Genomic DNA, 56,759 nt, shown 5'->3' with positions numbered 1-56,759 from the left:
CACCTGCTCGCCCAGCTCCAGCACCTTGCCCGGCGGGATCTTCAGGAAATCCGTCGGGTCGCTGGCGTTGCGCTGCAGGAACATGAACAGATGATCCTGCCATAACGGCATGCCTTCATTGGCCACCGCCTTCAGCGTGTTGCGGCCGATGAAATAGCTCGTCTTGGCGGGGTTGAGCACCTTCTTGTGCGCCGCCGCCTGCAGCCCCAGATCGGTCGGCACGTCGGGCTGCTCCATGAAGCCATAGGTGAGCATGACGATGGCGAAATTGTCATCGAGCTTCTCGATCCGCACGCGATCCTCGGCGGCCACCATCGGCCGGTCGGTGGTGCGGATGCTGACCACCAGATTGCGCTCGTGCAGCACCTTGTTGTGCTTGAGATTGTGCAGCAGCGCGCCCGGCGCATTGGCCGGATTGGCGGTGAGGAACACCGCGGTGCCCTCGACCCGCTCCGGCGGCCGCCGCGCCAGCGCCGCGGCCAGATCAGCGAGCGGCACGCTCTGCCGTTCCTCGAAACTGCGCACGATGCCGCGGCCGCGCACCCAGGTATAGATCAGCAACCCGATCAGCGCCGCCACCACCAGCGGCACCCAGCCGCCCTCCACGACACGCAAAATATTGGCGCCGAAGAACACGCAGTCGAGCGCCAGGAACGGCAGGATCACCACCAGCGCCAGCGGCCGGTTCCAATGCCAGCGATGCCGCGCGACGATATAGGCCAGCAACGTGGTCACCACCATCGTGCCGGTCACCGCGATGCCGTACGCCGCGGCCATCGCCGAGGACGAGCGGAACTGCGTCACCAGCACCAGCACGCCGGTCAGCAACAGCCAGTTGATCGCCGGCAGATAGATCTGCCCGGCATGATGCGCCGAGGTCTGGCGGATGCGCAGGCGCGGCAGCAAGCCCAGCTGGATCGCCTGCTGCGTCAGCGAATAGGCCCCGGTGATCACCGCCTGGCTGGCAATCACCGTCGCCAGCAGCGACAACCCGACCAGCCACGGGCGGAACGCCTCGGGCGCCATCAGGAAGAACCAGTCCTGATTGGCAAATGCGGTGCCGCCCGTCTCGGCAGTCTCCAGCGCGGCCAGCGCGAACGCGCCCTGCCCGAGATAATTGAACGACAAGGCGGGAAACACCAGGGCGAACCAGCCCAGCCGGATCGGCGCGCGCCCGAAATGCCCCATGTCCGCGGTCAGCGCTTCCGCCCCCGTTACGGTCAGGAACACCGCGCCCAGCACGAACAGCCCGGTCACGCCATGCGTCACCAGGAACATCACGCCATAATGCGGCGAGAATACGCGCAGGATCGAAGGCTCATCGGCGATATGCCACAGCCCCAGCCCGCCGATCACCACGAACCACACGATACACACCGGCCCGAACAGGCTCGAGATTCGCGCCGTGCCGCGCGCTTGCACCATGAACAGCGCGACCAGGATGATCACCGTCACCAGCAGGATGCCGCGCTGGTCGATCGCCTGCTCCAGCCCCGGGATGGTCCTGATCCCCTCGACCGCCGACAGCACCGACAAAGCCGGCGTAATGATCGCATCGCCGTAAAACAGCGCCGCGCCGCTCGCCCCCAGCACGATCGCGATCAGCGAGCGCTTGCCCAGCGCGCGCCTGGCCAGCGCGGTCAGCGCCAGCACGCCGCCTTCGCCCTGATTGTCCGCGCGCATCAGGAACACGATATATTTGAGCGTCACGACGATGATCAGCGACCACAGGGCAAGGCTCAGCACGCCAAGGATTTCGCTGGCATCGATCCCGCCCGCCTTGGTCTGCCCCAGCGCCTCGCGAAACGCGTACAGTGGGCTGGTGCCGATATCGCCAAATACCACGCCGATCGCGCCGATGGTCAGCGCGAGCAGGGCGGGGTGCGGCAATGCGGCCGACGGGGGCGTTTCAGCGACGGATGACATGACAGACGGCCTGTAAGGAAGCAGCGCGCGCTCTACGCCTGTTGCAGTGCAGCGCAAGAAAATAGCACGTGCCGCGATAACCGGGCAAATCATACTGAATCATTGATCGTTGCCGCGTCCGGCGTCATAGCCGGCCCATGGTTCCCTTTTCGTTCGCCGGCCACGCGCTCTGCGCCCTCCCCCAGGGCGCCTTATACTGGCCGGCGCGGCGCGCGTTGCTGGTCGCCGACCTGCATTTCGAAAAGGCCAGCTGGTTCGCGCTGCGCGGGCAGATGCTGCCGCCCTATGATTCGCTCGCCACGCTCACCGATCTCACCGCCTTGGTCGCCGCCACCGAGGCGCAGGAAGTATGGTGCCTGGGCGACAGCTTCCACGATTCCGCCGGCTGCGATCGCCTGCCCGCGCAGGCGCAGGACATGCTGCGCGCGCTGACCGGCACGACGCGCTGGACGTGGATCACCGGCAATCACGATCCAAGGATCGATCGCTGCGGTGGCGAAGTATGCGACGAAGCCGAGGTCGACGGCCTGGTGCTGCGCCACGAAGCCGACCCGCGCGACGACCGCCCCGAACTCTCCGGCCATTTCCACCCCAAATTGCGCCTGCGCGTGCGCGGCAAGCTCGTGTCGCGCCGCTGCTTCGTGGTGACGGCAACCAAGATGATTTTCCCCGCCTTCGGTGCGCTGACCGGGGGGCTGGACGCCACCCACCCGGAGATCGTGCGTGCCGTCGGCGCCGGGGCTCAGGCGCTGATCGCGGTGGAGGATCGCCTGCTGCGCTTCGCGCTGGCGGCATAGACGACTAAACGAAAAGCCCCCCCTCAGGGGAGGGGCATTATCACCCGCCTACCGCGCCAGGCTCGGGAACCCCGCCTTGAACCCCGCCACCTTGGGCTTGTCCCACCTCACGATATACGGATGCGTCGGGTTGCGATCGAAAAAGTTCTGGTGATACTCCTCGGCCGGGAAGAACGCGCCGCCCTCCAGCTTGGTCACGATCGGCTTGGGAAACACCCGCGCCTGGCCCAGTTGCGCGATATAAGCCGCGGCCACCGCTTTCTGCTGTGCCGTCTGCGGGAAGATCGCCGAGCGATAGCTCGGGCCGCTGTCCGGCCCCTGGCGGTTGAGTTCGGTCGGGTTGTGCGCGATCGAGAAATAGACCCGCAGCAACGTGCCGTAACTCACCTGCGCCGGATCATAGACCAGCTTCACCGCCTCGGCATGGCCGGTGCGCTCGGTGGCAACCTGATCGTAGCTGGCGGTGCTGCGCGTGCCCCCGGCATAGCCCGCGGTAACGGCTTTCACGCCCTTCACACGCTCGAACACCGCCTCCAGCCCCCAGAAACACCCGCCGGCCAACACCGCGGTCTGCAAGCCTGCAGTTTTGGGAACGTCCATTTTGGCAGCCGGAATCGGCACGGCGCGCTCGGCCTGCGCGGTGCCGCAGGCGGACAAGGTGGCGGTCAGAACCGCCGATGCGATGAACTTGTTCATGAGATCAGGACCTCCGGGGGGACGCCCGATATGCCGGCGTCGCCCAGCTCCCGAATATAGGGCGGCGCCGATCGCGCCGCCAGAGCCCCGCCTTAGCGCGCCTGCTGCTGCGTCGTGGCGAACGGCGCCGTAACCGTATCCGCCGGGGTCAGCGTCACCATGCCGAGCGCGCCCAGCGCGAAACCGGCGGCGAACTGCCAGAGAAAGGTGGATTTGATAATAGAGCGCATGATCGTGATCCTTTGCGGCCCCCGCATTGCAGTGCTGGCGGCCATGACAATCCTTGTCGGCGCTGCAGATCGTCCTTCGACCCGCTACCGACAAGATCGTTTTACGAAACGCTTGGTTGATCGCGGCTGAAGCGATCGTTCATCCGGGGGCTAGGTGGCGTTCAACACCCACGGTCATCCCAGCGGAAGCTGGGATCTCATGCGGCTGGCGGACGACACGAGTCGCACAAGACCCCAGCTTTCGCTGGGGTGACGAAAGAAAGTACTACCGCAGCGCCGCGCACGCCGCCTGGATTCGCGCGCCCGCCTCGCGCAGCACCGTATCCGACGTGGCGTAGGAAATGCGCATCGCCGGCGACAGGCCAAACGCCGCGCCCTGCACCGCCGCCACCTTGGCGTCGTCGAGCAGATAGCCGACGAAATCCTCGTCGGTCGCGATCACCTGGCCGTTCGGCGTGGTCTTGCCGATCAGCCCGGAAATCTCCGGATAGACGTAGAACGCGCCTTCGGGCGTCGGGCAGGTGATGCCGGGGATCTGGTTGAGCATGGCCACGATCAGGTCGCGCCGGCCCTGGAACAGCGCGGCATGATCCTTCAGGAAGCCCTGATCCTCGGTCAGCGCGGCCACGCTTGCCGCCTGCGCGATCGAGCAGGGATTGCTTGTCGATTGCGATTGCAGCTTGGACATCGCCTTGATCAGCCACGGCGCGCCGCCGGCAAAGCCGATCCGCCACCCGGTCATGGCATAGGCCTTGGAGCAGCCATTGGCGGTCAGCGTGCGCTCGTACAGCGAGGGGCAGACCTGCGCGATGGTGGTGAACTCGAAATCGTCGAACACGATATGCTCGTACATGTCGTCGGCGAAGATCCACACATGCGGATGCCGCTCGAGCACCGCGCCCAGCGCCTTCAATTCGTCGCGTGAATAGGCCGCGCCGGTCGGGTTGGAAGGCGAATTGAGGATCACCCATTTGGTCCGCGGCGTGATCGCCGCTTCCAGCTGCTCGGGGCGCAATTTGTAATTCTGCTCGGCGCCCGCCGCCACGAACACCGGCGTGCCGTTTGCGAACAAGACGACATCGGGATAGCTCACCCAGTAGGGCGCGGGGATGACGACCTCGTCGCCGGCGTCCAGCGTCGCCACCATCGCGTTGAACAAGGTGTGCTTGCCGCCCGCGTTGATGGTGATCTGGTTGCGCGCATAGGTCAGGTCATTGTCGCGCTTGAACTTCAGGATCACCGCATCCTTCAGCTCGGGCGTGCCATCGACATTGGTATATTTGGTCTTGCCGTCGCGGATCGCCTTGATCCCCGCTTCCTTGATGAAATCGGGTGTATCGAAATCGGGTTCGCCGGCGCCCAGCCCGATCACATCGACGCCTTGTGCCTTCAGCTCGATCACGCGCGAGGTAATCGCCAGCGTCGGAGACGGCTTGATACGATTGAGCGCGGCGGAGGGCTGCATGATCAGTTCCTGATGTTGGGAAGGCGCGGCGGCTATGCCTCGCTCTGCGCTAGTTCGCAACCGCAACGACGCCCGCAAACAGACCGCGCAGCGCATTGCCGAGCAGGAAACCGCCCGCCAGATCGGCCGGCGTCAGATCGCCCTCGATGGCCCGCCCGCTGGCCAGCAGATCGGCGCGCAGCACGCCGGGCAGCAATCCCCGCGACGCTGGCGGGGTCACCAGCACGCCGTCGCGCTCCACGAAGATGTTGGTAAAGCTGCCTTCGGTCAGAAAACCATGCCGATCGACGAACACCACTTCGTCCGCCACGGACGCGCGCCGCGCATCATCGTAAAATCCGCGATCGCTGATCTTGTGACGCAGGCGGAAATCGTCGCTCGCCACCGGCAACGGCACGATCTCGATCGGCATGGCGCTGGTGATCGCTGCGGGCAGCGCGCCGACCTCGATCGCGATTGCCCCGCTTCGCGCGACCAGCAACCGCACCCGGCGTGCGCGGCGCAGCCGGAAAGTCGCCGCCTGCAGTTCGTTGCGCACGGCGTGGCGATTGAACGTGAAGCCGAACAATTCGGCGCTGGCCGTCATCCGCGCGAGATGCCGGTTGAGCTGCAACAGCCCGATCTCGGGATCGAACGCCATCGTTTCGATCAGATCGAAGCCGGTTTGCCCGGCGGTCAGAAAGGCGCCTTTGGCCAGTGTCTCGTCCCATTCCTCGGTTGAGCGCGAATCCGCCACGATCCCGCCTCCTGCACCGAACGTGGCATGCGCCTCGCCGTTCCGGATCGTCAGCGTGCGGATCGCCACGTTGAAGCTTGAGTCGCGCGTGCCGTCCGGCCGGGCGGCATCGATCCGCCCGATCGATCCGGTATAGGCGCCGCGCGGCGTGGCCTCGATCGCGGCGATCGCCTGCATCGCGCGGATCTTGGGCGCGCCGGTGATCGATCCGCAGGGAAACAGCGCCGCCAGCACGTCGATCGCGTCCTTGTCGGGCGCACGTTCAGCGGTGACGGTCGAGACCATCTGATGCACCGTCGGATAATGTTCGATCGCAAACAGCTGCGGCACCGCGACGCTGCCGGGCACGGCCACGCGCGACAGATCGTTGCGCATCAGATCGACGATCATCAGGTTTTCCGCGCGCTGCTTGCCATCCTCGGCCAGTGCGCGCGCCAGCGCCGCATCCTCCGCCGCCGTCGCGCCGCGCCGTGCCGTGCCCTTCATCGGGCGGCAGGTCAGCGCCTCCCCTTCCAGGCTGAAGAACAGTTCGGGCGACAGCGACAGCAGCGCCTGCTCGCCGGTCCATAGCAACGCGCCGTGCCCGGCCTGCGCGCGCGCGCGCAATTGCGCATACAGGGCCAGCGGATTGCCCGCGATGCGGCACGTCGCCCGGTAGGTCAGATTGGTCTGATACAGATCACCCGCGGCGATCAGCTCCAGCACCTGCGCGACCTGCGCGTCATACTGCGCCCGCCCGATCGACGGCGTCGGTGCGCCGATCCACGCCCCCGCCGGATCGGGCAGCCAGTCTCCAACATCGGCGATCGTCTCGCAGCGCTCGAACAGTCCGAACCACAGCAAAGGCCCGCCCGAATCCGCCATTCCCAACACCGGTTCCAGCCCGGCGCCGGCCTCGTACGCCAAAAATCCAACACCATGATATCCACCCGCCGCGCGCAAATCGTCCAGCGCGCCAACGATCTCTTTTGTCTCCTTCGCCACGATCACGCGCACCGGATCGCGATAGAGCAGCGCGCCCGCGCGCCCGGCACGCGCGTCGTCCAGCAGAACAAAGGGATTTTGGGTAAGCGACAACATGGTCGCCCCCGAATGCAATGCACGCGGCGCCACGGCAAGCGAAGGTTGCCGCTGCGCGCGCGCGCGCCTATTTCGGCGCCATGGCCAATCCTCCCCTTCGCGCCGCGATCATCCCCGTCACGCCGCTGCAGCAGAATTGCACGCTTTTATGGTGCACGGCGACGATGCGTGGCGCGTTCGTCGATCCCGGCGGCGATCTGCCCAAATTGATCGCCGCGGCGGCGCAACACGGTGTGACGATCGAGAAGATCATCCTGACACACGGCCATTTCGATCATTGCGGCGAGGCCAAGCCGCTGGCCGAGCAGCTCGGCGTGCCGATCGAAGGGCCGCATGAAGCGGATCTGTTCCTGCTCGAAACGCTTGCCGAAGACGGCATGAAATACGGCATCATGGGCGGCAAATCGTTTGTCCCCGATCGCTGGTTGGTGGAAGGCGATACGGTGAGCGTCGGCGATCTCACGCTCAATGTGTATGAAACGCCCGGCCACACCCCCGGGCACGTCATTTTCCACCATCCCGAATCGAATCTGGCGTTGGTGGGTGACGTACTGTTCCAGGGCTCGGTCGGCCGCACCGATTTCCCCCGCAGCAACCATAATGATCTGATCACCTCGGTGGTCACCAAATTATGGCCGCTCGGCGATGACACCGCGTTCATCCCCGGCCACGGCCCGACCAGCACGTTCGGCCACGAACGCCAGTATAATCCATTCGTCGGCAAGGGCGCGACCGGCTAGCCCGCCGCGGGCACCGCCTCGATTCCGCCGGGCGTGGCATAATGATCGATCAGCGGCAGTGCGATGGCATAGCCCCCCAGCCCCAGCAGCAGCAGGAAGGTGATCAACGTGCCGGCCATGCGCCCGCCCTTCATCCCGTCCATGCCGAGCGGATGCACGACACGCGCGATCAGAAAGAGAATCGCCGCCCCCCACAGCCATGTCGAGCTGCCGGTGGTGAATTCCAGCACGGCGATCAACGCCACGATGAAAGGCGCATATTCCACATAATTTGATTGCGCGCGCATGCGGGCGATCAGCGCTGTATTGCCGCCGTCGCCAATGCTCACTTGGGCCGCCCGGCGGATCTGTCCCACGCGCATCCCCAGCCACAGCGCGATGATCGCCGCGCCGCCGGTGGTGGCCAGCGTGATCGGCAAGGTGATGTTCGGCATGATATTCCCCCAGATATGACGTGCGTCGCACCCTGCCGATCACCGCGGCGGGTTGCAACGCCCCCAGGAATCGCTATAGGCGCAACGCTTCGCGAGCGTCCGGCCGCTGGTGCCACTGCGGCCGACGTTAAAGTCGTCTGCGTGGAACCGTCGATCGGGTCAGCGCACTCTATACACCGATCAAGCACAAGGTTTCGCCGAAATGGCCGTCCCCAAAAGAAAAACCACGCCGTCCAAGCGCGGCATGCGTCGTTCACACGATTCGCTGACCGTCGCGTCGTATCAGGAATGCCCGAACTGCGGCGAGCTCAAGCGCCCGCACAATCTGTGCGCGTCGTGCGGCCATTATAACGGCCGCGAGATCATCTCGGTCGAAGGCTGAGCCAGCTCAGGAACGGAACCGACGTGACTGACAGCTCCCGGATTGCCGTCGATGCGATGGGCGGTGACAAGGGGCTGGCCGTCATGCTGGCCGGGGTGGCGCGTGCGCGCCACAACTTTCCGGATATGCGCTTTATCCTCGTCGGGGATGAGGCGCAGATCCGCGATGGGCTGCACGCGCATCCCAACCTGACCGCCAATTCCGAGATCGTTCACGCGCCCGAAGTCGTCGGCTCGAGCGAAAAGCCGGGCCAGGCGCTTCGCCGCGCCAAGAAGACCTCGATGGGTATCGCCATCGATCTGGTCAAGCAGGGTCGCGCCGGCGCCGCCGTGTCGTGCGGCAATACCGGCGCGTTGATGGCGATGGCTAAGCTCAGCTTGCGCATGCTGCCCGGCATCGATCGCCCGGCGCTGGCGGCGATGCTGCCGACGCTTGGCGACAACGACGTCGTCGTGCTCGATCTAGGCGCCAATACCGAGTGCGACACGCGCAATCTCGTGCAATTCGCCGTGATGGGCGCGGCCTATGCCCGCACCAATCTCGATCTCGCCTCGCCCCGGGTCGCACTGCTCAACATCGGCAGCGAAGATCAGAAAGGCACCGATGAGATTCGCGATGCCGCGCAGGCGCTGAAGGCCGCCTCGCATCTGCCGATGACCTTCACCGGCTTTATCGAGGGCGACAAGCTCTCGCGTGGCGATGTCGATGTGATCGTATGCGACGGTTTCTCAGGCAATATAGCGCTCAAGACCGCAGAGGGCACCGCGCGCTTCGTCGCCGATCTGCTCAAGCGCGCGTTCAGCTCATCGATCCGCTCAAAGATCGGCTTCCTGATCTCCAAACCCGCCACCGAATTGCTGCGCCATCATCTCGATCCCAACGTCCATAACGGCGCGGTCTTTCTCGGGCTCAACGGCATCGTCGTGAAGAGTCATGGCGGGGCAACCGAACTGGGCGTCGCCACCGCGATCGCCGCCGCCGCCAAGATGGTGCGCGACGATCTGACGCGGCGGATCAGCGAGGATCTGGGCAATTTCGAAGCGGAAGCAGGCATGCTTCTTCCCAAGGTATCGGCATCATGATTCGCAGCGTCATCCTCGGCACGGGTTCGGCGCTGCCGGTGCGCCGCGTGTCGAATGCCGAACTGGCCGAGACCGTCGACACGACGGACGAATGGATCGTCGAGCGCACCGGCATCCGCTTCCGCCACATCGCCGGGCCTGACGAGACCACCGCGACGCTCGCCGCCGATGCCTGCAAGGCAGCGCTCGGCGCCGCCGGCAAGTCCGCGCAGGATGTCGACCTGATCGTGCTGGCCACCGCGACGCCCGACCAGACCTTTCCGTCGAGCGCAACCAAGGTGCAGGCGATGCTCGGCATCGACGATTGCGTGGCGTTCGATGTCGCCGCGGTCTGCTCGGGTTTTCTCTACGCGCTGCAAGTTGCCGACAGCATGATCCGCGCCGGCGCCCATAAATGCGCGCTGGTGATCGGCGCCGAGACATTCAGCCGCATCCTCGATTGGGAGGATCGCACGACCTGCGTGCTGTTCGGCGATGGCGCCGGCGCTGTATTGCTCGAGGCGCAGGACAGCGCGGACAGCGACGGGCGCGGCGTGCTGGCGACCAAACTGCATGCCGATGGGCGCCACAACGAATTATTGTATGTCGATGGCGGCCCCTCGACCACCGGCACGGTCGGCAAGGTGCGCATGAAGGGCCGCGAGGTATTCCGCCACGCGGTAACCAATCTGGCCAGCGTGATGGGCGAGTCGCTTGCCTTGGCCGGGTTCACGCCCGATCAGGTCGATTGGGTCGTACCGCATCAGGCCAATGCCCGTATTCTCGACGCTACCGCCCGCAAGCTCGGCCTGGCGCCGGGCAAGGTCGTCGTCACGGTCGATCAGCACGCCAATACGTCCGCCGCCTCGGTGCCGCTGGCGCTCGACACCGCGGTGCGCGATGGGCGGATCCAGCCCGGGCAGCTAATTGTGCTCGAAGCGATGGGCGGCGGCTTTACTTGGGGCGCCAGCGTTATCCGCTTCTAAACGTCGTGCCGCAGATTATCCTGCAAACGAAGCCCCTTCACGACAGTGCCGACATTGTGTTAGATGCTATCTTTGGCACGTTTGCGAAAAAGGGGAGCGCATTGACGTCCGCAGGTACTTTGACGAGAGCCGATCTGGCTGAAGCGCTACATCATCAAGTAGGGCTGTCGCGCGCCGATTCTTCTAAATTGGTCGAAGATATTTTAGGCCATATGTGCGAATCGCTGTCCAAAGGCGAAAATGTCAAGATTTCCGGCTTCGGCACGTTCGTGCTGCGCGACAAAGGCGAGCGTGTCGGCCGCAACCCCAAGACGGGAATCGAAGTGCCGATCGCGCCGCGCCGCGTGCTCACCTTCCGCGCCAGTCAGATGATGCGCGATCGCATCGTCAGCGGCGGCTGACATGGCACTCTCCGGCGCACCCGACAAGGCGGCGGGCGCATTCCGGACGATTGGCGAACTGTCGCGCGAAACGGGCTTGCCACAGCATATCCTCCGCTATTGGGAAACGCGTTTCCCCGAGCTTCGCCCGCTGCAACGCGCGGGCAACCGGCGCTATTACCGGCCTACCGATGTCGCGCTGGTGCTGCGCATCCGCAGCTTGCTGGAACAGGAAGGCTATACGATCCGGGGGGTGCAGAAACTGCTCGCCGCCGAACGCAAAAGACCCGGTCATGGCAGGGCCGATCCGGAATTGGACATCGCATCGGTGGAGGCCATCCGCGACGACCTGGTCGATGCGCTTCACAAGGATGCCGAATGACGCACCGGGCGGATGCGCGGTGCCCTTCCCCACGTCATTACGCCTCGTCATTGACATTTTGCATCGCAGCATGCATAGCGCGCCAATCGAGGCGTCATGCAGCGTGATGGGGATTTAGGTCCCGGCTCCGCCTCGGTCGTTTGCTAACGGGCTTCCCATTTCACGCGGGGTGTCATTCTCCCCCGCCATTCGTGCGTCCGCTCAAGCGGCGTGCGCCGATGGCCATCAGGCTATTACATCACATGAATTTCGCACAACTCGGCCTCGCCGAACCCCTGGTCCGCGCGCTCGAAGCCAAGGGCTACACCACCCCCACGCCGATCCAGCAGCAGTCGATCCCGACGCTGCTGCAGGGCCGCGATCTGCTCGGCATCGCGCAGACCGGCACCGGCAAGACGGCGGCCTTCGTGCTGCCTTCGATCCAGCGTATGGTCGAAGCTCCCAAGCAGGTGCACCCCACGCATTGCCGCATGCTCGTGCTCGCGCCGACACGCGAACTGGCCAGCCAGATTGCAGACAGCGCGCGCGATTATGGCAAGTTCAGCAAGATGAGCGTTGCCACCGTGTTCGGCGGCACCAGCATCAACAAGAACCGCCAGGACATGAGCCGCGGCGTTGACATTCTCGTCGCCACGCCGGGCCGTCTGCTCGATCTGATCGAGCAGCGCTTTGTATCGCTCGCGATGCTTGAGATCTTGGTGCTCGACGAGGCCGATCAGATGCTCGATCTCGGCTTCATCCATGCGCTGCGCAAGATCGTCCGCATGCTGCCCAAGCAGCGCCAGACCCTCTTCTTCTCGGCCACCATGCCCAATTCGATCCGCGAACTGGCCGATCAGTTCCTCAAGGATCCGGCGACCGTGAAGGTGGCTCCCGTCTCGACCACGGCCGAGCGCGTCGATCAGTTTGCCACCCACGTCAACCAGTCGGAAAAGCAGGCGCTGCTCACGATCCATTTGCGCAACCCGGAGATCGAGCGTTGCCTGGTGTTCACCCGCACCAAGCATGGTGCCGACCGGGTCGTGAAGCTGCTCGGCCATGCCGATATCCCGGCCAATGCGATCCACGGCAACAAGAGCCAGCCGCAGCGCGAACGCGCCCTCGCAGAGTTCAAATCGGGCAAGGTCAAGGTGCTGATCGCCACTGATATCGCCGCGCGCGGCATCGACGTGTCGGGCGTCAGCCATGTGTTCAATTTCGAACTGCCCAACGTGCCCGAGCAATATGTCCACCGCATCGGCCGCACCGCGCGTGCCGGCGCATCGGGCGTGGCGATCAGCTTCGTGGCGGATGATGAGCGTCCATACCTGCGCGACATCGAAAAGCTGACGCGCGTCAAGCCGACCGCGCTGGCATTGCCCGAGGGCTTCCAGATGGAAGCCGCCAAGATCAAGGCCGCCCGCCCGGCCGGCGCTGACGACGATCGTCGCCGCGATGATTCGGGCCGTCACCGCGCTCCGCCGCGCGCCACGCATGCGGCACGCCCGACGGGTGAACGTCCCGCCGGTGGTGCTGGTCGTCCGGCGGGCGGCGCCCGCCCCGGTGGCCCCGGTCGTCCCGGCGGCAATGCCGGCCGCCCCGCCGGTGGCCCGCGCCGCCAGGGCTCGGGCAATGGTGGCGGTGGCGGTGGCGGTGGCGGTGGTGGCCGTCGCTCGCCGGCCGGCTGATCCCAAACTCCCTCTCCCCCGGTCAGCCGGGGGAGAAATTGGGGGATACAGATACCCTTCAATATGTTCTTCTAGGGATCCCAACGGAGGAGCCCCACGATGGACATCGCCCACACCCCCGCCGTCGAGCGTATCGCGCGCGTGCTGACCGGCATGCTGGTCAGCGCCAATGGCGAAGGCGACAATGCCTCGGCCAGCGACCTCGTCGATCGCTTGTGGCGCGATCATCTGCCCGATGCGCTCTGCGTGCTGCGGACGTTGCGCGAGCCCTCCGAGGCGATGGCAGCCGCGGGGGATGTGGCGATCTGGGAACGTATGATCCTGGCGGCGATCGACGAAGCCAATATCCCGACTGCGGTGCTGTGACCCGATTCCTCACCGTTCCCGGGAGGAATTAAGTTCGCTCGGTCAACCACTCCTCCGCAGGTGCCCGTGCACTGCGCACGCGGTTGGCCGGCTCGGCCAGATCCTCATAGCCGATCGCCATGCCGCAAAAGAGCATCCGCTCGCTCGGCGTACCCAGAAACGCCGCGACGGTATCGGGATACACCGCCCAGCATTCCTGCGCGCACGTCGCCAGGCCCGCCTCCACCGCAAGCAACATCACATTCTGCAGATACATGCCGAGGTCCGCCCATTGTGGTGGCCCCATCTGGCGATCGACTGTGCAGAACAACGCCGCGGGTGCGCCGAAAAACTGGAAATTGCGCGCGAACCACATTCGTCTGCCCGCCTTGTTCTCGCGCGCAATGCCAAGCTCGGCATACAGCGCTTCACCCACGCCGAACCGCCGGTCACGATACGGCGCGGTCAGCGCCTTGGGATAAATGTCATAGGCGGGTGTCTCGGTTTCGCCCGCCATCAGCTTGGCCATCATGATCGCCTTCAGCGCGGCCAGCGACTCGCCCGAGACGAGATCGATATGCCAGGGCTGCACATTGCCCCCGGTCGCCGCGCGCGCCGCCGTCACCGCGATTGCCCGCAGCAACGCCGGATCCACTGGCGATTCGAGAAACCCGCGCACCGATCGTCGTGCCGCTACGGCCTGCGTCACATCCATCATTCTGCTCCTCGAACAATCGACCAAAGCCTTGCCCAGCCCGCTTGATTGGGCAAGAGAGGTTGCAAACAAGAACTGATTAGGAGAGTCGAGATGGCCGAAGCCTATATCGTTGAAGCAGTGCGCACTGCCGGGGGCAAGCGTGGGGGCAAACTCGCCGGTTGGCACCCCGCCGACATGGGCGGCGCCGTGCTCGATGCCATCGTCGATCGCACCGGAATCGATCCCGCCGCGATCGAAGACGTCATCATGGGTTGCGTCAGCCAGGGCGGCGAACAGGGTTTTCAGATCGGCCGCGGCGCGGTGCTCGCTTCCAAACTCCCCGAAAGCGTTCCCGCCGTGTCGATCGATCGGCAATGCGGCTCCAGCCAGCAAGCGGTCCAGTTCGCCGCGCAGGCCGTGATGTCGGGCACCCAGGACGTCGTCATCGCCGCTGGCGTCGAATCGATGACGCGCGTGCCCATGGGCTCGACCGGGATGTTGTTTGCCAAGGCCGGGCTCGGCTCGTCCAAATCCAAACGGCAGGAAGAGCGTTATCCGGGCGTGCAATTCAGCCAGTTCATGGGCGCGCAGATGATCGCCGATGAATATGGCTTCACCCGTGACCAGCTGGATCGCTATGCGCTCGAATCGCACCGCCGCGCCGCGGCCGCGACCGAACGGGGCGATTTCCGCGATGAAATCGTGGGGCTCGACATCGACACGCCTGAGGGCGAAATGCTGCATCTAACCGACGAGGGCATCCGTTTCGACGCCACGTTCGAGGGTATCCATTCAGTCAAATTGCTGCAGGAAGGCGGGGTGATCTCCGCCGCCAACGCCAGCCAGATCTGCGATGGGGCAAGCGGCGTGCTGGTGGTCAGCGAACGCGCGCTGAAAGAGCATGGCCTGACCCCGCTGGCGCGCATCCACAACCTCACCGTCACCGGCGGCGATCCCGTTGTCATGCTCGAGGAACCGCTGTTCGCCACCGACAAGGCCTTGAAGCGCGCCGGCCTGAACATTCAGGATATCGACCTGTACGAGGTCAACGAGGCGTTCGCGCCCGTGCCGCTCGCCTGGCTCAAGCATACCGGGGGCGATCCGGCCAAGCTCAACGTCAATGGCGGCGCGATCGCGCTGGGGCACCCGCTGGGCGCCAGCGGCACCAAGCTGATGGCGACATTGGTGCATGCACTACGCAAACATGGCGGGCGATACGGCTTGCAAACGATGTGCGAAGGTGGTGGCCTGGCCAACGTGACGATAATCGAGCGACTCTAGACATCATACCGTCGCCGCAGCGAACGCTGGGGTATCATGGGGGCGTGCGCGCCGCTCGCCCCCTGGAGATCCCAGCTTTGGCCGGGATGACGATGAAGGACCATCATGCCACGACCCGAAGCCTGGCGGCTTGACCCCGCCACTTATCCACACCGCACGACCATCCAGACGCGCTTCCAGGATCTCGATCCGCTCGGCCATATCAACAATGTCGCGATGGCGGGATTGTTCGAAACGGCGCGGGTGCGCTTCAACCGTGCGATGGGGCTGGCGGGGTGGCACGGCCATCGCTGGCTGGTCGCCAACATCACGCTCAATTATCTCGCGGAAAGCTTCTTTCCCGACGATCTCGAAGTATGCACCGGGATCGGCCAGGTCGGCACGCGCAGCTGGCAGATCCTTGCCGCGGGCTTTCAGAACGACGAATGCGTCGCCACCTGCGATGCGGTGATCGTAATGAGCGGCGGTGGCGGCGCAACCTCCCTGGCCGAGGATTTCCGCGCTGGGCTGGAGGCTAATCGGGTGATAACGATCGGCGCGTGATGCACGGTGAACGCTTTGCCGCGCCCCCGCATTGAGGCGGCACAACCGAACTTTTCGTTCCTTACCGTTCGGCGCCCTCGCCGGCCTGATTGTCGTCGTCCCCGCACCCGGCCTTGGCGCCCCGGCGTGGAAACGCCGCCCGCCACGCACGCTTATGGCCTGGTGTCGCACGCCGTGTTCCGCGCCGCGCCACATGCCGTGCGGTTGATCGGGTTGCTGCGGCTCTAGCGCTACAATGCGGCGCGCAGCACCGCGCGGACGCCCTTGTGCCCGGCGTCATATTCCACGATCGACTGCAGGCTTTGTGCCATGGCGCGGATCAGCTTGGTGCCGAGCCCCGTCCCCCGCGGCGCGGCGCCGGCCACCATGCCCACGCCATCATCCTCGACCGCCAGCACGAAATGCCCGTCGCCATCGTGATTGAGCGCGACGCGTACTTCGCCGGCGCGCGCCGGATAGGCGTATTTGCAGGCATTGCTGACCAGTTCGGTGACGATCACGCCCAGCGACACGGCGCGGTCGGTGGTCAGTCGGATCGGCTCGGCCTTTAGCGATAAGGTGCGCGGTGCATCGGGCGTCGACCACGTCTCGCCCAGCTCGGCGACCAGCGCGCCGAGATATTCCTGCATGTCGACGCTCTCGACCTGGTTCGATGTATAGAGCCGGCGATGGACCTGCGCGATCGCGGCGATGCGGCGCTGCGTATCGGCCAGCGCCTCGCGCGCCGCCCCGTCCTCCAGCGCGCCGGCCTGCATGCCGACCATCGCCGACACCAGTTGCAGACTGTTGGCGACACGGTGGTTCACCTCGCTCAGCAACGCTGCCAGCCGCGCATTGCTGGCACGCAATTGTTCTTCCGCAACCATCTTGTCGCGTTCCAGGGCGGCGCGCGCGATGACCTGTTCGAATGCACTGGCGAGCAGATCGAAGAAATCCTCGCCCACCGTCTTCACGACATAATCCGCCGCGCCGGCCTTGAGCGCGGCGACCGCGATACGTCCCTCTTCGGATCCCGTAACATACACGACAGGCGGCAGCACCGGCAGCGTGCGCAACTGCGCCAGCGTTTCCAGCCCGTCCATCCCCGGCATATAATGATCGACCGCGATCAGATCGAACGGCGCGGCGGCGGCCAGCGCGCACCCTTGCGCGCCGCCCTCGGCCAGCGTCACCGCATAGCCACGCCGCGCCAGCGACTTCGCCGCCAAACGGCGCAGCCCTGCATCATCGTCGATATACAGAACGCGGGTTTGGTTCACCCCTCGCCCTCGAGATCGGGGACCTGGATCACCGACAGGAACAGCCCGAGCTGGCGGATCGCCTGTGCGAAGCTTTCATAATTGACCGGCTTGGTGATGTAGACGTTGCAGCCGAGATCATAGCAGCGCTGGATCTCGATCTTGTCGTCGGTCGTGGTTAGCACCACCACGGGCGTGCGCTTGAGCGCCGGTTCGCTCTTGATCTTGGCGAGGATGTCCGTGCCGCTCATATCGGGCAGATTGAGATCGAGCAGCACCAGCGCCGGGCCGTTGAGTGCCGGGCCATCGCTGTGATGAAACAGATAATCCAGCGCCGTCGTGCCGTCGGTGAAATGCGTGATCTCGTTCATGATCCCTGCGCGGCGGATATTCTTTTCGATCAGCCGCGCATGGCCCTCGTCATCCTCGATCATCACGATGCTGACGGAATGATGGTCGGTCATGGCTTGCCCTCTGTCTCGTGAAGCGTTGCCGGCAGGTCTAGCCGGAACGTCGCGCCCTTGCCCAGTTCGGAACTGACATCGATCACGCCGCCGAGCCGATAGGCCAAAGCACGAACATGCGCGAGCCCGATCCCTTCACCCGGCTGATCCTGATTGCCCGCGCGGCGGAACAGATCGAACACACGGGTATGATCGGCGGGGCCGATGCCGCGGCCATTATCCTCGATCTCGAAAGTCACGCGCGGCCCAACGCGTTTACCGCGCACGACGATTCGGCCCGGCCGCCCGGGTTGGAGATATTTGACTGCGTTTTCGATCAGGTTGGAGAAGATCTGCTCGATCGCCAGCCGATCGGTAACCAGATCGGGCAATTTGCCATCGATGCTGAGCGTCGCGCCCTTGTCATCGATCAGATGCTGCAGCGAGCGCCCGATCGTCTCGACCAGCGCATCCATCCCGACCGGCGCCGGCGCAATCGTGCGGCGCCCTTCGCGCGACAATTTGAGGATCGCGTTGATCAGCCGATCCATTTTCTGCGTCGAGGTGCGGATAAAGCCGATCGCCTCGGGCAGATCCTCGCGCGCCGCCAGGCGGGCCTCCTCGGAAACGATCTGGGGTGCGTCCTGCTCAGCGCGATCGATCAGCGCGCTGATCGCCGCAGCGGCACCATCGAGCTCGGCGGTGAAGCCCATCACGTTGACCAACGGGCTGCGCAGATCGTGGCTGACGATATAGGCGAAGCGCTGGATCTCGTCATTGGCGCGCGACAGATCGGCGGTGCGCGCGTCGACCTGTTCCTCCAGACTGTCGGCAAAATCGCGCAATGCATCGCGCGACGCGTTGAGATCGCGCGTGTAGCGCAGGATCGTGGCCAGCGAGGCCAGCGCCGCCAGCACGACGAACAATCCGGCGAGCGCCAGCGTGATATAAAAGGCCCGGATATTATCCTGCTGCTCGGCATCGCGCGTGATCAGCAACTGCTTTTCGCGATCGCGCATCGCCGCGGCCATATCGCGCAGCTTCATCATACGCCGCGGCACCGATTCGGTGGCGAATTCGGCAATCGCGGCGTCAGGCTGGCCGGCTTGCGCCAGAGCCAGCGTTGCATCGCGCCGCGCCTTGAGCTCGGTCAGGCGCGTTTTGAACACGTCGATCGCCGCTTGCTGCACCGGATTGTCGCTGGTCAGCTGCTGCAGGCGATCGAACGCCAGCGGCAGCTTGGCCGCAACGTCGTTATACGTATCGAGATAAGGCTGTTGCCGCGTCAGCAGATAACCGCGCCGACTGGCTTCGCCGCGCTCGATCAGCACGCTCACTTCGCCGATCGCGACCTCGACTTGATACGTATGGTTGACCCAGCGGGTGTGATCCTGATTGCGCGACGTCAGCCATGCCGCGCCCACGCCTGCGGCAATCAGCGCGAGAAAACCCAGCGCCATGCAGACGATCAGAAATTGTCGAGCGAAGCTCTCGCGCACGCCGAAGCGGCTGACTAACGTTGGCACCATCGCGGGCCTGTTACGCTTAGGCAACGACAAACGCCAGCAACGCCACCTTGAGCGACATCAATCGTCCCAGGAGAGGCTGCCCTGCGGACTTTGCCGCCCCACCAGACCGCCGCCGCGCCGCCGCGCCAGCTCGGTCTCGGCGGTATAGCGCACGTCGATATCGCGATCGCCAAGAAACTTGATCAGGCTATCGTCGTCGATCTCCGGCCACGCTTTGCCTCGATCCGGCCCAAACCGCACGCGTGGCAGCAATCCAGGAATATTCGACCATTCGATCAGTTGCTTGAGGCTCGATTCGTTGAGCATGTCGCGCAAATGAAAGGCGGTAACGTAAGCATCCGGAAAGGCGCGATGCGCGGGCAGCCCGCGCTCATGCTCCAGGCCCTGCGGTTTGCGCCAATAGCGCAGCACTTGATTGGAAAAGCTCGGCGAATCGGGCCATAACCGCAGCGCGCATTTCCACGTGCAGATCCAGTCGGCGCCCCGCGTCAACGCCGGGGTGCAATATTGCTGCTCGAAATCGGCGCGATGCGCGGCCAGCGCGATGCGCCGCGGATAAGGGTCCAGCACCGGGCGCGCGACATCCTGCCAGAACGGGGCGTCGGCGACCTGTTCGTAGAGAATATGATGGATCGCCTGCGTGATCGGCGGGATCGGGCGCCCGGGATTAACGTAGCGCTGCCCGCCTTCGCCATAGACTTCCCAGCGCCCGTCGGGGCCGAGCGCGACATCCTGCCAGCCAATCTCGCACACGCCATGCGCCGGAGGCGCTTGCCCGGTGGTTTCGAGATCGATGACGCGGATGATCGAGGGTTGCGGTGGGGGCATGATCTTAAGTGGCGGTTCCACCGGGCAAATGCCAGCCCCGTCCGGTTACCCGCGTTTGGTCGGCACGCCATTGATGATGTCGAAGCGGATGCGCACCCACACGCCGATCTGCGGGCGCCCGCCGATGCGCGGCGGCAGCACGCGGAATTGCCACGCCGCCTGCCGCATCGCCCGCGCAATCCCGGCACCAAGCGGCGATTCGCCAAGCGAGCGGCAATTCTCCACGCGATTGCCGGGGATCGTCTTGCACGCGACAAGCCCCCAGCCCTCCTGCCGGTTCACGCCTTGCATATAGAAGGCCATCTCCGCCTTGGTTGGCTCGCGCTCCCATTCCGCCTCGTACATACGCTCGCCGCCGGGGCCGGCGCCCGGGCCATAGACCGAACCACTGTCCTTGCCCTGCGCAGCACCGGCGTCGCCACCGCCGCGCTGCGGCAGATTGGAAATGTCCGCCGCCTCGAACAATTCGCGCCCGCCGATCAGCGTCGGCGTGGGCGGGGTGGGCGGCGCGGGGGGCGCCTTGGCCGGCTGCGGCGTCGGCGCGCGGCCGGGCGCGCCGCTCGAACTGGTCGTTTTCTTCTTCTCGACTTCCACCGCCTTGGGGCCGGGATCCGGTACCGGCTTGGCCACGTCGAACATCGTAAAAGCGGTCGGCTCTTTCTTGTCCTCCGGTACGAATTTGGGGGCCATCGTCAACATGACGATGAGCACCAGCAGATGCGCGCCAATGGCGAGGGCAAGCCCGATCGCGCGACGCCGCTTCGACGTGGATTGGTAAGACGCCGACGGCATAGGCTGCGCCTAGACCGCCGGCTTGTGCGCTGCAACGAGAAGTGGTGGCCCGTGACCTGTCGACCGCTAATGCGATGGGGTCGATATGCCCCAACGTCGCGTCACCCCAGCGCAAGCTGGGGTCTCATGCGGCTCCGTCGCTAGGACGCCGCTTGAGATCCCAGCTTGCGCTGGGATGACATTGGGCTGGCCAACCTCCCGCCAGACGACAACTGATCAGCTCAATGCCCGGCCTGCTCCCCGCGCACCAACCCGCTGGCCGCCAATTGCTCGTCGATCATCGCCAGCAAGCGATCGAGCGCCGCCTGGTCCTTGGCCTCGGCGCGCGCCACCAGCACGTCCTGCGTGTTCGAAGCGCGCAGCAGCCACCAGCCATCAGGCGTGTTGACGCGCGCGCCATCGGTGCGGTTGACGTCGGCGCCCGACGCTTCGAGCCGCGCCAGCACTTCGTCGATCACCTCAAATTTGCGGCTTTCGTCGACCTGGAAGCGCATCTCCGGCGTGTTGACCAGGGCGGGCATCTCGCCGCGCAGCTCGGTCATCGATTTGCCGATCATGTGCACCGCGCGGATCAGCCGCACGGCGGCATATTGCGCATCGTCAAAGCCATAATATTCATGCGCGAAGAAGATGTGACCGCTCATTTCGCCCGCCAGCGGCGCGTTCGTTTCCTTCATCTTGGTTTTGATCAGGCTGTGCCCGGTCTTCCACATCAGCGGCTCGCCGCCCAGCTCGGCGATGCGATCGTAGAGCATCTGCGACGCCTTCACGTCGGCGATGATCGTCGCGCCGGGCAGTTCTTTCAACACCGGTACCGCCAGAATGGACAGGAGCTGATCGCCCCAGATCACCCGGCCCTGCCCGTCGATCGCGCCGATGCGGTCGCCATCGCCATCGAACGCCAGTCCGAAATCGAGCTGCTTCTCGGCGACAAGCCGCTTGAGATCGGCGAGGTTCTTTTCTTCGGTAGGATCGGGATGATGGTTAGGAAAATCGCCGTCCACATCGGTGAACAGCAGATGATGCTCACCCGGCAGGAGCTTGGTGAGCTTCTCGATCACCGGGCCGGACGCGCCGTTGCCGGCATCCCAGCCGATCTTGTACGCGCCACCGGCATAACCGGCGAGCAGGCGACCGACATAATCGTCCTCGATATCCGCGCTGCTGACCGTGCCTTCGCCCTCTTCCCAATCGCCGGCTTCGGCCAGGCGCGCCAGATCCTGGATGTCATCGCCGAAAAACGGCAAATGCTGCAGCACCATCTTGAAGCCGTTATATTCGGCAGGATTATGGCTGCCGGTTATCTGGATGCCGCCATCCACTTCCAGGATCGCCTCGGCATAATAGAGCATCGGCGTCGGCCCCATGCCGATGCGCACGACATCCACGCCGCCCGCGGTCAGGCCAGCGACCAGTGCCGCCTCGAGATCCTTCGACGAATGCCGCCCGTCATAGCCGACCGCGACGCGCGTGCCACCAACGCGCCGCACGCGCGTGGCAAAACCGCGTCCGATCGCGGTAGCATCCGCCGTGCCCAGCGTTTTGCCGACGATGCCGCGGATATCGTATTCGCGTAGCGACGTGGGATCGAAACGGTGAGTCATCTGGGCTCCTAAGGTTATTGGATCGTTAGCGTAATGGGCGGCGGTTGATTTGGTTCATTTTAGCGCTTGAGCAAAGTATCGCGTGCGGCGTTGATCCGGCGCGTCAGATCGGCCGAGCCGCCCTTGTCGGGATGCACCGCACTGACCAGCCGGCGATGTGCCGCGCGCACGGCAGCGGCATCCGCGCCGGCATCGACGCCGAGGATTGAGCGGGCCTCGGTTTCGCTCAATCGCTCCGTTTTGGTCGTTCGGCGCAGCAGCAGCCAGCCGGCGAGCAGGATCAGCGCGACGAGAATGATTTTCGACATCAGGCGGCAAACAACGGCATGGTGACGGGGGCTTGCGTCGGCTCGGGCAGCGCCAGCGCCGCCATCATCTCGCGCAATTCCTGCCGCGCGGCGACATGGCTCAGGCCCATCCCGCCGAATTCGCCCGCATCAAGCATGGTCAGCCCCTTGGGAAACAATTCGCGGTAGATCACGCGCTCGCCCAACCCCGGGATGATCCGGAAACCGACACGCTTGGAAAGCTGATCTAGCGCCTCCGACACGCGGCGCATGTTGCGCGCCTCGATATGCTGGACGCGGTTGCGCAGCACCACCCAGTCGATCGTCGACCCATCAGTCTTGGCGCGCACCTTGCGCGCGTCCCAGATCAATTCGGCATAAAAGCTTGGCCGCGTGACCTTGTAGGTATCGGGATCGACCTGCCCGATCAGATCGAAATCGACGAAACTGTCATTCATCGGCGTCACCAACGTATCGCCGCGTTCGGCAGCGAGGCGCGCGAAGCGATCATCGCGCCCTGGCGTGTCGATCACCAGGAAATCGCTGCCCTCGGAAAGCTGCGCAAACGTCTCCTCGAACCGCGCCAGCGTCTCGCCATCATGCGTGGCGTGGCGCGGGATCGGCAGCTCGCGACCGACGCGCTTCTGTGTTGCCGCGCGGTTATCGAGATAGCGGCCCATCGTGCGCTGCCGATGATCGAGATCGAACGCCGCGACCCGGGCGCCGCGTGCCTGCAGCGCGATCGCCACGTGCACCGCGGTGGTCGATTTGCCCGTGCCGCCCTTTTCGTTGGCGAAAACGATGATGTGTGGCTTTTGCGCAACCGGAGACACGTCGCAAACATCCTTTGGTTGCTTGGTTAGAAGCCCCCCCATAGAAGGCCGGTCCAATCCTTTACCGAAGGCCACACCTGCGTGCAAACCATCCGTCAGCTCGACCTGCTTCGCCAGGGGGTCGCCGATCTCCGCGGTGACGGCAGCCGCATTGCGCTGGTCCCCACGATGGGCGCGCTTCACGCCGGGCATCTCGCGCTGATCGAGGCGGCCAAGCGCCCCGGCACGCGCGTCGTTGCGTCGATTTTCGTCAACCCAAAACAGTTCGGCGCGAACGAGGATCTCAGCCGTTATCCGCGCAAGGAACTGGCCGACACGCGCATGTTGACTGAGGCGGGGTGCGATCTGCTGTGGATGCCCCCGGTGGAGGCGATGTATCCCGCGGGCTTTGCCACCAACGTCAGCGTTGCCGGGATCAGCGAGGGGCTCGATGGCGCCGCGCGCCCGGGCCATTTTGATGGCGTCGCTACCGTGGTGACCAAATTGTTCAATCAGGTCCGCCCGGATGTCGCGTATTTCGGCGAAAAGGATTTCCAGCAGCTTGCCGTTATCCGCCGCATGGTCGCCGATCTCGATACGGGTATCGAGATCATCGGCGTGCCGACGCAGCGCGAGGATGACGGGCTCGCGCTCTCCTCACGCAACATCTATCTCGATGAAGCCGAACGCGTGAAAGCCGTGGCCATGCCGCGTGCGTTGGGCGTCGCCGCGCGCGCGATTCACAAGGGCGATGCGCCGGAAAGTGCGCTCGCCGCCGCGCGCGACACGCTGATCGCCGCCGGCTTCACGATCGATTATGTCGAGCTGGTCGATGCCGAGACGCTGGGCGCGCCCGATCCGGCCCGCCCGCGCCGCCTGGTCGCCGCCGCGCGGCTCGGCACCACCCGGCTGATCGACAACCTCGCGGTCGACCCCAACGGCTAAGCCTTGCCACCATTATCCATCCGTTGACGTCGGCTTCACAGGATTGCCATCAAGCATGGCAAACGGGAGTATGGGGTAGGCCGTTTCGGACGACGCATCGTTACGGAAATGCCATCGACATGAGCGCGCGCGAAATCGCCCGCGCGGGCCCGGCTGCGCCGCACGGAACGCCATGCCGGGAAACCTTAGTCCTCCCTATTCGGCTGCCACCGCCTTTTTAACCGCCGGCTTCTTCGCCGCCGGCTTTTTGGCGGCAACCTTTTTCGCCGGTGCCGCGCCATCCGCCGCCTTGGCCGCAGGCTTCTTCGCTGCGACCTTCTTGGCCGGCGCTTTCTTCTTTTTCTTCACCGGCGCCGCCGCGGCACGCGCGTCGATCAGCTGCGCCGCCTCTTCCAGCGTCAGCGCGTCCTTCTCGATCGACTTGGGCAGAGTCGCATTGGTCTCGCCATCGGTGACGTACGCACCGTAACGCCCCTCCATCAGCTTGATCTCGGCCTCCGAACGCGGATGCAGCCCCAGCACCTTGAGCGGTGCCTGCGCGCCCCGCTGCGGCCGCCCGCCGCCCGCCGCCGCTTCGGCCAGCTTGACCACGGCCGCGTTCATCCCCGTCTCGAACACTTCCTCGGTCGCGCTCAGCCGGGCATATTTGCCGGCATGCGCGAGATACGGCCCGTAACGCCCGATCGAGGCGGTGATCGGCTCGCCTGATTCGGGATGCGTGCCGACGGTGCGGGGCAGGCTGAGCAGTTTGAGCGCCCATTCCAGATCGAGCTCGCCCGGCAAATCCTTGGGGATCGACGCGCGCTTGGCCTCCTTGCCTTCGCCCAACTGGATATACGGCCCGAAGCGCCCCGATTTGCGCTCCACCGGCAGCCCGGTTTCGGGATCGTTGCCAAGGGTCTCGGGCCCGCTATCCGCGCCATCCTCGCCCCCCGGCTGGCCGAAGCGGCGGGTATATTTGCATTCGGGATAGTTCGAACACGCCACGAACGCGCCGAACTTGCCACCGCGCAAGGCGAGGCGGCCCTCGCCGCAATTGGGGCATAGCCGTGCATCGCCGCCATCGGCCTGCGCCGGGAACAGATACGGCTCAAGGAAGATGTCGAGCGCGGCCGTCACTTCGGATGGCTTCTGCTCCATCACTTCCGTGGTGCGCGGTTTGAAATCCTGCCAGAACGCCGCCAGCACGGCCTGCCACTCGGCGCGCCCGCCCGAGACCTCGTCGAGCTCGTCCTCAAGCCCGGCGGTATAATCATAACCGACATATTTCTCGAAGAAGCGCTCGAGAAACGCCGTCACCAGCCGCCCCGATTCCTCGGCAAAGAAGCGGTTCTTCTCGACGCGAACGTACGCGCGATCCTTCAGCGTCTTGATGATCGAGGCGTAGGTCGATGGCCGCCCGATGCCGAGCTCCTCCATCCTTTTGACCAGGCTGGCCTCCGAGAAACGCGGCGGCGGCTGGGTGAAATGCTGCTCGGCATGCACCGCTTTCTTGGCCGGCGCATCGCCTTCGCGCAGGCGCGGCAGGCGCTTGGCGTCCTCGTCCTGGCTGTCGTCCGAGCCTTCCTCGTACAAAGCGAGATAACCGGGGAACAACACCACCTGCCCGGTGGCGCGCAAACCCGTATGCCCCGAGCCGTCGAGCAGCTCGACCGTCGTCCGCTCCATTCGCGCGCTGGCCATCTGGCTGGCCAGCGCGCGCTTCCAGATCAGATCGTACAGCCGCGCATGATCACCCGCGCCCAGCTTGTCCTTGCCGAAATCGGTCGGGCGGATCGCCTCATGCGCTTCCTGCGCGTTCTTGGCCTTGGTGGTATAAACCCGCGGCTTGTCCGGCACGTAGCTCGCATCATAGCGATTGGCGACGGCGAGGCGCGCGGCGGAAATCGCGCTCGAATCCATCTGCACGCCGTCGGTGCGCATATAGGTGATGGCGCCGTCCTCGTAGAGCCCCTGCGCGATGCGCATCGTGTGATCGGCCGAGAACCCAAGCTTGCGCGATGCTTCCTGCTGCAGCGTCGAGGTAGTGAACGGCGGCGGCGGGTTGCGCGAAGCAGGCTTGGTCTCGACCGACTGGACGCTGAACCGCCCTTCCTCGACCGCGGCCTTGGCGCGCTGCGCGGTCCCTTCCTCGCCGATCGACAGGCGATCGAGCTTCTTGCCCTCGAACGTCACGAGGCGCGCCTGGAATGGCGTGCCATCCTGTTCCAGATCCGCGGTGATCGACCAATATTCCTGCGCCCGGAATGCCTCGATCTCGCGCTCGCGGCTGACGATCAGGCGCAGCGATACCGATTGCACGCGGCCTGCCGACTTGGCGCCGGGCAGCTTGCGCCACAGCACGGGCGAAAGCGTGAAGCCGACCAGATAATCCAGCGCGCGGCGTGCCCGGTACGCATCGATCAGATCGTCATCCAGTTCGCGCGGATGCTTCATCGCCTCGGTCACCGTCGCCTTGGTGATCGCGTTGAACGTTACGCGCTGCACATCCTTGGGCAACGCCTTGCGGTTGCGCAGCACTTCCTGAACATGCCAGCTGATCGCCTCGCCCTCGCGATCCGGATCGGTCGCCAGGATCAATCGGTCAGCGGTCTTGGCCAGATCGGTGATGGCCTTCAGCTGCTTCGATTTGTCGGCGTAATTTTCCCATTCCATCGCGAACCCTTCGTCGGGGTTCACCGAGCCATCCTTGGGCGGCAGATCGCGGACATGGCCATACGACGCCAGCACGCGATAATCCGAGCCGAGATATTTCTCGATGGTTTTGGCCTTGGCGGGCGATTCGACGATGACAAGCTGCATGGGGAGAAACGTCCTTCACGTGTACGCGCGAGGATGGAGAGCGGACTCGCGCCCCGTCAAGCGGGTCGATCCGTCCCGCCAGCCCCGGCGCGCGTCGGCGCTCGCTAGTCTTCCCGCCGCTGAGCGTAAAGCGTGCTCGTTCATGCCAGCGCGACCCGCCCGCCGGCATGCCGCTCCAGCCGCCCGGCCAATTCCAGTTCTAGCAACACCGTTTGCACGATTGCCGGCGCCAGCCCCGCTTGCCGCACCAGTTCGTCCACCCCCACCGGCACCGGCCCGAGCAGCGCGATCAGATCCCACCGGTCCGCATCGCTGGCATCGTCGGGCGGGGCACCGTCAAAGCCGAGCGCCGGCGCGCGCACCATCCGGGCGTCGATCGGCCGGATCGTCTCCAGCACGTCGGCGGCGGACTGCACCAGCGTGGCGCCCTCGCGGATCAGCCCGTTGCAACCTTGCGCGCGCGGATCGAGCGGCGATCCCGGCACTGCCATTACCTCGCGCCCCGCCTCGCCCGCCAGCCGCGCGGTGATCAGCGAGCCCGAGCGTGGCGCCGCCTCGACCACCACCGTGCCCACCGCCAGCCCGGCAATGATCCGATTGCGAAAAGGAAAATGGCGCGCGCGCGGCTCGGTGCCCGGCGGCTGTTCGGCGATCAGCAACCCCTCGCTGGCGATGCGCTCCTGCAACGCGGCATTCTCGGGCGGATAGGCCACGTCGAGTCCACCCGCGATCACGCCGATCGTGCCGCCCTCCAGCGCGCCGACATGCGCCGCGGTATCAACGCCGCGCGCCAGGCCGGAGACCACCGCAATGCCGTCGTCGGCAAGTTGGAAAGCCAATTGCCGTGCAAACCGGCAGGCGGCGGCGGAGGCATTGCGTGCGCCGACCATCGCCACCGTGGTGCGCTGTAGCAGCGCGCTATTCCCCCGCATGGTCAGCACGGGCGGTGCATCATCAAGCTCTGCCAGCAGCGCCGGATAACCGGGATCATCGATAAACAGATGTCGCCCACCCAGCTTGGCGACCTTGGCCAGCTCGCGTTCGGCCAGGCTCGCGTCCGCCACCGCCGGCGCGCGCCCGCCGCCGCGTTGCGCCAGCCCGGGCAGCGCCGCGATGGCCGCCGCCGCATCGCCAAAGCGCAGAATTAACTGTCGATAGGTCACCGGACCGATCTGCGCCGTGCGGATCAACCGCAACCGCGCGACCGCGCCGGGCTCAGCCATGCTTGCGCCCGAGCCGCGGCTCGGTGCCGCTCAGTAGCCGATCGATATTCTCGCGATGCTTCCACAGCACCAGCAAGCAAAGGCCGATGAGCAGGATCACCATATCGAATTGTTCAAACAACGCCGCGCTGACCGGTGCGCTGATCGCGGCCCCCATCCCCGCCACGGAAGAAATGCGTAGCGCCCCCAACAGCCCGAGCCACACCACGGCATACACCAGCCCGCACGGCCAGTGCAGCGCGAGGACGATGCCCATCAGCGTGGCGACGCCCTTACCGCCGCGGAACCCGAGCCACACCGGATATAGATGCCCGAGAAACGCCGCCGCGGCGGCGAACAGCGCCGTGCCCGGGAACAACGATTCGCACAGCAGGATCGCCGCCCAGCCCTTGGCGCCGTCGAGCAGCAAGGTCGCCGCCGCCAGCCCCTTGCGCCCGGTGCGCAACACGTTGGTCGCACCGATATTGCCCGATCCGATCGTGCGCAGATCGCCCGCACCGCCGAAATGCGTGAGGATCACACCGAACGGGATCGAGCCCAGCAGATAAGCCAGCACCACCGCCGCGGCGGGTGCCATCCAAAGATTGTCGGTCGGCAAGTTCGTCCCCCATGGCCCCCTTATGTTCGCACATAGCGAAGACTGACGGGCAGCGCCAACATTCTCGGCATGCAGCCTCGCGCGCTTGATGGACGTCACGCCCCTGCCACACTACACGAGCCGCCAATGGACACCCGCCCAATCCTGTTCTTCGATTCCGGCGTTGGCGGGCTCTCCGTGCTGGGCGCGACGCGCGCGCTGTTGCCCACCGCGCCGTTCGTCTATGCTGCCGATTCAGCCGGTTTTCCTTACGGCACCAAGAGCGAAGCCGAGATTGCCGTGCGCGTCCCCGCGCTGCTCGGCCGCCTTGCCGAACGCTATCGCCCGCGGCTGATCGTCATCGCCTGCAACACCGCCTCGACCATCGCGCTTGCCGACGTCCGCGCGGCACTCGATCTGCCCATCGTCGGCACGGTGCCCGCGATCAAGCCCGCAGTGGCGATCAGCCGGACGCGCGCGATCGGCGTGCTCGGCACCGACGCCACGGTGCGCCAGCCCTATGTCGACGATCTCGCCCAGCGCTTCGCCGGCGATTGCCTCGTGCTGCGTCACGGCTCGGCCGAACTGGTGCGGCTGGCGGAAGCCAAACTGCATGGCAAGGCCACCGATCCCGCCCGTTATGGGGCGATCCTGCAAGGTTTGTTCGGCCAACCCGGCGGCGCGCGCGTCGATACGATCGTCAATGCCTGCACACATTTTCCGCTGGTCGTAGACGAACTCGCCGCCGCCGCGCCTGCCGGCGTGCGCTTTGTGGATGGCAGCGCCGGCATTGCACGCCGCATCGCGCATCTTACGGCGAACCAACAATGGCCTGATGCGCCGGGCCAGGGGATCGCCGTCTTTACGAGGCGCGATGCGGATAGCAACGCGCTGGCCCCCGCGCTCGCCCGCTTCGGCCTCGATCGGATCGAGTCGCTTTAAGCCTGCTCGGGCGTACGATTGAGCGCGGCATAGCGCTTGGCCAATTCGGCATGCGCGATGCGCGCGCCAGGGTCCGTCGCTTTTTCCAAAAGCGCGCGTTCCTGCGCCTCGCGGCGCATGAAATAGGCGCTGCCGGTGACGGCAATCCTGATGCTGTCGGTCACTGAAAACATCCCTGGGTGCAAAGCGGGAGCGCGAACCATCTCTCGGTCGCGGACCTGCTCTGGAGCGTTCTTCCACGATGGTTTGATCATAGCAGCTTCGCACCGATTCGGCACTTGATTTGGCACAAGTGCGTTTCCTTGAAATCGCTGGAAATCTTGCTGGCGGCGCGGTAGGGCCGGCATATGGACGCGGACCTCAAGGCCGTGCGCGGAGTCGACTATTCGCGCATCTTCACCCAGGCGATTGATCGCCTGCATGTCGAGGGCCGCTATCGCGTGTTCATCGATATCCTGCGCAACAAGGGTGCATTCCCCAACGCGCGCTGCTTTGCCGGGCATAACGGCCCCAAGCCGATCACCGTATGGTGCTCGAATGATTATCTCGCGATGGGCCAGCATCCCGATGTGATCGCGGCGATGGAAGGCGCGCTGCACGATGTCGGCGCCGGCTCGGGTGGCACACGCAATATCGGCGGCAATACGCATTATCATGTCGATCTCGAGGCCGAACTCGCGGATCTGCACGGCAAGGAAGGCGCGTTGCTGTTCACCAGCGGCTATGTCTCCAATGAGGCGACGTTGGCGACGCTCGCCAAGGTGCTGCCCGGTTGCATCATCTTTTCCGATGAACTCAACCACGCCTCGATGATCGCGGGCATTCGCAATTCGGGCTGCGAGAAGCACGTTTTCCGCCATAACGACGTCGCGCATCTCGAAGAATTGCTCGCCGCCGCCGATCCCGCGGCACCCAAGCTGATCGCCTTCGAAAGCGTCTATTCGATGGACGGTGATGTCGCGCCGATCGCGGCGATTTGCGATCTGGCCGATCAATATAATGCGCTGACCTATCTCGACGAGGTTCACGCTGTCGGCATGTACGGTACGCGCGGCGGCGGCATTTCCGAGCGCGATGGCGTGGCCGAGCGGCTGACCATCATCGAGGGCACGCTGGGCAAGGCGATCGGCGTGATGGGCGGCTATATCAGCGCCGATCAGACGATCATCGATGTCATCCGCAGCTATGCGCCGGGCTTTATCTTCACCACCAGCCTGTCGCCCGTGCTGGTCGCCGGCGCGCTCGCCAGCATCCGTCACCTCAAGGCGTCGAGCGAGGAGCGCGACGGGCAGCAGGCGGCGGCGGCGATGTTGAAGTCGATGTTTGCCGAGGCCGGGCTGCCGGTGATGGATTCGACCACGCATATCGTGCCGCTGATGGTCGGCGATCCGGTCAAGGCCAAGAAGATCAGCGATGTCCTGCTCGCCGAATATGGTGTGTACGTACAACCGATCAATTATCCCACCGTCCCCCGCGGCACCGAACGCCTCCGTTTCACGCCCGGCCCGGCGCATACCGAGGCAATGATGCAGGAATTGACCGGCGCTTTGGTCGAAATCTGGAGCCGGCTGGAGCTGCGTCGCGCCGCCTGATGCCTAAGCGTAATGCCGCCGATTGGACGCTTGCCCAGGGCAAAGCGGGCGGCCACGCCACGATCGTCCGCGCGCTCGCCCGTGTGCCGCTGGCCGAGCAGCGCGCCGCGCGCCCGGTGCTGGTCACGATCACTTGGAGCTTCGATGGCGAGGCGAGCGCGGGCATGCCGTCGCGCGCCGTCTACGATCGCATTGAGGGGTTCGAGGAAGTGTTGTTCGGCGCGCTCGACGAGGAGGATTGGGCCACCGAGGCCGCCGCGATCACCGGCAACGGCGCGCGGCAGTGGCGTTTCTACACCACCGATGCGGAGGATTTCGGCGCGCGTTTCCGCGCCGCCCTGGTCGGCCACGCCGTATATCCGGTCGAGCTGGAAGCGACGCCCGATCCCGATTGGCAGGGCCTGCGCGAGGTGCAACCCGCGCCCTGACCCGATCGGGCGTCTGCCACCGTCAGAAGAACAGCTTGCGCACCGACAGGCGCACCGTGCGGCCCAGGGGATCGATATAGCCCGGTGCATACGCCACGGGCGTGACACCACCGGCATCGGTGACTTGCTGCCGCGTATTGGCGATATTATCGATCGATACCGACACGCGCATGCCGCGTAGCCAGGGATGCGCTTTCACCCATTCCAGCCGCTGCCCGAGATCGGCAAACAACCGCAGGTCAAAAGTGGCCAGGCTACCGAAATTGAGCGATTCGGGTGCCGCCAGCGTACCGCCATTGACCTCCGTCGCGCTCATCCAATTGCCCGACAACCGCGCACCCAGGCCATTATTGCTGTAGCCCGCCTGCAGCTCGATCTGATGCCGGGCTTGGCCACCCCCGCCGCCCAGCGTATCGCCCCTGAGCAAATCGAGCGTCGGGCCCCCATCGGCGACCGTGACCCGATCGGTGAGATGCAAGGTGTGATAGAGCGCGAAATTGAGCCGGCCGCCCTGCCCGCCACGCCCGCCGCCGAAGCCGCCCCCGCCGCCGCGTGGACCGCCGCCGCCCGGCCCACCATCGCGCGGTCCCCCGTCAACGCCACCACGCCGCCCCCCGCCCGGCGGCCGCTCGCCACCGGCGGGAGGCGCACCATCCGGACCGGGCTGCCCTTCGGCCCCCGGCGCGCCGGCGCCACGACGTCCGCCGGGCGGCACCATGCCGGCAAACGGATTGGTGCCGGTGCCGGCGCGGAATGCCTCAAGCTGCTTCTGGATCTTGGATTTGATCGGTTGCGAGAAATTGACTCCCCAACGGATCTGCGAGCGATCGCTCTCGGCGAAGTTGATCGGGCGGGCATCGATCTGCAGCAATTGCCCGGCCGAATCGCGCAGGAAGCGCTGCGGAAACGCCGCCTCGATCGCGGCGGTGGCCCCGGGGAAGGAAGCGATCGGGTTATCGACCCGCGTGGCCGTATAATTGGCGGTGAACGTCACATCCTTGTCGGCCCACGGCTTCAGCGTGCCGCTGAAGCTTTTCACGTGGCGCTGATTGGCATCGATCAGCGGATTGCCGCCGCTGATCCGCGTGACGGTCGCGTTGGTGCCGTTGACGAAATCAAACACGCGCACATTGGGCGTGGCGATCACCGGGTCGCCGAGCTGCTGCGCGGTTGGCGCCTGCTCCTCATCGGTAAACGTGGCGAGCACCCGCAGCGCCGGGATCGGTGCCCAATTAAGGCCGTAGCCGACCGTCGTCAGCGTGCCAAAATCGGAGAGTTGATCGAGCCCGAGATTGAAATTGGCCGATAACGTGCCGATCGCGCCGAGCACGTCCTTCGATCGGCTGGTCAGCGGCAGATCGACGTTGAGCTGCCCGTTGACGATATCACGCGATACCTGGCCCCGCTGCACGCCCTCGAAGCGGGTCGCCCGGCTGTCGAAATCGCTCGTCGAAGCGCCGAGGCGCACGCTGGTGGCAATCGCGCCGGCCGGCAGTTCGAAGGCCGTGCCGGCAAGCAGCAGATCGACCCCGCCGGTGCTGGAGATGGATCGCCCGCTATTGGCGAACACGCCGCTCGTCGCCGCGGGTTCGGTCTCGTTGCGCGTCTTGGCATCGACACGATCGTAATTGCCCGTCAGCGACCAGCGCCAGCGCCCGACATCGCCGTTGAAGGTCGTGCCGAGATGGCTGGTCCAGGACGAACTGCGCTGCTCGAGCGCGGCCGGATCGATGACGCCGATAGCGGCGCTCGACAAGCCGTTGAGCCCCAGTCCATTGGTACGCTCGACGCTGCCGTTGATCGTCGCGGCGACGTTGCCGAACACGTTGCGGGCATAGACCGCGTTGGCGGAGAAGCTTTCCGCCTGGCCCAGCAAGGTGCGGTACGCGCGTTGGTCGATGCTGTCGGCCGTGTTGCGCGGAATATCGCGCTGATCCTCGGTCAGCGCCGAACTGCGCTGATACTCGCCGTGCAGCGTGAGCCGCGTCGCCGCCTGAATGTTAAGCAGATCAAGCTTGCCCTCGGGCGTGTTGCGACCGCCCTCCGTGGCCAGCCGATCTACGGCCTCCACCGCGACCGAGCGGAAGCGCCGCCGCAGCACGAAATTGACCACTTTCTGGTCGGCGCGATAACCGAATTTGAGCGCCACTTCCTCGGGCAGCACTTCGACGCGCAGGATCGCTTCGGTCGGGATATCGCGGATCTCGCGGAAACCGGAAATGCGCCGCCCGTTGAGCAGCACGACTGGCTGGCCACCGCGCCCACTGGTGGTTTGCGGGGTGAGTTCGGTCAGCAGATCGCCGATCGAGGAGACGCCGTAGGAGCGGATATCGGCGGGGTTGAGCGTCTGCTCGGGCGTGATGTCCCCCGGGACCGAGCCGGGCGGGCGCTGCCCGGTGACGACGATGTCTTCCATTTCCTCACCGGCCGATTCGCCGGCCAGCGCGTCATCTTGCTGCACGGCGACGGGCGCCGGTGCCACGGCGGCCAGCGCATCCGCCGCAGGTGCGGGTGCAGGTGCAGGTGCAGGTGCAGGTGCAGGTGCGGGCGCGGATACGGCATCCTGCGCCGCTGCGAGAGCAGGTGATGCGGTAAGCATGGTCGCCAAGGCAAGATATGACACGCGCAAAACAATATCCTCAAATCAACTCAAACAGCGCGGTACGGCCCAATTGTCGCAGAATTGTGCCGGACGGAATTTTTACGTGCCGGCGGCCATCGGCGAGGAATGGCGGTCACCACGCGGGCGGTGATGCGCAGCCCATCGGGAGTGGCTATTTTGCGTGATCATTACATAAATTTAAGACGGGGCATGGCAACTATGGGTTGCGGCACCGGCGCTTTTCGATCGGGGGCCCGCGCTGAGGACTTATGGCCCGGATTATCTATGTCGAGGATGACGATCTTGCCGGCCTGCTCGTGCAAGAGGTTCTGACCGAGGCCGGCCACTTGGTTGGCGTGATCGGCCATGGCACGCTGGCATACGAAACGATCGCGTTTAAAAAGCCTGATCTCGTCATCCTCGATCGCGCCTTGCCGGGCTTGCCGGGGATGGAAATCCTCAAGCGCCTGCGACAGACGCCCGCGACATATTTGACGCCCATCTTGATGCTCACCGCCAAGCGGGGAGAAGCAATGGCTGACGAGGCATTGCGGGCCGGGGCAGACGATTATTTGATCAAGCCCTTTACGCCCGAAGATCTGGTGCAGCGCGTGGAAGCCGCGCTCGCGACCAAACAATTCACCGCGGGTCGGCGCGCGCGCTGACCCCCGGCGGATCGCGCGGCAGAGGCGTGCACAAAGTTGCCGCGCGCCGCTGATCGAATACTGCGATGAGCAGCATCCGAGGTTTCGGCGGAATTATTGGCGGAGCGGGAGGAAACCTAATCGGGCCTAAAAATGGGCGCGAGAGCGTCAGTTTCGTGGGCTCATGGCGGCCCACCCCTACTCCTGACCCTATTGTCCGTTCGGCGGCATCCTAGCGCAACAAGGCTTGGCCAAGTTCGGTAAGCTCGGGGTTATGGTAATCGCTCCTACGCAACGGCTCTGGTAATGGTTTGCAATGCGGACCCTATAGACGGGGTAGGGCCCTCGGCGCCGTCACACCAACCCGCGGACCGCAGCGGCCAGTGGTCGACCTGAACGAGGGTCCGCTTCCAAGGAGCTGCAAACTCCATTAAACATCCGGCGTTATGGCCTCTTTGCCAACAGCTGCCCGACCGTTGGCGTCCAAATCCGGTCACCTGCCGGCGTGTTGCGTGAAGCATTGAGCAACTACGATGCCGCTTTAGCAGCCGCCGCTTAGTCCCTGACTGGCGCACGAGCCCGAATTGCTTTTTATCGACCTGATAGCATCGCGTTCGCGTTGCCAATCCCGCTCGGTTTTACAGGTGCGATATCCTCTGACTAAAGAACCGGTCTCCAAGAACCGCTTGCAGATCATCTTTTTGCTCTCATCCGACAACTTCGCGCGATCGTCCGTCCTTGTTGGTTCGTCCAAGAGAGCGGTAGTGAAACCCGTGAGAATAAACACGGTTAAATACAGCGATCGGTCCATGCCCACGCTCCCTTGCATAACACTTCAATCATAGCACAGCCAATAAGATCGGAAAAATTGGATGCATCGCGCAGCAAACGCGGACGATCGTAGGACTGAAGAAAGACGCAAATGATTATTGCTGGGCTCGTAACGCCAGTTTTGCTCTTATCTCTCTTGAAACCTGCTCAACTGCAGTCCAGCAGTTCCGGCCATGGCCGTTAACGCCCAAAGTCAGACGCTCGCGCTCGCCCGGGGAATGGCTTGGCATGGTTGAGAGCCGCCGCCAGCTACACGGCGCTCCGCCCCATAAGCCGACGTTCAGGCTTCCCGCCCCGCTTCCTACAGTCGGTCGATCGTTTAACTTCCGCTCTTAGCTCGGACCGAGCCGTTTGCGGTCTGGCAGCTTTAGGACGGGGGGGAAACCACAAGCGACTCCTCGTCAAGCTCGGCTACCCCGCGTCCAAACGTCATGAATGGGCCATTCTGCTCAGCTCGGACTCTCGACGCATGAGGAGTTGAACGAAGCGATCTGCCGGATGCCGACAAAGGTCGGCTTCTCCGCAACCCGCGCGGAATTGTTCCTGTGAATGGTTGCGTTATAATGTCTGACAAATGCGCGCTGTGCAAAGCGGCCGCAAAGGGGGATGGCATGAGAAAGCTTTTCAGCATTGTTGCGGCGGTAATTGCTGCGACTTCGGCATCCTCGTCTCCTCCCCAGGCGACACCGATTTCGGTTTCGATCGCGGCGGATCGCGCCGGCCCGAAGATCAATCGCGACATCTTCGGCCAATTTGCCGAAAATCTGGGCACTGGCATTTATGGTGGAGTATGGGTTGGAGAGGGTTCAACCATCCCTAACGTTCGCGGCTTACGCACCGACGTTCTGACCGCACTGAGGGCGCTGAAAGTACCGAGCGTACGCTGGCCCGGCGGTTGTTTCGCTGACGAATATCATTGGCGTGATGGCATCGGTCCGCGGGCAAAGCGTGCGGTCACTGTCAACGGCAGCTGGGGCAACGCGCTCGAGAAGAATGATTTCGGCACGGACGAGTTTTTCGACTTCATCCAGCAGATCGGATCGGAGGCCTATATTTCCGTCAACATGGGATCGGGCAGCGTCAAGGAAGCTGCCGACTGGATGGCGTATATGACGGCCGATCCGGGCACGACTGCCGGCGCCGAACGCGCCGCCAACGGTCACCGTGATCCTCATAAGGTGAAGTTCCTTGGTATCGGCAACGAAAGCTGGAGCTGCGGCGGCGCGTATCGATCGGAATATTACGTTGACGAAATGAAGCGCTATGCCCGCTTCGTGCGCAACCTGAACCTTAAGCAGCAGGGGACCGACAACCCGACGGGCGGATCGGTCGCCGGGTCGAACCCGATGCAGCGCATCGCGGTCGGGCCAGGATCGCCGGGGACAGATTATACCGAGGCGGTGATGCGGGCATGGAAGGGACACGATTGGAGCTGGAGCATCGAAGGGCTGTCGCTGCACAATTATACCTGGGTCAGCTGGCCGCCGAGCTACGCCAGCACCGGGTTCGGTGAGCGCGAATATGCCACGCTGATCAAGGACACGCTGAAGATGGAGGACATGATCCGCATCCACTCGGCGGTCATGGACAAGTACGACCCGGAGAAGAAGGTCCCGCTGGTCATCGACGAATGGGGCGTCTGGCTGGCCAAGCTGCCCGGCAGCCGCGACGGATTCCTGCATCAGCAGAATTCGATCCGCGACGCGATCATCGCCTCCATCAACCTGAACATGTTCACGCGCCATGCCGACCGCGTTCGTATGACCGCGATCGCTCAAATGGTGAACGTGCTTCAGGCGATGATCCTGACCGACGGACCGAAGATGGTGCTGACGCCTACCTACCATCTGTTCAAGATGTACGTGCCGTTCCAGGATGCGACGCGGTTGCCGATCACCTTTGACGCCGGCATCTATCGTTTTGGCGATGTCAGCGTGCCGCGCATCGACGCGATCGCCGCGCGTGCCGCGGATGGAAAACTGTGGATCGCGCTGACGAACATCGACGCTAACGCGCCAGCGCAAATCGATGCTCAGCTCCAAGGCATATGGGCGCGGACTGCGTCCGGCACGGTGCTGACCGCTGACCGGGTCGATGCCGTCAACACCTACGACAAGCCGGACTCGGTCGTGCCGCGACAGATTGCTGCGCGCGTGAGCAACGGGCGGATCAGCCTGACATTACCGCCGAGATCGGTCACGGTGCTGTCGGTCACAGAGTAGCGCGTGCGGTGAAACAAATCTTGCAATGCACGTAGGACGTCCTTTGTGACAGACGCAATGCCCACGAAGGTGCTGCGGTTTACAGGATCAGGCGAAAAATATGCTACATTTAGTCAAGCACATGTCCCTCCTAGCGCTTCTTGGGATGGCGATGGGCGGCAGTGCCGCAGCGGCAGATGTGCCCAGCCTGGTCGAGAAGGATGGCCGTCACGCATTGATCGTCGACGGTGCGCCATTCCTCATGCTCGGGCTTCAAGCGAACAATTCGGCCAATTATCCGTCTCAACTGCCGACTGTATGGCCGGCGGTGAGGGCTGCCCATGCCAACACATTGGAGATGCCGATCGCTTGGGAGCAGATCGAACCGACCGAAGGAGCGTTCGATTTCTCCTTCGTCGACGAACTGCTCAAGCAGGCGCGCACAAACGAGGTCAAGCTCGTCCTGCTCTGGTTCGGAACGTGGAAGAACAACAATCCCGACTATGCACCGGAATGGGTAAAACTAAACACCTCGCGCTTTCCGCGGGTCGTAAATGCAAAAGGTGAGGTCAAGAACTCCCTATCACCCCATTTCCGCTCTACGCTCGACGCCGATAGGCGTGCGTTCGTCGCCCTGATGCGGCATCTGAAGGCTGTCGATCAGAACCATGACGTCATCATGGTTCAGGTCGAAAACGAGACGGGCACCTACAGTGCTGTTCGCGACTTCTCGCCCACAGCACAGCGGCTTTTTGACAAACCCGTACCCGCGGAGCTGATCAAGGCGATGCGCGCCAAGGTGGGCACCTGGAAACAGGCTTTCGGCAGGGATGCCGACGAATATTTCCACGCTTGGCATATTGCCAAATATGTGAACGAGATTGCCGCCGCGGGTAAGCGAGAGCTGCCGTTGCCGATGTATGTCAACGCCGCATTGCGCGACCCGTTCAAATATCAGGACCCGTTTACCTATTCCTCGGGCGGTCCGACTTGGAACGTCCTAGACATATGGAAGACGGCCGGGCCGGCGATCGATGCCATAGCTCCGGATATCTACGACCGCGACAGTGCCAAAGTCCGTAAGACTCTGGATCAATATGGCGGCCCCGCCAATGCGCTGTTCGTTCCGGAAATCGGTAGCGACAAGGGCTATGCAAGGCACTTCTACGATGTCTTAGGCCGGCAGGGCATCGGTTTTGCGCCCTTCGGCCTGGATTACTCGGGGTTCTCAAACTACCCGCTGGGCGCGCGGGAAGTGAACGCCCAGACTGTAGAGAATTTTGCCGTCCATTATAAACGATTTGCTCCGATGGCGCGGGAATGGGCCAGGCTTTCGTTTGAGAGCAAGGTCTGGGGCGCCGGCGAGGCCGATGATCGGAAACCGGAAACCCTGCGGCTCGGGGATCGCTGGACCGCAACGCTGACCTATGGCGAATGGCAGATGGGAAAGGTCGGCGACAGCTGGTTAGGGAAGGTCGACCCCGTGCCGGACCGCGCGATTCCGGATGGCGGAGCCGTGATCGCACAATTATCCCCCAACGAGTTTCTGCTCGTCGGGCACCGCGTCCGGGTCCACTTCGACTCGGCGAAGAACGAACGGGTAATGCTCGCCAAGGTTGAAGAAGGCCACTTTGAGAATAGTGTATGGGTGTTCGATCGCATCTGGAATGGTGACCAGACCGGTAGCGGCCTCAATCTGACGACGTTGCCGCAAGTCTTGCGGATCAAGCTGGCAGCATATTAGTCACGACGGTAACCTCGACGTTGACCGCTGCCGCTGCCGCTGCCGCGGCCGCGGCCGCGTTGTGCGTTGTGCGTCGTGCGTCGTGCGTCGTGCGCTGTGCGCTGTGCGCTGTGCGCTGTGCGTTGTGCGTTGTGCGTTGTGCGTTGTGCGTTGTGCGTTGTGCGTTGTGCGTTGTGCGTTGTGCCGGGCATGTTCGTCCGGGGCAACGTTGGCAACGACCAGTTGCGAACATTTAGCAGCCCGCAGCAACGTCTCTAATATCTGCCGTTCGTTCAGGTCCGGCGGAGCGGCGGTTAAGCACTTGCAGCTCCGCTTGTTCGAGCCGAGATTTGATATCGACACGGCAGCTACCAAAGGGATTTGATTCATGCGTAAGCTGACCGGTACGGCGCTCGTATCGCTTGACGACGGAATGCAACCACATGTGGCGAGGCCCGCGCTACTGGCAATTCTGCTCGGCGCCAGCAGCGCCGCCTTTGCCCAGGGAGCGGCCGGGCCGCCCACCCCCACCACCTACCAGAGCTCACCCGAGCGGCGGGCGGCAAACGAAAAAGACTGGGGCCCTTGGCTCGGACGATTCCGTGCCAAGCTAGTGCCGAGCCTGATGCGGGATTTTGGTGAGCGCTACATCTATGCCGCCGCTAATCGGGCGCTGCCGCCGCCCGAAGCCGGCGAGCGCCGTGTCGTGTTCCTCGGCGATTCGATCACCGACCGTTGGAATCTGGCGGCAAGCTTCCCCGGCATGCCCTATGTGAACCGGGGCATCGGTAGCCAGGTGACCGCGCAAATGGTCCTGCGCTTCCACCAAGACGTCATCGAGCTTAAGCCGAGCGCGGTGGTGATCCTGGCCGGGATTAACGACGTGCAGGGCTTTCTTCAGCAGGAGACGTCCGAGCAGATCGAGACCAATTGGGAAGCTATGGCCGATCTCGCCGATCGCCATGGCATCAAGCTGGTGTTCGCCTCGCTGCTGCCGGTCAACAATTACACCGATACGGCCAAGGACGTGCTTCACGAACGCCGCCCCACGGAGTTGCGCGCCCTGAACGCCTGGCTTCAGCGGTTCTGCGCGACCCGCGGCTATGTCTATGCCGACTATTACGCGAGGTTGGTGGACGGCTCCGGTCTCCTAGACCGCCGTCTAAGCGACGACGGCGTGCATCCGCTAGCCACCGGCTATGCACGGATGGCGCCGGTCGCGGAAGCGGCCATCGAGCGAGCGCTGGCGGGGTCGGCAAACCGGTAGATGTCAGCACCCGTCGCGGAAAGCCGGGCGTCGCTGGCAAGACGTTGTGAGCCACAAGCAGACGCAAGCTGATCGACATCGAGTCCGACATGCGCGGCACGTTGCGTAACTTCGGCCTCAAGGTCGGTGTCGTCAGCACGATCGGTTACGAGGCTCGGATTCGTCATCTGGTCGAGGGCTTTCCGAAACTGGCAGCGATCGTCGAGCCGCTGCTGACGGTGCGGCGGGTGATGCGCCAGCAGTTCGCCGTGCTCCACAAGATGCTGCTAGACACGGTTCGGCATGATCCGGTCTGCAAGCGGTTGATGACCGCGCCTGGCGTAGGAGCTGTCGTGGCGCTCAATTACCGCGCGACCGTCGATCAGCCGCAACGCTTCGTCCATTCCAGGGCGGTCGGCGCGCATGTCGGGCTGACACTGAGACGCCATCAGTCAGGCGAGATCGACTATGATGGCGGCATCTCCAAGTCCGGTGACACCATGCTGCGAACGATGCTGTACGAAGCGGCGCAGGTCCTGCTGACCCAAAGCCGGCATTGGTCGTGGCTCAAAGCCTGGGGTATGAAGGTCGCGCAGCGCCGGGGTATGCGGCGGGCCATCGTCGCCGTGGCGCGCCGGCTAGCCGTCGTCCTTCACCGCATGTGGACCGACGGCACCGACTTCCGCTGGGGCAGCGAACCCGGCATCGCAGCCGCGCTCGCCTGACACGCTTTCAAACAGAGGCTTTCACGGTTCTGCTGCGGCAGGAAGAGGTCCTCACGGGGACGAAGGTGGCGTGAAATCGTAACGGCAGCCGCCCCATCGCGAGGGCGCCCGAAAGATTGATCCACGCCGCTTTGTCTTACCCTATCATGGGGCGGCCGCGTGCCGACCCCGGAGAGAAGCACGAACCCCGTGTGGCGATCTCGAGCTCGGTAGAAAATCAGTACCTGGAATTCGTCGCCTATTAATCCGTCACGACCGGCGCGTTTGCGACGGTGGAGAGTGGCGTGCGCCTGTTGACTTAAGCCGCGATAGAGAAGCTGCCGTTGGTGCATCTGGTCGTATCACGGCTTTGGGCGCGGGGGACCACAGCACCATAGCCGGCCACTTTAGGCATAGAAGGTTTGCCAGACGCCTGATGCTCGTTGGGACGTTCCAACAATTCGCTCTTTGCCAGCCGCCATATTCGCCGTCGCTCCTCCCCATTCGGTAATTCCGATGATTAAGGAAAAGGGGCTATTGGACCGCAATAGGCGCCCCTCGTTCCCGCTTGCGAGCATCCGCACACATTGCCGATGCGGTCGCGTGTGCACCCCTAGTGATCCGTACGCCAAGCCCAACGTATCCCAAGTCTCCTGCTCCGAGCGGCAATTTCGGGACCGACAATTGGGGACAGATTCGGGAACTCGGCCATCGCGCACGGCCGTCAGCGCAGGGGTGAAAGTCTCGCTGTCGGTCCGATCTGGAAAAGCGCTGTCAGCCCTGTGGCTAGAAGCGGAATAAACCCAAGCCGTCCGTGACCTCGCCTTGGTACGTTGCGGGACCGACCGTAGTGGGAATTTTGGGAGGGCCGTCTGATCCTAACTGCAGTATGCGTTGTTCGAGCCAAAACCGACGGGTGCTAAGGGCAAATATGTCCATAAGGTCGATGTGGCGGGCGTCGTTGCTGCCTAAGCGACGCGCCTAGCCTGGCGCTACGCGCCGGCGCTGCCCTGGGCAGCAGGCGCGTTGGTCACAGGCGAGGGGACAGGCGTATGCCCGTCCCCGCCGAAGTAGAGGGGGTCGCGAGCCATGCTCGCGGCCCCTTTTCGTTGGCCGGGTTTGGGCGCGTCGATATCGTGCAGCGCCTGGGTAGGGGCGCCCAGCACGGCGGCGCGGGCGCGCAGGCTGGCATCGAGAAACGGCGTGCTGCGCGCGAGGAAGCGCCGCGGGGTCGTGCCCAGAAACGTGTTCGCATCGCGCAGGAAATGCGGCAGATCAAAATAGCTCTGATCGAGCTTACCATAATCGATCGTGTGCCCCGGCCCCAGGATGCGCAGGAACGAGCGCAGGAAACGCGCCCGGCGCACCAGCAGCTTGGGCGGAAAACCGAAATGACGCACCGCCAGCCGACGCAGTGCATGCGGCTCGAGCCCGAGCGTCGCGGCGATATGGCCGATCTCGATCGATCCATCACGCGCGATAAAGGCCATCAACTGACGCACCAGCGCATCATCGCGCTGCGCACAGGCCGCGCCGCGGGGATGATGCAGCGGCGTGAGCTGTTCGCGCAGCAGCGCATCAAGCACGGGGGCGACCTGCCCCTCCCGATCGGTGGCCTGCAGCGCGGCGTACAAGCGGGGACCGAAATCACCCGCCACGGCGGTGGCGAGCGGCGCGACGCGATCGCGAAAGGCCGCGGCGGGCTGATCGATCAACCGGCTCCAGCCCAGCGCGCTGATCCCGAAGCCGATCAGGATGCCGCTATTGGTGACGGCCCGCAGCGCGTGCGAGGTGGGGCCAAACAGGCTGACCTGCGGCACGGGATCGAACGTGCGCCGCGCGATCGACACGGAGAAGGGCTCCGCATCGATGGCAATGCGGATGCTGGCCGCGCCCGGCAGGAACCAATCGACCTGCCCGCGATGCCGCGTATCCGCGCAATAAACGTGATAGCCGGTGATATAATCGGCGAGATCGTTGGCGGGCTGATCGTAGCGGATCGACATGCCCGGCGGCATAGCAAAGGTTTCGACGGCGATGCCCGGACAGTTGGTGCCCCCCAGCATCTGCCCCTGCCCGACGACGGCACCGCGCTGTTCCGTTGGCAGCGTTTCATCCAAAACCGGTCGATCAAAATTATGCACGGCGCCCCCCAAAGACTTGGCCGACTCGACCCCCTACAATAGATGGTATATGGTGCATTCATTAATCATGATTGTAAAAATCTCCTGCCCAAATGCGTCACAGATGCGTGTATCGTATAACTAAGAATGATATGGCATTACTGTTAGGCTGAATGAACACGTTCAGGACAATTGTTATGCATGTGTTGATGATCGCTTTGCTGATCGTGTGGGGCTTGCCGCTGAGCCTCATGATAATCGCCTATCTCGCGGCGCTGATCTCGCCACGCGCACGCCTGTTCCTGCGCCGTCATCTGATCGCCGATTGAGGCGGCTGGCTGGGTTCAACGACAATATCGCGAATGTGCTCGCGTTTACCAATATGCTGCATAGCCAAGCTGAAGCTGTGCACGTCAACAACCAGTTCGCCCGGCCTGAACCTATGGCGTCTGCGAAGCGTCAAAATCAAATGCCGCACGTCACGGATCTTAGGCGCGAGCGCACCGTCGGCGTGGTGCTTCCCGACCAAAGCCACTATCGGACGCAAGAGCGCGATCAGCGCGGTCGTCAATGTTGTTCGCGCTATTCTTGCCGTGCAAGAACAGCGTGCGAATATGCTCCATTTTTGCCGCCGTGGTCATCCCGCGCGGGATGATCGCGGTGCCGCTTGCAGCCGGCCATGACCACGTTGCGATTGCAGAGATCGCAAGGATCGCACCCGATTACCGGGTTCGGCGGCGCGATAGGGCACAGGCTTGTGATGCCGACATTCGACAGCCACCCACCCGGCGACCGGCCAATGCGCGTCCGTCTGCACATTTCATCTCGATGACATGCGCCTGGCTAACCCAAATCGAGCTATTCATGTCGTCAGGCCGGTGGCAGTTAGTCGGCACCATTTGCGGAGACTTCGTCACCTGGCGTAAGCTCATTCTTCAGCGCACGGCCGAGCGTCAGGATGTTCTCTAACCCCGCCATCCCGGCACCAGACAGCGTCAGTGCGTCATCCAAATTTCCTGTGCCGTCACCGACTAACAGTCCGGTCCCAGTTAGGTGCTGAAGCCAGCATGACATTACCGGGCCGGGCGTGCCGCTGCGGTCTGCCACCTCGCGCGCGGTGAGGCGCTCTCCTCTAGAGTCCGCGAGGAATAGCTCCAACAACAGCTCCCAGGCAGGCTCATTGAAAATGTCATCGGGCAAAACCGTTGACCGGTAACGCCGAAATTTAAGGATTGCGCTCGCGAGTTTCGAAAACTCGTCGCTGCTTGTCATGCTCTGCCTCCGCATGTCGGAGCGGTACTGCAGCCGATCTGACACCAGATGGCAAGATATTGCTGCTGTCCAAATAGTGGGCGATAACGCGGTCAAGAGCGTTTGATAGCCAGGCCGCGAGAACATAGTCGTTCTTCTCGTCAGCGATACTAATCATGCTCTCAAGCTGCGTTGCCATCGCGCGGGCATCGGAAAATTCTTTCCCACCGTTCATAGCCTGATGTCCCAGTTCCGGTACGGCGAAAAGGTACACCGGCCCCGCTTGCACGCACTCCGGATTTTTTCGGCTCGATTCACTCCTAGCGATGAGAATAATCAAATTTCACATACTTGCAAGTGCGCGGACAGCTTGTCCATTTACTCCCGCGGTTACCGTTAATAACTTTTGCTATATATCAATAACATTTGATAATATTGAAAACAAGTATCGAAAGGTTTCTCATGCTGGACTGCTAATTTGATTAGAATAGCAGGTTTGTTACCCTGCAACTTTGATCTGGGCAAATGGCAAGACTGCTGCGGGCCAGCGAAACTCTGCGATTGGCGACCGATATCTTGTATCGCCGACCCGAAACCGATTGAAACAGAACACTTTTTGGGCCGGAAAAGTTGATCTAACTGACGCGACTGTCAGCGTCTTTTCGGGCTTCAATGCCTGCGACTGACCCGATCGCACAACCGGCGCAATGCATGTTCCAGCTGCGCGGAGGAATATGGCTTGGCAAGGCATTGCTGGACCGCGAGCAGTTCCGGCAGGGACGAGCCCTGGTACCCTGTCGCCAGCAGGATCGGATAGCCGTGATCGATCAAGTAGGTGGCGACGGGATAGCTAAGACCACCGCGTATGTTCACGTCCAAGATGGCACAATCGAAAACCTGGCTGGTCGCGCCCTCAAACGCGGAACCGAGATCTGCAAACGGCCCGACCATCTCGCAGCCCAGCGCTTCTACCGCATCCTCGATGATCATGGCGATCAACGGCTCGTCTTCGACAACGAGCACGCGGAAGGGGTGCTCCGAGGGCGTCACCTTTGAACCCCCCTTGGGGGATTAATGGAACGGACGGTCCCGACGTCATCTTTCAGGGGGATGGCTATCCGGCAGCGGACGCCGGCCACCAGGAACTCGCGGTTGACCTTAGCTCCGAGCCCGCGGATCAAGCTAACCTCGATGAGCTTCGTGCCGAAGCCACGGCGGGTCGGACGACTGACCGGAGGCCCTCCGGATTCAACCCAGTCGATCTCTAACTGCCGCTCGTCATCGCTCCCGGTCACCTGCCAGATGACATCGAGCCGACCGTTCTCCACCGACAGGCCGCCATATTTCGCGGCGTTCGTGGCAAGCTCATGAATGACGAGCGCAAGGGAGAGGCTGGAGCGGGAAGTCAGGACAACGTCAGGCCCCGCGATCCTGATCTCGCGCCCCTGATCGAAAGGTTTCACTTCCATTGAGACCATCTCACCGAGCGATCCGTCTATGCCTCCCTGATCGGTCAGCAGGTTGTGTGCTCGGGCGATGGCCATGATCCGGCCCTCGATCTCGGCCGAAACCTCGTCGGGTGGCCCTCCGGCCCGAAGCGCCTGAGTAACGACGGAAGAGACTACCGCGAGGATGTTCTTCACGCGATGATCAAGTTCGGCCATCAATAAGAGAGCTCGTTCTTCGGCAGCTTTTCGTTCCGCGATATCGCGGGCCACCGCCGAGGCTCCAACGATGGCCCCCTTCTCATCGCGGATCGGAGAGATCGTCAACGCGACGTGGATCTGGCGATGATCCTTGGTCACCCGGCTCACGTCCAGATTGGCGATCACCTCGCCCTGCCGCAGGCGCGCCAGATTGGCGGGCCATACGTTGACTTGCTCGTCCGCTAGCAGAGTCGACATCGGCTGCCCCATCACCTCAGCCGCCTTGTATCCATAGATCTTCTCAGCGCCTGCGTTCCAGCTGGTGATCAGGCCATCGAGATCGTGGCTCACGATCCCGTCTTCGGAAGAGGCGACGATCGCAGCGAGATGGGCGCGATCGCGATCCAGTCGCTTGCGCTCCGAAATATCCACCAACGTGATCGAAACTCCGTCGATCACGTTGTTCAAATCTCGATAAGGACGCATCCGCAGGAGATAGGTCGATCTACCGTCCGCTGAGTCGACCTCCCGCTCGATCGAGCTCAAATCTCGCAGCACCATCGTCGCGTCTCGCGTGAGTGGATCTCCCGCGAGGAGTGATGAGAAGTCCGTGATTGGACGACCCTCGTCGCCATCTCGGACGTTGAATATGTCCGCCACGGATGGTGTGAAACGTCGTATGTTTAGATCATTGTCGAGGAAGAGCGTTGCGACCGACGTGCTGGCGAACAGGTTGATCAGATCGCTGTTCGACCGCACAAGGCTTTCGGCCCGGTTATTGAGCTCCGCATTGACGGTGTGCAGTTCCTCGTTGATCGACTGTAGCTCCTCCTTGGAAGTCTCGAGTTCTTCCACGGTTGAATGGAGCTCCTCGTTGACCGACTGAAACTCCTCGTTCGAACTCTGCAGCTCCTCGTTGGCGGTCTCCAATTCCTCGGTGACGGTCTGTAGCCTGTCCTGCGTGGCGAGAAGCTCAGCATGGGACACGGGCATGTCGCCGCTCGGTGGTTCTGGTTGAGCGACTGGTTGCCGTTTGATCTCCTGGAACGCGATCAACATGCTGCGCGTGCCAGCCGGTTGATTGATTGGTTCGACGATCAGGTTCGCGATCTCATGCCGTCCGGCGACCGTGAAGCTGGCTTGTTCCTCCATCCGGCGATTCTGCTCGGTCGCCTGCCTGAGCAACGACCGGGCCAATGTCCTCAATTCGGGGTGCAGCAGGCGGAAGAGGTTCAGGCTCGCATTGCCGCTCACCGGCTCGAGGAATTTGGCGATAGCTCCAGAGAATCGCTGGATGTCTTGTTTCGCATCGACGACGACGAATGCGGGCGTGAACTGCGCCATCAGCTTGGCGGCTTGATCGTCCGAGATTTCTGCGGCGGTCGCCTCCGGTAGCGCTCGCGCTCTGGTCGTCCTGGTCGTCAGCTGTGGCTGCGGAAGGCCAGCTCCCTGAAGCCGGCGGTAGATGCGGCTGCGTTTGTCGATGGCCGCAAATTGTCGTGCGCTGGTGGGGACGGTCTCGGAAGGGCCAAGCAACAGGATGCCATCGACCTTCAGCCCATAATGGAAGGTTGCCATCACACGTTGCTGAAGGCCGGGTTCGAAATAGATCAGCAGGTTTCGGCAGGAGATCAGATCCAGCTTCGAGAACGGCGGGTCTTTGACGAGGTCGTGAGCCGAAAACACGCACATCTCGCGAATATGCTTGGCGATGCGGTAGCGGCTGCCCTCCTTGACGAAGTGCCGTTCCAGACGCTCGGCATCGACGTCGGCTTCGATGGCATCGCCATAGAGACCGGCCCGCGCGAAGTCGACGGCGCGGTCGTCGATGTCCGTCGCGAAGATTGTGACGCGGCGCGGGCACTCCGTTTTAAGGAACGCCTCCTTGAAGAGGATCGCCAGCGAGTAGGCCTCTTCGCCAGTCGCGCATCCGGCTACCCATACCCGAATTGGCGCATCGATTGCCCCGGCGGCCACCAAGTTGGTGAGGACGGCGTCGGCGAGTGTCCGGAAGATGGCGGCGTCGCGGAAGAAGCGCGTCACGCTGATCAGGATCTCCCGGAATAGCAGTTCGGGCTCATCAGGCGAGTTCCGCAACTGCTCTATGTATAGGTCGGCATCGTCTATCCGAAGCACCTGCATGCGACGGCGCACTCGGCGCATCAGGGTGCTAGTCTTGTATTGGCCAAAGTCGCGCCCCAGGCGGCTATGCAGTACCGCACAGATTGTGGTCAGACGCTCCGCCAGCTCAGGGGTCGGTTCATCAGGTGTCGTCGGATCTGCAAGTCGGCGCTTGATCCGCTGATAATCGACGAGCGCGGCGGGCATCTCGCTCGCCTGGAGAACATTATCGACGAAACCCCCTGCCGTCGCGTTTTGCGGCATCCCCCTCTTGGCTTGATGGTCAAATTCCGCCTCGCTGAGCGTCAAACCACCTGCTTCCTTGACCGCCGCGATGCCGGCGGTACCGTCGCTTCCGAACCCGGATAGGATAATGGCAACAGCGTTCTCACCCTGATCCTCGGCCAGCGACAATAGGAAAGTATCGACCGATGACCGTCGGGCGGTAGGCGTCTCCGGTTGGCCGACGCGAAGTATGCCGGCCTCGATCTTGATGACGGCGTTTGGCGGGATCACGGAGACCGTGTTGGGTGCTACCCGAGTCCCGTCGATAGCCCTTTGAACGGGCATGGCGGTAAATTCGCTGAGGATTTCTGCGAGAGCGCTGTCGTAATCAGGGTCGAGATGTTGGATCAGGACGAAGCCCATGCCCGTGTCCGGTGGCATCGCCGTAAGGAAAGACTGAAAGGCGGCCAGCCCGCCCGCCGATGCGCCTATTCCGACGATCAGATGCTGGCCGACATTGCTAGTTCTGTCCTCCAAGGCATCGGCCGTGAAGGTTTCCGTACCTGTCGCCGCCTCCGGACTTTCAGACTGCTCGTTCATGTACGCAGCCTCACATACCCAATCGAAAGCTTTCTAAAGGCTTAACAGCTTCAAAGCTACACCCCATGTGACATTTCGATTGCGCCCCGTCGTGCAGGATGGATCCATTCGCGCGTGAGCATGGTCCGAAGGAAGGCGTTTTGATCGAACGCCTCCTTTCGGGCAGCAACCCAAAGTTGGCGCTCGGCGTCATTCTCTTGCAAGGCGGGCAGCTTCTCAGCCATGATACCGCACAGCTCTGCTCGCTCGCTCAGCGAGCGCATGGCCTGCTCCACGAACCGCTCGACCGCTAAGAACTGCGCTGCGAGCATGACCTCCATCGTGTAGACGTGGCCGATGTGGCAGCTGAACTGCATCAGGGAGCCCAATTGCGACCGCCGCAGCGCGCCGCCGCAGTCGGGGCAGGTGACGGCCACGGGTTTGTTCAGCGTAAACTGCGCATCCATATCCATCTCCTCCGGCGCCACTAAGGCGCTGACATTTTCCAGGGCGTCAGGCGCGTGTTGCTTCGCGGCCAATTCCTTGAGGCATTGGCCGATCCTCGCGGCCGTCAGCACATGGTCTACGTCGACGTTCTCCAAAGCGCTCTGCGGCATGTTGCTCGCGGTCGCCTCGGCGGGATCTTGGACGATTGCGAAGCCGCCGTGCGTCTTTACCTCGAACAGTCCAGCAGTGCCGTCGTTCAGCCCGCCAGTCAGGATTACGCCGATGACGCTTCGTCCGAATGCCTGAGCGGCGCTACGGAACATCGGATCGATCGCCGGTCGCGCCCAGTTCTCACGCGGTCCTTTTGTGAGACGGATGTTTCCCGCCTCGATAAGCATATGATGATCGGGCGGCGCGACGTAGATGTTGCCTTTGACGATGGGCTCGTCGTCCCGGGGATGTTTCGCGGGAAGGTTGCCGGCACGGGCCAGCAACCAGGGTAGATCGCTGCGGTGTGCTCCGATGTGCAGCGTCACGAAGACGGCGGCGTCGAGATCGGCAGGCAGAGCCGCAACGATGGTGCGGAGCGCCTCGACACCGCCCGCCGAGGCACCGATCACAATGATGGTCGTTTCGCTGTCCATATAGGTTCAATCGCTCGCGCCCAGCTACGTTCCATTCAATGAATTTTGGAACGCACAGGCGCTGCGCGAGAGCCCCAAAACGCCAAGTTGGCGATTTGAACTAGCCAAACATTTTCCCGTGCGGATGGGCGTTCGACATGCTGAACGCAGATGAACGGACGGATCAGTGTAGCGCCTGTGGCCAGTCTTCGGCCGGCAGCGACGCTCTTGGTTTGCCCATGACGTGGCGAACGCGGTCGATGCATCCGCTCGCGCCTATCGCGGACGACGTTCGGGCGGCCCCCGCCAACATTGCCGTCGCCGCCTCACCAAAATCGCTTGTTGGCTCTGAGGCGACCACCTTCAGATTCCCTACCGCACCCCATGGCGCAACATCGTAGGACACGACCGCCCCGCCCTCGATGCCGCGGCGGCGGTAGTTGGCCGGATAGGTCAACCGCAGTTCGCGCGCCCATTCGCCTAATGCCTTGCACGCATCAGGTTGCACTGAGGACTTGTCGCTCGACGGCAGCTCTGGCGCAGGGATCACGCAGCGATTTTCCAATACGGGTAGAGGCAGCCCCGCCGCGCGCCCTTCCGAACCGCGACTGTACGACCGCCCGGCGTGAGGCGACGTCGAGGGTAACCGATCGTGGCCCATCGACCGTACTGACGTTTACCGGCTTGCCGTCTGCAGCAATGTCGTACGCCACCATGCTCCACAGGGCCGGCCTTCCTCGCCCATGATCACTGCAAAATCGGGATAGGCGCGGTTAAGAAGCGCGGGCGTCGGCTCGAAGCAGGTCGTGTCGGCCGGACGGATACGCCGCCACAGCGCCTCGGGCGGTCGGCCGGCCGTGGGGAACACTGTGTAAGCGATCGCCAAATCCACCGGGTACCTGCTCAAGTGACGTCCTCCCGGCAGTGAAGCTCATCGAACAGTTGGCCCGCGGAATGCCGGAAGCGAAGGAAGCCGCTGCGAGCGAGGGCATCACGTCGCCCGCGCTCGTCCCAAAACGACGCTCTTCGCGCCGGATGCTAATGGGACGCCCGCTTGCGTCGATACGGCACGCGAGACGTATCTGCGCTTCGCTCGCCGTTCCCCAGCCTAGCGACGGCAACGGGTGGGGTGCCCGCGTAGCTGCGATCGGCTCACCGCCACAACTTGCCGTGCCTACGCGCCAGATGATCATTGTCTGCGGGGAAACAATTGGGAAACGGCTCGCCAGCCCTGCATGGGTGAACGTCTGAATAATTGGGGGCGCTGGGGACACCACGGGGTATCTCTCCCCCTGATCGTTGGCGACGACTGGTGCGACAAGAGCCAGAGAAATCCACGACCAGTGTGCTACGCTCCTGTGCAAACTCCAGTGACGACTGCGGTGTAGCACACCCCGCTGCGACGCTGCCATATGCTCTGCGAAGCCGCCGCCGGCGAGGCAGTCAGTGTCGCCGTCAATGATGATCCGTTAAGCGGTCGCGCGCCGTTGCGCCGGAGCTTCTCCGCATCAACGCTCAAATCAGTGGCAACCGCTCGATAGCGGAGTTGTAACCACGGATGCGGGTGTTGGTGCCGCTCGTGGGACCCGCTGCCGGCAAAGGGAAAAACCCGGCAGCGCCGTGATCGGCACCAACCGATACAATATGCTTAACGGCCGGCTAAGGTTCCCTAATCGAGGCTTGGGCAATCAAACGCGATCAGTCGCGCGAGATGCCGGCTGGCGCTAAAACTCGCGGTTAGACGGGCGGGCAGATTTTCTTCGATTCAATGTTCCCTAAACGTTCCGCCTCGCGGTAAATGGGCTGCCTGAAAGGGCCAGCCTTATGTATGCGTTGCGACTCCACGAAATCCCATACGAACTGGTGCCGCGAGAGGTGCCGCTATTCCTCTGTCGCACCCCCGCCGGCTTCCCCTCCCCGGCTCAAGACGACATGGAAGAGCCGATCGACCTGGGCGCCTGGTTGGTCGAGCACCCGGCCGCCAGCTACATCATGCGCGTCGATGGGCAGTCGATGGCTGGCGCCGGAATCAACGACGGTGATCTGATCGTCGTGAACCGCGCAAAGAAGCCTCGCTCCGGCGCCATCGTCGTCGCGCTGGTGCACGGCGACCGAACCCTGAAACGCCTGCGCTTTATCGATGGCCGCCACTGGCTGGTGCCGGAAGCTGACGGATTTGCGGAGATCCTGGTCGATGAGGACGTGGAGATCTGGGGCGTCGTCGTCGGCGTAGCGCGGAAGGTGCCGTGAGCTCGCCTGTCGCGCTGATCGACTGCAATAATTACTACGTCTCGTGCGAGCGGGCGTTCGACGCCAAGCTGGTCGGCGTGCCGGTGATCGTGCTGTCGAACAACGACGGCTGCGCCATAGCCCGATCAGCAGAGGCGAAAGCGCTCGGCATCAAAATGGGCGACCCGATCCACCACCTTCGCGAAAAGGTGCGTACGCATGGCGTTCGCGTTCTATCATCCAATTACACGCTCTACGGCGACATGCAGCGGCGCGTGGTTGCCGCCTGCGCAGCGTTTGCCCGCGACACCGAGATTTACTCGATCGATGAGACTTTCCTCGACCTGGGCGGGTTCGAGGACCGCGACTTGGTTGCCCATGCCCACGCAATGCGCGACCAGGTGCGCCTGTGGACCACCATTCCGACCTGCGTTGGCATTGCTGAGACGAAGACGCTGGCGAAGCTGGCCAATGCAGCGGCCAAGAAGGACCCGAGCTTCGAAGGCGTTGCGGATCTGCGCGACCATGCGGCGCGGCAGAAGGTGATGCATACCTTCCCTGTTGAGGACGTGTGGGGTGTAGGCGGCGCGACCGCGCTCAAGCTGAAGGGCCTCGGGATTGAGACCGCCGGGAGCCTTCGCGACATGCCGATGAAGCAGGCGCGAGCGGTCGGGACGGTCGTGCTCGAGCGGCTGGTGGCCGAACTGCGCGGCGTGCCGTCCAACGCGGTCGAGACAATTGAGCCCCAGCGGAAGGGCATGGCAGTGACCAGGTCATTCGGCGCCCCCGTGACGACCTTAGACAGCATGATGGGCACGCTCAGCCAATATGCGATGCGCGCCGGCGAGAAATTGCGCAATTATGGTCTGGTTGCGGGGCGGCTGACGGCGTTCTTCCACACTAACCGGCACAAGCCCGAGCGGCCGCAATATGGCGGCTCTCGCACCGTTGCGCTGCAACCGATGACGAGTGACAGCCTCGAGTTGATTGGCGCGGCGCGACGGGCAGCTGAACGCGCGTGGCGAGACGGCTATGCCTACACCAAGGCCGGCATCATGTTGGACGATCTGGTCGGCGCCGATATGCGACCGCAGACGCTGTTTGAGGACGACACTGGCAAGCGGGACCGGCTGATGGGGGCGCTGGACGAGATCAACGGCCGGTTTGGCAAATGGACCGCGGTTACGGCATCGCAGGGGTTCAGGCGCGAATGGAAGTTGCGATCGGAAATGCGCTCGCCGGCGTGGACCACTAGCATTACCGAGGTTCCTATGGTTCGGGCATAAACTGTCACCTTCAGCGCACCGCGGGGCTGCCGCAATGGTTGCTGTCCGACCAGTTGCGATTATGCAGGTAAAAGACGAAAAAGGTAACGACGTGACGACCGAATTGCCAAAGGGACACGAGTGGGACCAGGAGCACCTCTGGCTCGCCGTCAATGCTGCAGGTGTCGCCCTTTGGGCATGGAACGTCGACACCGATTTGCTCACTATGGATGCTCGAGGCTTTGAGCTATGGGGAATGCCCTGGAGCGATAACGTAACGTTTGAAGAGCTGTCAGCTCACATCCATCCTTCTGATCGCGATCGTGTTAGAGCGGCCTTCGCCGCCACGCGGGCCGTTCTTGGGGACTATGAGACTGATTTCCGCATCCTGATCGGGGATGAAGTTCGCTGGATCGCAGCGCGGGGGAAAGGCGAAGATGCCGGCATCGTCGGCCGCACGATGTTTGGCGTTTTTCTTGACGTCACCGGTCGCAAGCAAGCCGAAGAAGGCAATGAATTGCTAGCCGGCGAAATGAGCCATCGGGTCAAGAACCTGTTGGCTATCGCGTCGGGGCTGACCGCCATCACGTCGCGGTCATCGCCCAATTCGGAGGACATGGCGCGCGAACTGATAGGCCGGCTAACCGCTCTGGGTCGAGCCCACGACTTGGTTCGCCCTACGTCCGCCGGCGAGGATGCCGCCGCACTTCTCGGCGATCTACTATCGATCTTGCTTGCCCCTTATGATGATCTTGGGGCCTTCAAAGGGCGGATACGGGTTGCAGTCGAGCGTACTGCAGTTGGTGAGAGCGCCGCGACCGGTATGGCGCTCGTCATCCACGAGCTTGCTACTAATTCTATGAAATATGGAGCTTTGTCCCAACCGACAGGAACGCTCGACGTCACCAGCGTTGCCGAACCCGATCACATTGTTCTTACTTGGGTAGAGCGAGGTGGCCCGACCGTCGAAGCACCCAGCAGCCCGACCGGCTTCGGCAGCCAGCTGGTCAAGCGCAGCGTCTCCGGTCAGTTAGGCGGCTCGATCGACTACGACTGGTCTGACGGCGGGCTGATCGTCACCCTGCGAGTCAAGCGGGCCCGGTTAGGGTTTTGAGTCCAGAAAGCTGTTTAGTGCCGTGACGGCTAATTTTAGAACGACTCGGCTCGCTGCGGTCGCGCGCTCACTCCAAGAAATCTGACAATCAGTTCCTTGGTTCATTCGGATAATATCACCCGCGCCATTTCGATGCCTCGAAAATGTGTCTGATCTCGATCTATGGCAGCAACTAATCGTCCCGCGCTTCATTTCCAGAACATGGCTCGTTATTTTTTCCATGTTCACAACGACGTAGAGACCCGCGACGAGCTTGGGCAGGAATTCCCCAATCTCGAGGCGGCTCGCGCGAGCGCTGCTCGCGACTGCATCGCTTTGGCCGTCCATTCGATTACGAACTCGGCCACCTCATCATGCATCACCGCATCGATATAGAAGACACAAACGGCATAACCGTTGCCACTGTATGTTTTAGCGATGTGGTAGAAGTGCGACATTAGGACTGATCGCTTTACAGCCAAGTCACCGGCAGAGTTTAAACAGACAAAGCTCGGGCCGAAGCAGTGATCTTAGGCGGTAGTAACTGGTCAATAGACATCGAAGTCCGCGGCACACTGTTTTGTGACCGAACCACCGGCAATGCGAGAACCCACCAGTAGCAACGCGGGACATTGGCTTCGGTAAGTTATTGCCCGGTTCTCCGCGCGGCGATTTTGATACCGAGCCTTTGTAATTGTCCGCGGACTGCGTGCGCGCGAGCTTACTGGCGATGTAGGGTATCGACGTCTCGTCGCACAGCATTTCCCCGAGGGAAGCGATGTCCTGCTGTTCCTAGGGGTGTGGAGGCGGGCTTGCATTAGGTCACGCCAGTGCTTGCCGCGTCGGGAACACCGGACCCTGCACCGTCATCTCATCGGCGGGATAGGGCCGCTGGAGCGCCACGACGTCATCATAGCTGCCCGTCAGCCAGCGCTCGTGGTCGTCAGGATGCAGGATGGTGATCATCGCCTTGGGGTGGATCTGCGCGACCAGCTCGTTGGGATCGCACGTCACCATCGTGAAGCCGGCGCCTTCCTTCGTATGCTGCCAAAAACCGCCAACCGCGAAGATCGGCTGGTCAGTCACTTGGAACCACATCTCGCCCTTGAGCGGCTTCTTGCCGTCGCCCAGGTCGTGCGTTTCCGGGGTCCATTCGCAAAACTCAGTCAGCGGCACGAGACATCGTCGCTCAGGGTTCGACGCCAATGCCTTCCACTGCGATAGCGCCAGGTTGCGGACATTGGTCATCGGCCATGGCGCCGCACCGCCCAGGACGTCCCAGGCCATGACGTCGAGCCCCCGCGCTCCCTCGTGTTGCCGGATCACATAAGCGCGC

General features: G+C 63.4%; 55 protein-coding genes and 1 pseudogene (2 of these 56 cut by a window edge). 26 read left to right on the top strand and 30 right to left on the bottom strand.

Features of this window, described 5'->3' with window-relative positions; translation table 11 throughout:
• On the bottom strand, positions 1-1,926 hold the 5' portion of the coding sequence (locus tag ABC969_RS07825; protein WP_345864115.1) for a potassium transporter Kup. It extends 9 nt beyond the left edge of the window; the window shows 1,926 of its 1,935 coding nt (coding positions 1-1,926); its start codon is at positions 1,924-1,926; the stop codon falls past the left edge of the window.
• A gap of 137 nt (positions 1,927-2,063) precedes the next feature.
• Between ABC969_RS07825 and pdeM the strand changes: the two genes are divergently transcribed.
• Positions 2,064-2,723, top strand: coding sequence for a ligase-associated DNA damage response endonuclease PdeM (pdeM, locus tag ABC969_RS07820; RefSeq protein ID WP_345864114.1), 660 nt, complete (start codon positions 2,064-2,066; stop codon positions 2,721-2,723).
• A gap of 48 nt (positions 2,724-2,771) precedes the next feature.
• Here the strand turns inward: pdeM and msrA are convergent, their stop codons facing one another.
• Positions 2,772-3,419: a peptide-methionine (S)-S-oxide reductase MsrA gene (msrA, locus tag ABC969_RS07815; RefSeq protein ID WP_345864113.1), complete on the bottom strand. Its 648-nt coding sequence runs from the start codon at positions 3,417-3,419 to the stop codon at positions 2,772-2,774.
• Positions 3,420-3,511: 92 nt separating this feature from the next.
• Complete coding sequence (locus ABC969_RS07810) at positions 3,512-3,649, bottom strand: hypothetical protein (RefSeq protein ID WP_345864112.1); 138 nt, start codon at positions 3,647-3,649, stop codon at positions 3,512-3,514.
• Between ABC969_RS07810 and ABC969_RS07805 the strand changes: the two genes are divergently transcribed.
• Positions 3,648-3,779, top strand: a complete 132-nt coding sequence (locus ABC969_RS07805) for a hypothetical protein (RefSeq protein WP_345864111.1) — start codon at positions 3,648-3,650, stop codon at positions 3,777-3,779. The two genes, ABC969_RS07810 and ABC969_RS07805, sit on opposite strands and share 2 nt — an antisense overlap.
• A gap of 135 nt (positions 3,780-3,914) precedes the next feature.
• Here the strand turns inward: ABC969_RS07805 and ABC969_RS07800 are convergent, their stop codons facing one another.
• Both ABC969_RS07800 and pabB read right to left on the bottom strand, forming a co-directional pair.
• Complete coding sequence (locus tag ABC969_RS07800; RefSeq protein ID WP_345864110.1) at positions 3,915-5,114, bottom strand: pyridoxal phosphate-dependent aminotransferase; 1,200 nt, start codon at positions 5,112-5,114, stop codon at positions 3,915-3,917.
• 49 nt (positions 5,115-5,163) lie between these two features.
• Positions 5,164-6,930, bottom strand: a complete 1,767-nt coding sequence (pabB, locus tag ABC969_RS07795; RefSeq protein WP_345864109.1) for an aminodeoxychorismate synthase component I — start codon at positions 6,928-6,930, stop codon at positions 5,164-5,166.
• Positions 6,931-7,010: 80 nt separating this feature from the next.
• On the opposite strand from pabB, the gene ABC969_RS07790 reads away from it, so the two are divergent.
• Positions 7,011-7,670, top strand: a complete 660-nt coding sequence (locus tag ABC969_RS07790; protein ID WP_345864310.1) for an MBL fold metallo-hydrolase — start codon at positions 7,011-7,013, stop codon at positions 7,668-7,670.
• Here the strand turns inward: ABC969_RS07790 and ABC969_RS07785 are convergent.
• Positions 7,667-8,104, bottom strand: a complete 438-nt coding sequence (locus tag ABC969_RS07785; protein WP_345864108.1) for an MAPEG family protein — start codon at positions 8,102-8,104, stop codon at positions 7,667-7,669. The two genes, ABC969_RS07790 and ABC969_RS07785, sit on opposite strands and share 4 nt — an antisense overlap.
• Before the next feature lie 202 nt (positions 8,105-8,306).
• Between ABC969_RS07785 and rpmF the strand changes: the two genes are divergently transcribed.
• The 7 genes from rpmF to ABC969_RS07750 all read left to right on the top strand — a co-directional run bounded on the left by rpmF (position 8,307) and on the right by ABC969_RS07750 (position 13,328).
• The gene (rpmF, locus tag ABC969_RS07780) at positions 8,307-8,486 is read left to right on the top strand and encodes a 50S ribosomal protein L32 (RefSeq protein WP_345864107.1); all 180 of its coding nucleotides are present in this window, start codon (positions 8,307-8,309) and stop codon (positions 8,484-8,486) included.
• A gap of 23 nt (positions 8,487-8,509) precedes the next feature.
• Positions 8,510-9,568 carry a phosphate acyltransferase PlsX gene (gene plsX / locus ABC969_RS07775; protein ID WP_345864106.1) on the top strand — a complete coding sequence of 353 codons (1,059 nt, stop codon included), beginning with the start codon at positions 8,510-8,512 and terminating at the stop codon, positions 9,566-9,568.
• The gene (locus ABC969_RS07770) at positions 9,565-10,533 is read left to right on the top strand and encodes a beta-ketoacyl-ACP synthase III (RefSeq protein WP_380808105.1); all 969 of its coding nucleotides are present in this window, start codon (positions 9,565-9,567) and stop codon (positions 10,531-10,533) included. The genes plsX and ABC969_RS07770 overlap by 4 nt, the downstream gene beginning before the upstream one ends.
• 101 nt (positions 10,534-10,634) lie before the next feature.
• Positions 10,635-10,934: an integration host factor subunit alpha gene (locus tag ABC969_RS07765; protein WP_345864308.1), complete on the top strand. Its 300-nt coding sequence runs from the start codon at positions 10,635-10,637 to the stop codon at positions 10,932-10,934.
• A gap of 1 nt (position 10,935) precedes the next feature.
• Complete coding sequence (locus tag ABC969_RS07760) at positions 10,936-11,295, top strand: MerR family transcriptional regulator (RefSeq protein WP_345864105.1); 360 nt, start codon at positions 10,936-10,938, stop codon at positions 11,293-11,295.
• A 242-nt stretch (positions 11,296-11,537) separates the two neighbouring features.
• Positions 11,538-12,962: a DEAD/DEAH box helicase gene (locus tag ABC969_RS07755; protein WP_345864104.1), complete on the top strand. Its 1,425-nt coding sequence runs from the start codon at positions 11,538-11,540 to the stop codon at positions 12,960-12,962.
• Positions 12,963-13,061: 99 nt separating this feature from the next.
• Positions 13,062-13,328, top strand: a complete 267-nt coding sequence (locus ABC969_RS07750) for a hypothetical protein (protein ID WP_345864103.1) — start codon at positions 13,062-13,064, stop codon at positions 13,326-13,328.
• 28 nt (positions 13,329-13,356) lie between these two features.
• Here ABC969_RS07750 and ABC969_RS07745 read toward each other — a convergent pair whose 3' ends face one another.
• Complete coding sequence (locus ABC969_RS07745) at positions 13,357-14,022, bottom strand: nitroreductase (RefSeq protein WP_345864102.1); 666 nt, start codon at positions 14,020-14,022, stop codon at positions 13,357-13,359.
• A 93-nt stretch (positions 14,023-14,115) separates the two neighbouring features.
• Between ABC969_RS07745 and ABC969_RS07740 the strand changes: the two genes are divergently transcribed.
• Both ABC969_RS07740 and ABC969_RS07735 read left to right on the top strand, forming a co-directional pair.
• Entirely contained in the window at positions 14,116-15,285 is a 1,170-nt protein-coding gene (locus tag ABC969_RS07740) for an acetyl-CoA C-acetyltransferase (protein WP_345864101.1), read from the top strand.
• A 105-nt stretch (positions 15,286-15,390) separates the two neighbouring features.
• Positions 15,391-15,828 carry an acyl-CoA thioesterase gene (locus ABC969_RS07735; RefSeq protein ID WP_345864100.1) on the top strand — a complete coding sequence of 146 codons (438 nt, stop codon included), beginning with the start codon at positions 15,391-15,393 and terminating at the stop codon, positions 15,826-15,828.
• A gap of 230 nt (positions 15,829-16,058) precedes the next feature.
• Here the strand turns inward: ABC969_RS07735 and ABC969_RS07730 are convergent, their stop codons facing one another.
• The 8 genes from ABC969_RS07730 to ABC969_RS07695 form a co-directional block, all read right to left on the bottom strand.
• The gene (locus ABC969_RS07730) at positions 16,059-17,087 is read right to left on the bottom strand and encodes a sensor histidine kinase (RefSeq protein ID WP_345864099.1); all 1,029 of its coding nucleotides are present in this window, start codon (positions 17,085-17,087) and stop codon (positions 16,059-16,061) included.
• Positions 17,084-17,530, bottom strand: a complete 447-nt coding sequence (locus tag ABC969_RS07725) for a response regulator (RefSeq protein ID WP_345864098.1) — start codon at positions 17,528-17,530, stop codon at positions 17,084-17,086. Before ABC969_RS07725 ends, ABC969_RS07730 begins: the two co-directional genes overlap by 4 nt.
• Positions 17,527-19,038: a sensor histidine kinase gene (locus ABC969_RS07720; protein WP_345864097.1), complete on the bottom strand. Its 1,512-nt coding sequence runs from the start codon at positions 19,036-19,038 to the stop codon at positions 17,527-17,529. The genes ABC969_RS07725 and ABC969_RS07720 overlap by 4 nt, the downstream gene beginning before the upstream one ends.
• Before the next feature lie 57 nt (positions 19,039-19,095).
• Entirely contained in the window at positions 19,096-19,866 is a 771-nt protein-coding gene (locus ABC969_RS07715) for a 3'-5' exonuclease (protein WP_345864096.1), read from the bottom strand.
• A gap of 45 nt (positions 19,867-19,911) precedes the next feature.
• Positions 19,912-20,658 carry a hypothetical protein gene (locus tag ABC969_RS07710; RefSeq protein ID WP_345864095.1) on the bottom strand — a complete coding sequence of 249 codons (747 nt, stop codon included), beginning with the start codon at positions 20,656-20,658 and terminating at the stop codon, positions 19,912-19,914.
• Positions 20,659-20,879: 221 nt separating this feature from the next.
• Entirely contained in the window at positions 20,880-22,262 is a 1,383-nt protein-coding gene (gene pgmG, locus ABC969_RS07705) for a phosphoglucomutase/phosphomannomutase PgmG (RefSeq protein ID WP_345864094.1), read from the bottom strand.
• Positions 22,263-22,321: 59 nt separating this feature from the next.
• Entirely contained in the window at positions 22,322-22,570 is a 249-nt protein-coding gene (locus ABC969_RS07700; protein WP_345864093.1) for a J domain-containing protein, read from the bottom strand.
• Positions 22,570-23,382: a division plane positioning ATPase MipZ gene (locus tag ABC969_RS07695; protein ID WP_345864092.1), complete on the bottom strand. Its 813-nt coding sequence runs from the start codon at positions 23,380-23,382 to the stop codon at positions 22,570-22,572. The genes ABC969_RS07700 and ABC969_RS07695 overlap by 1 nt, the downstream gene beginning before the upstream one ends.
• 81 nt (positions 23,383-23,463) lie before the next feature.
• Between ABC969_RS07695 and panC the strand changes: the two genes are divergently transcribed.
• Positions 23,464-24,306, top strand: a complete 843-nt coding sequence (gene panC / locus ABC969_RS07690; protein ID WP_345864091.1) for a pantoate--beta-alanine ligase — start codon at positions 23,464-23,466, stop codon at positions 24,304-24,306.
• A gap of 195 nt (positions 24,307-24,501) precedes the next feature.
• Here the strand turns inward: panC and topA are convergent, their stop codons facing one another.
• The 3 genes from topA to plsY form a co-directional block, all read right to left on the bottom strand.
• Positions 24,502-27,108, bottom strand: a complete 2,607-nt coding sequence (gene topA, locus ABC969_RS07685; RefSeq protein WP_345864090.1) for a type I DNA topoisomerase — start codon at positions 27,106-27,108, stop codon at positions 24,502-24,504.
• A 140-nt stretch (positions 27,109-27,248) separates the two neighbouring features.
• Positions 27,249-28,331, bottom strand: coding sequence for a DNA-processing protein DprA (gene dprA / locus ABC969_RS07680; RefSeq protein ID WP_345864089.1), 1,083 nt, complete (start codon positions 28,329-28,331; stop codon positions 27,249-27,251).
• Positions 28,324-28,908 (bottom strand): glycerol-3-phosphate 1-O-acyltransferase PlsY, encoded by a 585-nt coding sequence (gene plsY / locus ABC969_RS07675; protein ID WP_345864307.1) that lies wholly within the window; start codon positions 28,906-28,908, stop codon positions 28,324-28,326. Before plsY ends, dprA begins: the two co-directional genes overlap by 8 nt.
• Positions 28,909-29,055: 147 nt before the next feature.
• On the opposite strand from plsY, the gene murI reads away from it, so the two are divergent.
• Positions 29,056-29,850: a glutamate racemase gene (gene murI, locus ABC969_RS07670; protein WP_345864088.1), complete on the top strand. Its 795-nt coding sequence runs from the start codon at positions 29,056-29,058 to the stop codon at positions 29,848-29,850.
• Here the strand turns inward: murI and ABC969_RS07665 are convergent.
• Entirely contained in the window at positions 29,847-30,014 is a 168-nt protein-coding gene (locus ABC969_RS07665; protein WP_345864087.1) for a hypothetical protein, read from the bottom strand. The two genes, murI and ABC969_RS07665, sit on opposite strands and share 4 nt — an antisense overlap.
• Positions 30,015-30,197: 183 nt before the next feature.
• On the opposite strand from ABC969_RS07665, the gene hemA reads away from it, so the two are divergent.
• Together hemA and ABC969_RS07655 are read left to right on the top strand one after the other, a co-directional pair.
• Complete coding sequence (gene hemA, locus ABC969_RS07660; protein WP_345864086.1) at positions 30,198-31,442, top strand: 5-aminolevulinate synthase; 1,245 nt, start codon at positions 30,198-30,200, stop codon at positions 31,440-31,442.
• Positions 31,442-31,870: a DUF695 domain-containing protein gene (locus ABC969_RS07655; RefSeq protein WP_345864085.1), complete on the top strand. Its 429-nt coding sequence runs from the start codon at positions 31,442-31,444 to the stop codon at positions 31,868-31,870. The genes hemA and ABC969_RS07655 overlap by 1 nt, the downstream gene beginning before the upstream one ends.
• A 22-nt stretch (positions 31,871-31,892) precedes the next feature.
• Here the strand turns inward: ABC969_RS07655 and ABC969_RS07650 are convergent, their stop codons facing one another.
• Complete coding sequence (locus ABC969_RS07650; RefSeq protein WP_345864306.1) at positions 31,893-34,493, bottom strand: TonB-dependent receptor; 2,601 nt, start codon at positions 34,491-34,493, stop codon at positions 31,893-31,895.
• Between the two features lie 248 nt (positions 34,494-34,741).
• Between ABC969_RS07650 and ABC969_RS07645 the strand changes: the two genes are divergently transcribed.
• From ABC969_RS07645 to ABC969_RS07625, 5 genes and pseudogenes are all read left to right on the top strand, one after another.
• Complete coding sequence (locus tag ABC969_RS07645; protein ID WP_345864084.1) at positions 34,742-35,137, top strand: response regulator transcription factor; 396 nt, start codon at positions 34,742-34,744, stop codon at positions 35,135-35,137.
• Positions 35,138-36,492: 1,355 nt separating this feature from the next.
• Positions 36,493-38,169, top strand: coding sequence for an alpha-N-arabinofuranosidase (locus ABC969_RS07640; protein ID WP_345864083.1), 1,677 nt, complete (start codon positions 36,493-36,495; stop codon positions 38,167-38,169).
• A gap of 100 nt (positions 38,170-38,269) precedes the next feature.
• Complete coding sequence (locus ABC969_RS07635) at positions 38,270-39,892, top strand: DUF5597 domain-containing protein (protein WP_345864082.1); 1,623 nt, start codon at positions 38,270-38,272, stop codon at positions 39,890-39,892.
• Positions 39,893-40,259: 367 nt separating this feature from the next.
• Complete coding sequence (locus tag ABC969_RS07630; protein ID WP_345864081.1) at positions 40,260-41,138, top strand: GDSL-type esterase/lipase family protein; 879 nt, start codon at positions 40,260-40,262, stop codon at positions 41,136-41,138.
• A gap of 59 nt (positions 41,139-41,197) precedes the next feature.
• Positions 41,198-41,842, top strand: a pseudogene (locus tag ABC969_RS07625) (IS110 family transposase); the annotation flags it as partial.
• A 971-nt stretch (positions 41,843-42,813) separates the two neighbouring features.
• Here ABC969_RS07625 and ABC969_RS07620 read toward each other — a convergent pair.
• On the bottom strand, positions 42,814-43,965 hold the full coding sequence (locus ABC969_RS07620; protein ID WP_345864080.1) for a hypothetical protein: 1,152 nt from the start codon (positions 43,963-43,965) through the stop codon (positions 42,814-42,816).
• A 176-nt stretch (positions 43,966-44,141) separates the two neighbouring features.
• Here ABC969_RS07620 and ABC969_RS07615 point away from each other — a divergent pair, with 176 nt between their 5' ends.
• Positions 44,142-44,273 (top strand): hypothetical protein, encoded by a 132-nt coding sequence (locus ABC969_RS07615; RefSeq protein WP_345864079.1) that lies wholly within the window; start codon positions 44,142-44,144, stop codon positions 44,271-44,273.
• Here the strand turns inward: ABC969_RS07615 and ABC969_RS07610 are convergent.
• From ABC969_RS07610 to ABC969_RS07575, 8 genes are all read right to left on the bottom strand, one after another.
• Entirely contained in the window at positions 44,255-44,515 is a 261-nt protein-coding gene (locus tag ABC969_RS07610; protein WP_345864078.1) for a hypothetical protein, read from the bottom strand. The two genes, ABC969_RS07615 and ABC969_RS07610, sit on opposite strands and share 19 nt — an antisense overlap.
• A 314-nt stretch (positions 44,516-44,829) precedes the next feature.
• The gene (locus ABC969_RS07605) at positions 44,830-45,216 is read right to left on the bottom strand and encodes a hypothetical protein (RefSeq protein WP_345864077.1); all 387 of its coding nucleotides are present in this window, start codon (positions 45,214-45,216) and stop codon (positions 44,830-44,832) included.
• On the bottom strand, positions 45,170-45,535 hold the full coding sequence (locus ABC969_RS07600; RefSeq protein ID WP_345864076.1) for a hypothetical protein: 366 nt from the start codon (positions 45,533-45,535) through the stop codon (positions 45,170-45,172). The genes ABC969_RS07605 and ABC969_RS07600 overlap by 47 nt, the downstream gene beginning before the upstream one ends.
• 329 nt (positions 45,536-45,864) lie before the next feature.
• Positions 45,865-46,218: a response regulator gene (locus tag ABC969_RS07595; RefSeq protein ID WP_345864305.1), complete on the bottom strand. Its 354-nt coding sequence runs from the start codon at positions 46,216-46,218 to the stop codon at positions 45,865-45,867.
• 23 nt (positions 46,219-46,241) lie between these two features.
• Positions 46,242-49,787, bottom strand: coding sequence for a CheR family methyltransferase (locus tag ABC969_RS07590; RefSeq protein ID WP_345864075.1), 3,546 nt, complete (start codon positions 49,785-49,787; stop codon positions 46,242-46,244).
• Positions 49,788-49,843: 56 nt separating this feature from the next.
• Positions 49,844-50,857 carry a chemotaxis protein CheB gene (locus ABC969_RS07585; protein WP_345864074.1) on the bottom strand — a complete coding sequence of 338 codons (1,014 nt, stop codon included), beginning with the start codon at positions 50,855-50,857 and terminating at the stop codon, positions 49,844-49,846.
• Positions 50,858-51,020: 163 nt separating this feature from the next.
• A complete protein-coding gene (locus tag ABC969_RS07580; RefSeq protein ID WP_345864073.1) occupies positions 51,021-51,386 on the bottom strand; it encodes a TonB family protein in 366 nt (121 codons plus the stop codon).
• Positions 51,387-51,512: 126 nt separating this feature from the next.
• The gene (locus ABC969_RS07575; protein ID WP_345864072.1) at positions 51,513-51,743 is read right to left on the bottom strand and encodes a hypothetical protein; all 231 of its coding nucleotides are present in this window, start codon (positions 51,741-51,743) and stop codon (positions 51,513-51,515) included.
• Positions 51,744-52,660: 917 nt separating this feature from the next.
• Here ABC969_RS07575 and ABC969_RS07570 point away from each other — a divergent pair.
• The 4 genes from ABC969_RS07570 to ABC969_RS16475 all read left to right on the top strand — a co-directional run bounded on the left by ABC969_RS07570 (position 52,661) and on the right by ABC969_RS16475 (position 55,819).
• Positions 52,661-53,086, top strand: a complete 426-nt coding sequence (locus ABC969_RS07570; RefSeq protein WP_380931636.1) for a LexA family protein — start codon at positions 52,661-52,663, stop codon at positions 53,084-53,086.
• A complete protein-coding gene (locus ABC969_RS07565; RefSeq protein ID WP_345864071.1) occupies positions 53,083-54,351 on the top strand; it encodes a Y-family DNA polymerase in 1,269 nt (422 codons plus the stop codon). The genes ABC969_RS07570 and ABC969_RS07565 overlap by 4 nt, the downstream gene beginning before the upstream one ends.
• 61 nt (positions 54,352-54,412) lie before the next feature.
• The gene (locus ABC969_RS07560) at positions 54,413-55,444 is read left to right on the top strand and encodes a sensor histidine kinase (protein WP_345864070.1); all 1,032 of its coding nucleotides are present in this window, start codon (positions 54,413-54,415) and stop codon (positions 55,442-55,444) included.
• Between the two features lie 162 nt (positions 55,445-55,606).
• Positions 55,607-55,819, top strand: a complete 213-nt coding sequence (locus tag ABC969_RS16475) for a DUF6894 family protein (protein ID WP_380808260.1) — start codon at positions 55,607-55,609, stop codon at positions 55,817-55,819.
• A gap of 426 nt (positions 55,820-56,245) precedes the next feature.
• On the opposite strand, the gene ABC969_RS07555 is transcribed toward ABC969_RS16475, so the two are convergent.
• A protein-coding gene (locus ABC969_RS07555; RefSeq protein ID WP_345864303.1) for an SOS response-associated peptidase family protein crosses the window boundary here: on the bottom strand, positions 56,246-56,759 show its 3' portion. It continues 122 nt past the right edge of the window; only the last 514 of its 636 coding nucleotides appear in the window; the start codon falls outside the window, past its right edge — the gene reads right to left on this strand; it ends in the stop codon at positions 56,246-56,248.

It is taken from the genome of Sphingomonas qilianensis (assembly GCF_039614825.1).
Classification (GTDB): Bacteria; Pseudomonadota; Alphaproteobacteria; order Sphingomonadales; family Sphingomonadaceae; genus Sphingomonas; species Sphingomonas qilianensis.
This window is presented reverse-complemented; position numbering and strand designations above follow the sequence as displayed.

Bases quoted from the DNA above. Each gene is read 5' to 3' on its own strand.
- pdeM (WP_345864114.1), top strand. From the start codon at position 2,064: ATGGTTCCCTTTTCGTTCGCCGGCCACGCGCTCTGCGCCCTCCCCCAG.
- msrA (WP_345864113.1), bottom strand. From the start codon at position 3,419: ATGAACAAGTTCATCGCATCGGCGGTTCTGACCGCCACCTTGTCCGCC.
- ABC969_RS07805 (WP_345864111.1), top strand. From the start codon at position 3,648: ATGATCGTGATCCTTTGCGGCCCCCGCATTGCAGTGCTGGCGGCCATG.
- ABC969_RS07810 (WP_345864112.1), bottom strand. From the start codon at position 3,649: ATGCGCTCTATTATCAAATCCACCTTTCTCTGGCAGTTCGCCGCCGGT.
- ABC969_RS07800 (WP_345864110.1), bottom strand. From the start codon at position 5,114: ATGCAGCCCTCCGCCGCGCTCAATCGTATCAAGCCGTCTCCGACGCTG.
- pabB (WP_345864109.1), bottom strand. From the start codon at position 6,930: ATGTTGTCGCTTACCCAAAATCCCTTTGTTCTGCTGGACGACGCGCGT.
- ABC969_RS07790 (WP_345864310.1), top strand. From the start codon at position 7,011: ATGGCCAATCCTCCCCTTCGCGCCGCGATCATCCCCGTCACGCCGCTG.
- ABC969_RS07785 (WP_345864108.1), bottom strand. From the start codon at position 8,104: ATGCCGAACATCACCTTGCCGATCACGCTGGCCACCACCGGCGGCGCG.
- rpmF (WP_345864107.1), top strand. From the start codon at position 8,307: ATGGCCGTCCCCAAAAGAAAAACCACGCCGTCCAAGCGCGGCATGCGT.
- ABC969_RS07770 (WP_380808105.1), top strand. From the start codon at position 9,565: ATGATTCGCAGCGTCATCCTCGGCACGGGTTCGGCGCTGCCGGTGCGC.
- ABC969_RS07760 (WP_345864105.1), top strand. From the start codon at position 10,936: ATGGCACTCTCCGGCGCACCCGACAAGGCGGCGGGCGCATTCCGGACG.
- ABC969_RS07755 (WP_345864104.1), top strand. From the start codon at position 11,538: ATGAATTTCGCACAACTCGGCCTCGCCGAACCCCTGGTCCGCGCGCTC.
- ABC969_RS07750 (WP_345864103.1), top strand. From the start codon at position 13,062: ATGGACATCGCCCACACCCCCGCCGTCGAGCGTATCGCGCGCGTGCTG.
- ABC969_RS07745 (WP_345864102.1), bottom strand. From the start codon at position 14,022: ATGGATGTGACGCAGGCCGTAGCGGCACGACGATCGGTGCGCGGGTTT.
- ABC969_RS07740 (WP_345864101.1), top strand. From the start codon at position 14,116: ATGGCCGAAGCCTATATCGTTGAAGCAGTGCGCACTGCCGGGGGCAAG.
- ABC969_RS07735 (WP_345864100.1), top strand. From the start codon at position 15,391: ATGCCACGACCCGAAGCCTGGCGGCTTGACCCCGCCACTTATCCACAC.
- ABC969_RS07725 (WP_345864098.1), bottom strand. From the start codon at position 17,530: ATGACCGACCATCATTCCGTCAGCATCGTGATGATCGAGGATGACGAG.
- ABC969_RS07720 (WP_345864097.1), bottom strand. From the start codon at position 19,038: ATGGTGCCAACGTTAGTCAGCCGCTTCGGCGTGCGCGAGAGCTTCGCT.
- ABC969_RS07715 (WP_345864096.1), bottom strand. From the start codon at position 19,866: ATGCCCCCACCGCAACCCTCGATCATCCGCGTCATCGATCTCGAAACC.
- ABC969_RS07710 (WP_345864095.1), bottom strand. From the start codon at position 20,658: ATGCCGTCGGCGTCTTACCAATCCACGTCGAAGCGGCGTCGCGCGATC.
- pgmG (WP_345864094.1), bottom strand. From the start codon at position 22,262: ATGACTCACCGTTTCGATCCCACGTCGCTACGCGAATACGATATCCGC.
- ABC969_RS07700 (WP_345864093.1), bottom strand. From the start codon at position 22,570: ATGTCGAAAATCATTCTCGTCGCGCTGATCCTGCTCGCCGGCTGGCTG.
- topA (WP_345864090.1), bottom strand. From the start codon at position 27,108: ATGCAGCTTGTCATCGTCGAATCGCCCGCCAAGGCCAAAACCATCGAG.
- dprA (WP_345864089.1), bottom strand. From the start codon at position 28,331: ATGGCTGAGCCCGGCGCGGTCGCGCGGTTGCGGTTGATCCGCACGGCG.
- plsY (WP_345864307.1), bottom strand. From the start codon at position 28,908: ATGGCACCCGCCGCGGCGGTGGTGCTGGCTTATCTGCTGGGCTCGATC.
- murI (WP_345864088.1), top strand. From the start codon at position 29,056: ATGGACACCCGCCCAATCCTGTTCTTCGATTCCGGCGTTGGCGGGCTC.
- hemA (WP_345864086.1), top strand. From the start codon at position 30,198: ATGGACGCGGACCTCAAGGCCGTGCGCGGAGTCGACTATTCGCGCATC.
- ABC969_RS07655 (WP_345864085.1), top strand. From the start codon at position 31,442: ATGCCTAAGCGTAATGCCGCCGATTGGACGCTTGCCCAGGGCAAAGCG.
- ABC969_RS07645 (WP_345864084.1), top strand. From the start codon at position 34,742: ATGGCCCGGATTATCTATGTCGAGGATGACGATCTTGCCGGCCTGCTC.
- ABC969_RS07635 (WP_345864082.1), top strand. From the start codon at position 38,270: ATGCTACATTTAGTCAAGCACATGTCCCTCCTAGCGCTTCTTGGGATG.
- ABC969_RS07630 (WP_345864081.1), top strand. From the start codon at position 40,260: ATGCGTAAGCTGACCGGTACGGCGCTCGTATCGCTTGACGACGGAATG.
- ABC969_RS07615 (WP_345864079.1), top strand. From the start codon at position 44,142: ATGCATGTGTTGATGATCGCTTTGCTGATCGTGTGGGGCTTGCCGCTG.
- ABC969_RS07605 (WP_345864077.1), bottom strand. From the start codon at position 45,216: ATGACAAGCAGCGACGAGTTTTCGAAACTCGCGAGCGCAATCCTTAAA.
- ABC969_RS07590 (WP_345864075.1), bottom strand. From the start codon at position 49,787: ATGAACGAGCAGTCTGAAAGTCCGGAGGCGGCGACAGGTACGGAAACC.
- ABC969_RS07585 (WP_345864074.1), bottom strand. From the start codon at position 50,857: ATGGACAGCGAAACGACCATCATTGTGATCGGTGCCTCGGCGGGCGGT.
- ABC969_RS07570 (WP_380931636.1), top strand. From the start codon at position 52,661: ATGTATGCGTTGCGACTCCACGAAATCCCATACGAACTGGTGCCGCGA.
- ABC969_RS07560 (WP_345864070.1), top strand. From the start codon at position 54,413: ATGCAGGTAAAAGACGAAAAAGGTAACGACGTGACGACCGAATTGCCA.
- ABC969_RS16475 (WP_380808260.1), top strand. From the start codon at position 55,607: ATGGCAGCAACTAATCGTCCCGCGCTTCATTTCCAGAACATGGCTCGT.